Here is a 56356-nt window from a genome sequence, read left to right on the forward strand (position 1 = left end):
CCCGCCGGCACGAGGCGCGGCGGGGCTTCCGGGTGACGCAGACGTCAGGCGATGACGTTGACGTCCAGCGGGATGCCGGGACCGAAGGTGGTCGAGACGGCGCCCTTCTGGATGTAACGGCCCTTCGAGCTCGAGGGCTTCAGACGGACGATCTCCTCGAGAGCGACCTTGAGGTTCTCGTCGAGCTGCTCGGCCGAGAACGACGCCTTGCCGACGACGAAGTGCACGTTGGCGTGCTTGTCGACGCGGAACTCGATCTTTCCGCCCTTGATCTCCTCGACGGCCTTGGCCGGGTTGGGGGTCACGGTGCCGGTCTTGGGGTTCGGCATGAGGCCGCGGGGTCCGAGGACCTTACCGAGGCGACCGACCTGGCCCATGAGCTCGGGCGTGGCGACGGCGGCGTCGAACGACGTGTAGCCGGCGGCGACCTTCTCGATGAGGTCGGTGCCACCGACCTCATCGGCGCCGGCGGCCAGAGCCGCCTCGGCCGCGGGGCCGTTGGCGAAGACGATGACGCGCGCGGTCTTACCCGTGCCGTGGGGCAGGATGACCGTGCCGCGGACCATCTGGTCGGCCTTACGGGGGTCGACCGAGAGCTTCAGCGCGACCTCGACGGTCGAGTCGAACTTCTTCGAGCCGGTCTCCTTCGCGAGGGCGACGGCCTCGGTCGGGGTGTAGAACGTGTCGGCCGCGATCTTCTCAGCAGCGGCGCGGAATGCCTTGGACTTGGTAGCCATTGTTATCTCCCTCAGTCCTCGACCGTGATGCCCATGGAACGGGCGGTGCCGGCGATGATCTTCGAGGCGGCCTCGATGTCGTTCGCGTTCAGGTCGGGCTGCTTCGTGGTGGCGATCTCGCGGACCTGGTCCTTGGTGAGCTTGCCCACCTTGACCGTGTGGGGCGTGGACGAGCCCTTGGCAAGGCCAGCCGCCTTCTTGATGAGCTCCGCCGCGGGCGGGGTCTTCAGGATGAAGGTGAAGCTGCGGTCTTCGTAGACCGTGATCTCAACGGGGATGACGTTGCCGCGCTGGGCTTCGGTCGCCGCGTTGTAGGCCTTGCAGAACTCCATGATGTTGACGCCGTGCTGACCGAGCGCCGGACCGATCGGCGGCGCGGGGTTGGCCGCGCCCGCCTTAATCTGGAGCTTGATCAGGCCGGTCACCTTTTTCTTGGGTGCCATATCCTTTTCCTCTCTCGAGCGGGGGCCTCGCGGCTCCCTCTCTCCCGCACACCCGGCGGTTCCGGGCAGCGGTCGTTACGCGCTGACGCACGCAACCTCCCCATCATACGCGACGTCGCGCCGTCCGGCATCCACGGCCCCTCCCCGTCGCGGTGCTCCCCCGTCGCGTTGCGCCCGCGTCGCGTTGCGCTCCCGTTGCGTTGCGCCCTCGTCGCGTTGCGCCCATATGACGGCGCTCGGGCGCGCGCTGTGGTCGCGACAAACGCGATCGGCGGGAAGAAACAGGATGACAAGGCGTTTCTCCCGGCGAATCGCGTTTCTCGTCGGGTATGGACGCCGAGCCCACGTCCTCACGCGCTTATCCACAGGCGGCCGCGGGCGTCATCGCGAGCATGCCATCCTCGGCGCATGGACACGTCTGCGCGCCCGGCACCGCTTCCGCTGATGCGAGCAGTCGACGCGGCGCTGGTCGGGCAGTACCCGCACGCAGACAGATCACTGCGGCGTGTGCGGTCCGGCATCTATGTCGAGCGCACTGCCTGGGAGGCCCTCCCCGAATGGGATCGCTACCTCACGCGGGTGCACGCCTATGCGCTCGACCACCCGCGCGCCGTCTTCTCCCACGAGTCGGCCGCGGCGCTGCTGGGGCTCCCCCTCTTCGGCCACCCGCGCATGATCCACCTCTTCGACGCTCGGCGGTCGAAGTCGTTGGTGCACGGAGACGTCGTGGCACACACGAGTCTCGACTCGCGCGCGACGGTCGAGATCGATGGCATCCGCGTGACGACAGCCGCGGACACCGCGATCGACCTCGTCCGATGCCTGCCCCCAGCGCTGGGGCTGGCGGTTGCCGACGCCGCGATCCGTGTGCACGGAGTGACTCCCCACCGACTTCGCGAGATCGCCGACGGTCAGCGAAGCATCCGTGGCCGACGACGGCTGCAGTGGGTTCTCGCATCCGCCGACGGCGCCGCGGAGTCGCCGGCCGAGTCCATCAGCCGCGCCGTCGCGCAGTGGTGCGGGTTCCCGGCGCCGATCTTGCAAGCTGAGCATCGCATAGGGGCCAGGCGGTACCGGTCCGACCTGTGCTGGCCCGAATTCCGCGTGCTCGGCGAGGTGGATGGCTGGGGCAAGTACTCCTCGGGCGACTCGACCGCGGCTGTACTGCGCGATGAGAAGCGCCGCGAAGACGCCCTCCGTCGGATCGGGTGGCGGGTCGCTCGATGGGAGTACGCCGATGCACTCGGTGTCGATGGCATGCGCGACGCTCTTCTCGCGGCGGGGCTCCCTCTCACCGACGCTTCCGACTCCGCCAACCTGCGGGCTGTCGCGCGCAATCCTCGCTCGTGGTGACGCGTCCCCGCCGACCGTCCGCACCATCGCCCGCTGCGCGACGCCCGCGTCTGCGGGTTGCTACGAGCTACTGAGAGCTGCCGAGAGCTGCTGCGAGAGCCGACATGACACTGAGAAACGGCATCCGCTCGCAGAAACAACACGACAAGGCGTTTCCTCCGGCGGATAGCGTTTCTCGACGGGGAGGACCGCGACCAACTGCGCTTCCACGCCGGGGCACCGTCACGCGCACCGAGAAACGGCATCCGCACGCAGAAACAACACGACGAGGCGTTTCCTCCCGCCGAGAGCGTTTCTCAACGACCTACCGGCACGCGCTGCACACAGCGCGGCACGGCCTCACGACACCGAGAAACGGCATCCGCTCGCAGAAACAACACGACAAGGCGTTTCCTCCCGCGGAGAGCGTTTCTCGACGTGGACGACGTGGACGACGTGGACGACCGAGTGACGGGCCAGAACGACGAACGCCCCGCCGGAGGGAGCCGGGCGGGGCGTTCGGGAGACGCGCGGGGCGTCAGACCATCTTGGTGACCTGATCGAACGACAGCTCGACGGGGGTCTCGCGCTCGAAGAGCGACACGAGCACGGTGAGCTTGCCGCTCTCGGGCTTGATCTCGCTTATCGTGCCGGGAAGACCCGCGAACGAGCCCTCCTTGATCGTGATCGTCTCGCCGGTCTCGAAGTCGACCTCGGCGGGGATGACGCGCTGCGTCGTTGCCGAACCCTTGGCGGCACCGGCCTTGGAGGGAGCGGACTCCTTGACCTCGACCAGGCTCTTCAGCATGTTGAACGCCTCGTCGAAGCGCAGCGGCGTGGGGTTGTGGGCGTTGCCCACGAAGCCGGTCACGCCGGGGGTGTGACGAACGACCGACCAGGTGTCTTCGTTGAGGTCCATGCGCACCAGCACGTAGCCGGGGATGCGCACGCGGTTGACCATCTTGCGCTGGCCGTTCTTGATCTCGACGACGTCCTCCATGGGGACCTCGACCTGGTAGATGTCGTCCTCGACCTCGAGCGTCGACTTGCGCTGCTCGATGTTGGCCTTCACCTTGCGCTCGAACCCGGCGTAGGAGTGGATGACGTACCACTTGCCTGGGAGCGACCGCAGCTCGGTGCGGTACGCCTCGTAGGGGTCAGCGTCTTCGTCGTCCTCGGAGTCGAGGTCGGTGGGCGCATCGGCGGCGGACTCGCCGGCCTCAACCTCGTCGACCACACTCGCCGCGGCGGAGACCTCGTCGACGAAGTCCTCGTCGAGCACGGGCTCGTCGGGCTCGCCGTTGACGTCGGGGCCGTCGTAAGGGGTGACCTCGTCGGCGGCTTCGGCGGCCTCTTCGGCCTGCTCCTCGGCGAGGGAGTCGTTCAGGACCTCGGCGGCGGCCTCGGCCTCGCTGGTCTCGTCGATCTCGAGAGCGTCGTTCACGATCGCGTCCGCCTCCGGGTCGGTGATGTCGATGTCACTGAGGTCGGCGTCGTCGACCTCATCGTCGTCGTCCACGATGTGCACGGCGGAGTGCTCAGCCGAGTCGGAGGCGCGCTCCTGAGACTCGAGCACGTTGCCCTCTTGGGCTTCGTCGTCCTCGCTGGACTGCTCGGCTGCCGTCGCCCAATCGGCGTCGTCGACATATCTTTCAGACACTGTGATCTCTTCCGTTCAGAGGCGGCCGCTCTTGGCGCCGCACGTCCGCACGAACGCCGGTCAGGCGCCGGCGGTACCGGGGACGCCGAAGACGGCGGTGGTGATCCACACGAACAGCACGTCGAGGCCATAGACGATCGCCATCATGACGACGACGAAACCGAGAACCACGGCGGTGAACTTCAACAGCTCCTGCCGCGTCGGCGTGACGACCTTGCGGAGTTCTGCGAAGACCTGACGGATGAAGAGGGCGATCCGCGCGAAGAAGTTCAACTTCTTCTCGCGGGGGGCGCCGCGCTCGGCGACGATTTCGCCGCTCGCCTCGTCCTGCGTCATCGAACCACCTTGGTCTGTGTCTGTGCCAGCGTGCGCTGTGCGCAGGGCGGACAGGAATCGAACCTGCAACCTGCGGTTTTGGAGACCGCTGCTCTGCCAATTGAGCTACCGCCCTAAGATCCCGAGGGATCCAGGGTGCGAAACCGGCGCGCTTCCGCCTGGAATTCCTCGGGGAGGGATGCCGTGTACCCGGGGGCACAGCGAAAGAGTGCAGATTTCGACTGCACTGCCCAGTCTATGTCATGTGCTGCAGCCTGGCGAACCGGAGGACACCGACCGGCCACCGCCGCCCACTCCCAAGTGGCCGACGGCGACCGGTCGGGTCGAGCCTTACAACGTCTGGCGCATCACCACTGCATAGTCCGCGAAGGACTGGCCGGGAGTGCCCGTCGCCAGCCGGACCTCGACCTTGTCGCCCGGCGCGAAGGTGCCGCGCGGCGTGACGATCACGGCGGCTCCGTCGTTGCGGGACGCGAGGTAGTACCGATGACCGTTCCAGGTCTCGCCGACGTACTTCCCGTTGACGAAGATCATCACGCGCCGGGCGGATGCCACGACCGAGGCGGGCAGTGCGACCTCGACGTTCCCTGACTTCGTCCGCTGCACACGCGGGGGTGCGCCGTTCAGTGCTGCGCGGACGATCTTTGTCGTCTTCATCGTCGCACCCCACCCGGGAACACCGGCGTGAGTCCCCACCCGCACGACCGCGCCGGGATCGACCCGGGCGAACACGGAGACCGACTGATCGGCGTTGATCCGCATGCCGAGGTAGTAGGCGTTACCGTCGTACATCTCGCCCGCGTATTTCTCGTCGGCCCAGATCATGAGCCGGGTCCGGGAGATGAAGAGATCATGGCTCACGGTCAGGGTCACCAGGCCGTCCACGGCGGACAACTGCTGCACGCCCGCATCGGCATCCACCGGGGTGCTCAAGGGAGACGGCGACGGCTGCGCGGGAACCGACGGCGACGGCAACGGCTTCGCGGGGACCGTCGGGGACGGCGACGGCTTCGCGGGAACCGACGGCGACGGCGACGGTTTCGGGTCCAGCACGGACGTCACGGTCGCGCTCGAACTGCGAGCCGTCGCGTAGCCATTGCGCGTGGACGAGCCGCCTTCTTTCGACACCTGGAGGACGCCGACGACCTGCCCGTTCAGCAGCACGGGTGCTCCAAGGTCGGACACCGTTGCACGACTCGCGGTGGTACGCACCATCAGCAGGTCTCCGCCGCCGAGCTGGTCACGCTCGGTCGAATCCGCCGCACCGTCCACGACGATGGCGACGGGGTCGGCCGGGCTACCCGCCGAGTACAGCTGGAGCGCCTGTCCGACGGGGACGACACTGGTCGTGTCGATCTTCGGGTAGGAGCCGAGCGGAACCTTCTGGGAGAGGTGGACCATGCGCACTCCCCCGGAGGGCGAGTCGACGATCCGGTCGACGCTCGCGTCGATGCCGCGCCCGTCCTTCGTCGGATAGTGCACGGATCTCGCCCCGCACTGCGTGGCCGTCATCACCCAGGAGTCGGACACCGCCGTTCCCGTACACACGTGATCACCGTCGTTGACGGTCGTGAGCCACTCGACGGAAGCGGTCGGGGCGGCGCCGCGGGCGCGTTCGTTCGCGCGAGCGACGGGACTGCTGTCGAGACAGATCTTCTGCGTGGAGCGGTCATCGCAGACGAAGAGCTGGCTGCGCTTGTCCGCCGAATCCATCGCCGGGAAGGTCGCCGTCGCCTGGTCGGTCCATCTCTGGTTCGTGTCCTTCACGACGAACGTGACGGTTCCGGTGACCGTGCGCGTCAGCTGGGCGTAGGCGATCCAGGCCACCCCGTTGGCGGGAACCATCGCCGTCACACTCTGCGAAAGCGTCTTCGTGTCTGTCCACGCCTTGCCGACGTTCCACGACTGTTCAACCGTCCATTCGGTCTTGGCGAACCCCTCGATACCCGCTGAGAACTTGACCGAGTACTTGTACGTGTACCCGAAGCTCGTGGTGACGGACTTCGCCTCCGAGACCTGGATGGTCGTCGGCACGGGCGTCTGTGTGAAGTTGTGCGCCGGGTGCCCGATCATCTCCGGTGCGGTCAGAGCAGGTTCCGACGTCGCGCCCGGCGCGTACGAGCACGTCACCTGTGCGGCCTGTTCGCACTGCCCCGAGGCCCACCGGGTCGCCCGAGCCTGAACGGCTCCGGTGATCTCGGCGTTGCGCGACTTGTCCCATCCCTCGAAGTACGAGTGCTGTCGGAAGATCTCACTGCTGCGGCAGGAATGCATCTCCATCGGGCTCCGTGAAGGCCACGTCCGACGGATCATCTCCGTGCAGCGATCGTCGGGGCGTCCGTCGTTGCCGCCGACGCGGCGGAGAACGAAGGTGTTGTCGTCGGAGTTCTGGAAGTACCAGCGCTGTCCGACCGCTCCCGTACACGGGACGGTTCGGACGGCGTCATCGTCGTCCGCGGAGATGCATCGGCCACGGACATCGCGGATGTAGACCGATCCGTCACCGACGTCCTGGAAACTGAACCTCGCATCGTTCGTGCGATCGCCCCACCACACGGCATCCTGAGCCGGCCTCGACTCCCACACGGCGCCCCACGAGGCATTGATGACGACGTCGCACACGTCGTACGCGCATGTGGCCGCGTTGTCGGCGTGCGCCGCCGGTGCAGATGAAACGACACCCGCCGCGAGGACGACGACGAGTATCAACGAGGCCGCGAACGCCCTGCCCACACGGGCGATCAGTGGTCGAAAGAACATGGAACCCTCCGTAACGAGGCGCGCCGCTGCGGCGAGCCGAGCACACGATGGCATCCGCCTTTCGGTCGCTCCGGAGACGCGAGACCCGCACGCATGCGGAAACGTGCGGGTGCATCTTCGTTCGCCACTCGGCGTTCATCCCGCGTCCACCGCAACATCGCCCGCGAAATCGCCCCTTTCGCGAACCCCCGTCCGACACGAAGCGCACACAGAAGAGGGGGCGCCGGTCGGCGCCCCCTAACCCGTGTGCGATCAGGCCGTGCGGATGAGCTTCTTGTTCACGAACTCGTCGGCTGCGAGCAGGCCCATCTCCCGCGAGGTGCCGCTGCGCTTGACCCCGCCGAACGGCAGCTCGGGCGAGTCGGCGAGGACGACGTTCACGTAGACCATGCCGGCCTCGATCCGGTCGGCGATGCGTTGCGCCTGCTCGGCATCCGTGGTGAAGACGTAGGAGCCGAGCCCGTAGCCCGTACCGTTGGCGACCTCGATCGCCTCCTCCTCGTCGGCGACCCGGTAGACGCTCCCGACGGGGCCGAAGAACTCCTCGCCGTACGCGTCCATGTCGCGCGTGATGCCCGTCAGCACGGTGCCGGGGTAGAACGCGCCGTCGCGGGTTCCGCCGACCTCCACCGTCGCGCCCTGGGAGACGGCGCGCTGCACCTGCTCGTCGAGACGCTCGGCGGCGGCGAGCGACGACAGCGGACCGAGGACGGTGTCGTCGGCGAACGGGTCGCCGACCTTCGCCTCGCCGAGCGCGGCCGAGAACTTCTCCACGAACGCGTCGTACAGATCGTCGATCACGATGAATCGCTTGGCGGCGTTGCACGACTGGCCGTTGTTGTCGAGGCGCGCGTCGACGGCGGCCTGCACGGCGGCATCCAGGTCTTCCGTGGACAGCAGGATGAACGGGTCGGAACCGCCGAGCTCCAGCGCGACCTTCTTGAGGTTGCGGCCGGCAATCTCGGCGACGGCGGCACCGGCACGCTCCGAGCCGGTGACCGACACGCCCTGCACGCGCGGGTCGGCGATGATGGTCGCCGCCTGGTCGTTGGTCGCTCGGATGTTGACGTACGCGCCGTCCGGCAGCCCCGCGTCGCGGTAGATCGCCTGCAGGGCCTCGGCCGACTCCGGGCACTGGGGGGCGTGCTTGAGCAGGATCGTGTTGCCGACGGCGAGGTTCGGGGCGGCGAACCGGGCGACCTGGTAGTAGGGGAAGTTCCACGGCATGATGCCGAGCAGCACGCCCAGTGGTGAGCGGCGGATCACGGCCGAGCCCTCGCCCAGGATGTCGAGCGGGGTGTCACCGGTGATCTTGTCGATCACGTCGGCGTAGTACTCGGTGATGTCGGCGGCGAAATCGACCTCGCCCCGCGCCGCCTCGAGCGGCTTGCCCATCTCGCGCACGATGATCGCGGCGAGGTCGTCGCGGCGCTCGCGGTGCAGGTCGGCCACGCGGCGCAGCGCATCGGCCCGCTCGGCCGGGTCGGTCCGCGACCACGCGCGGTACGCCTCCTGGGCGGATGCCAGGGCGTCCTCGACTCCGGCGTCGGTCAGCGTGTCGTACTCGGCGAGGGTCTCCCCCGTGGCGGGGTTGACGACGGCGTAGTCGCTCATGGTGCTCCTTGTCGTTTCGGTGTCAGGACGTGCGGCGGCGGCGGGCACTGGCGGGTGCCTCCCGACCCAGGGTCTCACCGCGGAAGAAGGCGGGGCTCTTGATGCGCTGGGCGATCATCAGCACCACCCCGACGACGATGATCACGACGGTGATGACGAACACCAGGCCGACGCCGGCGATCTGCGAGCCGGAACCGTAGTCGGGACTCGCGCTGTCGATGAGGGTGGTGACGAACAGCACCGCCAGGATGCCGCCGCCGATCAGGGGGGCCAGCAGCGTCAGGAACACGTTGCGCACCGAGTCGAACCACTGCTTGCGGAAGTACCAGACGCACGCGAACGCGGTCAGGCCGTAGTAGAAGCAGATCATCGCACCCAGCGCCGTGATGGTGTCGGTCAGTACGTTCTCGCTCAGCACGCGCATGATCGCGTAGAACGCCGAGGCGACGACGGCCGACACGATCGTGGCGTAGCCGGGGGTGAAGAACCGCGGACTCACCTTCGCGAACTTCTTCGGCAGCGCGTCGTAGTGCGCCATGGCCAGGAGGGTCCGCGCGGGCCCCACGAAGGTCGCCTGGAGCGAGGATGCCGAGCTGGTGAGGACCGCGAGCGACACGAGGAACGCGAGCGGTCCGAGGATCGGGCCCGAGAGGTGGAAGAAGACATTCTCCTGGATGTCTTCGTTGCCGAGCCCCAGCTCACCGGTGCCGTTGCCGGCGAACATCAGCAGCGCCACGGCGATGAAGAGGTACAGGGCGACGATGAGGAACACCGTGACGGTGGCGGCGCGACCCGGGGTGCGATCGGGATCCTTCGTCTCCTCGTTCATGGTGAGGATGACGTCCCACCCCCAGAAGATGAAGATCGACAGCGAGAGCCCTGCGGCGAAGGAGCTGAACGACTCCACTTCGAACGGGTTAAACCACGAGGCCTGTACGGGGCTGGCGTCGAACGCGTTGCCGCTCATCATCTCGATCACGGCGGCACCGGCGAAGACCAGCAGCACGAGGATCTGGAACCCGACCAGGCCGTACTGCAGGCGCTGCGTCGTCTGCAGATCGCGGTACGACACCACCGTCGCCAGGAACATGAACAGCAGGCACACCGCGATGTTGATCGGCACCACGCGCGTGAGTTCGGCGATCTCGGCATTGCCGGTCACCTGCGCGATGAGGAGGAAGAGGAAGTCGACCGCGATGCCGGCGAGATTCGACAGCACGATCACGGTGGCCGCGACCAGGCCCCAGCCCGCCATCCAGCCGACCCAGGGGCCGAAGGCCCGCGCCGCCCAGGTGAACGAGGTCCCGGCATCCGGCATCCGGGAGTTCAGCTCGCGGTAGCCGAGCGCGACGAGCAGCATCGGGATGAAGCCGACGAGGATGATCGCCGGCACCTGAAAGCCGACGGCCGAGACCGTGGGACCGAGGGCGCCGGTCAGCGTGTACGCCGGGGCGATGGTGGAGATGCCGATCACGACGGCACCGATCATGCCGATCGAGCCGACGCGCAGGCCCTTGTTGGAGATGCCTGTGGTGACGGCGCTGTCGGGAGATGCACTCGAACCGTGGGGCGCTTCGGTCATGACGAGACCTCCTGGGTGCGAGGCACCACGATCATGGGGACGGGCAGGGCGCGCAGGATCCGCCCCGCGGTGGAGCCGAGGAACAGGCGACGGGGCTGGGCGAGACGGCTCGATCCGACCAGCGCGATCTCGCCGGGCTGCCAGTCGATGTGCGAGACCGCGTCTTCGATGTCGCTGCCGGTGCCCACGACGGCCTCGGCCGGCACTTCGACGGGAAGCGTCGCGCGCGCCGCATCGAGCACGCTCGCGGCGTGCGTCTGGCCGGTGAGGCGGGTGAGGCCGGCGTCGACGCGGTTCGGCAGGTCGACACCGGCGAGGGAGACCAGCCGGAGCGGCGCGTGGGTGCGGCGCGAGACGGTCGCTGCGGTGCGGAGGAGCACGTCGGCGCCCGGGCGGGTGCCGATCGCGGCGGTGACGCGCGGAAGGCCGACGCCCGGGTCGATCTCGCGCGCCCCTTCCTGCGCGAGGGCGACGGGGACCGGGGCCGAGTGCACGAGCTCCTCGGCCGTGGTGCCGAGGCGGTGACGACCGCGCGGGCCTCCCCCGCCGGTGCCGACGACGATGACCCCGGCGTCGAACTCCTCTGCGGCGGCGACGAGACCGTCCGAGACGGCGGAGGCGTGTCGGACGTGGCCCCGGATGCCGGGGAACGACGCGAGCGCGTCCCGCAGCCACCCGCGTGCGGTGTCTTCGACGAGACGCTCGTAGGACGCATCGGTCGGGATGGAGACGTTGCCCTCCGCCGACGGCAGGACGACGACGGCGTGAACGGGGGCGTCGAGCGCCGCGCCCAGACGCGCGCCGAGCGCGAGGGCGTCGGCGCCCGCGGTCGTGGCCGCGTAGCCGACGACTACCCGGTCGCCGCTCATCCGCGGATCCGCTCGAGGATCTCGTCGGCGGCGCGGTGACCCTGGCGGATCGCGCCGTCGACGTGCTGGTAGCCGGCCCCTGCCATGTCGCTGCATGCGAGGTGGATCGGGCCCACGGGCTGGCGCTGATCGGCGCCGTAGCGATGCAGGCCACCGAGGTCGAAGCTCGCCGCGTAGGCGCCCCGGGTCCATTCCTCGGTGCCCCAGTCGCTCTCGTAGTAGACGACCGGCGCCTTCGCGGCGGGTCCGTAGTAGCGCGAGAGGGACTCGAGGATGCGCTCCTTTCGCTCCTCCGCACTCAGGCGGAACAGGTCGTCGGCGTTCTGGTCCGACACGAAGCCGACCAGGGTGCCGCGCTCGTCGCCGTGGTTGGTGTTGTCGTACGCCTCGTGGCACAGCTCGTAGGGGCTGAACGCGGTGCCCGACAGGCCCTGTTCGCGCCAGAACGGCGTCTCGTACACCGCGTGCACCTTGATGACGAAGCCCATCGAGATGTGCTGGTGCATCTGGTGCTGCAGGCGCGGCAGCGGCGGCTCGAACGAGATGCGCGAGTACAGCACGGGGGCCAGGGCGAGGATGGCGAAGCGGGCTCGGACGGTGATGCCGTCGGCGATCACCGTGACGCCGTCGGAGGAGGATGCCGCGGCCTCGACACGAGCGGTCAACGCCTGGAGATCCGCAACCCGCTGGCCCGTGTCGGCGGGGCGATCCGGCGTCGCGGAGTCGGCGCCCCAGACGATGCGACGCACCGGCTGGTTCAGGAAGACGTCGTCGCCGAGGCGCTCGGCGAGCAGCTCGGGGACCTGCTGGAGGCCGCCCGCGACGCGCTTGTCGAGGATGAAGTCGGCGTCGACGAGATGCGAGTACGACCCCGCGGATGCCGCCATGAGAAGCGACTGCAGCAGAGAGAAAGTGTGCGTGGGTTTGGTGAGCATCGCCGAGCCCGTGGCGAAGGCGAGGTTGCGCACGGCCTCGTCGTCGTCGGTCTGTTGGCGCAGCCACGCGTCCCACGAGACTTTGTCCCACTCCGCGGCGCGGGGGTGCTCCCACGGTTTGTCGGGGTCGATCTCGGCCACCATGGCATCCAGCCGCGCGGTGATCTCGTCGATGATCTGCTCGGTCGATGCGGCCACCGGGAACATCTCTCCCGTGAAGCGCTTCGCCTCGCCGTCGGCGCCGACGTAGACGCTGTCGCCCTCGCGATAGCGGCTGTAGGTCGACAGGCCCAGGTCGGCGACGGTGTCGATGAGCGCCTGCTGGTCGGGCGACACCCACTGCCCACCGAGCTCCAGCATCGCGCCGTCGATCACGTCGGTCCACAGACGACCGCCCACGCGGTCGCGCGCCTCGAGGACGGCGACCGAGAGGCCGGCCTTGCGCAGGTCGTTGGCGGCGGTGAGACCGGCGGCGCCGGCGCCGATGACGACGACGTCTCGGGTGATCTCGTCCATGGAAGCGTCCTTACTTGTCGTTCGTTCGGGAATGTCGTGGGTGGCCCCGACGGCGGCGGATCCGCGCGTGCTCCTCCGCCACCGCCGGGACGAGTGTCAGTTGCGCGACAGGGCGGCCGCGACGACGTCGAGGCCTTCGTTCAACAGCTCGTCGCCGATCGACAGCGGCGGCAGGAACCGGATGACGTTGCCGTAGGTGCCGCACGTGAGCACGATCACGCCCTCGGCGATCGCGGCCTTCGCCACGGCCGAGGTCAGGGCGGCATCGGGGGCGCCCGTGGTGGGGTCGACGAACTCCGCCGCGATCATGGCGCCGTAGCCGCGCACGTCGCCGATGCGGGGGTCACCCGCTTGCAGGTCGCGAAGCCGGCCCGTGAGCAGATCGCCGATCTGCTGCGCCCGCTCGATGAGCCCCTCGTTCTCGAATGCGTCGATGGATGCCAGCGCCGCGGCGCACGCGACCGGGTTGCCGCCGTACGTGCCGCCCAGGCCGCCCGTGTGGGTGGCATCCATGATCTCGGCTCGCCCCGTCACGGCCGCCAGGGGCAGTCCCGCGGCGATGCCCTTGGCGGTGGTGACCAGGTCGGGGACGATGCCGAAGTGCTCGCTGGCGAACATCGCACCGGTGCGGGCGAAGCCGGACTGCACCTCGTCGGCGATGAAGACGACGCCGTTGTCGCGGCACCAGTCCACGATCGCGTTCAGGAACCCGTCGGCGGGCACGATGAAGCCGCCCTCGCCCTGGATGGGTTCGATGATGACGGCGGCGAGGTTGTCGGCGCCGACCTGCTTCTCGATCAGCGAGATGGCCTTCGCCGCGGCCTCGGGACCCGACAGGCCGTCGCGGAACGGGTACGACAGCGGGGCGCGGTACACCTCCGCCGCGAAGGGACCGAAGCCGCTCTTGTACGGCATGCTCTTCGCAGTCAGCGCCATCGTGAGGTTGGTGCGGCCGTGGTACGCGTGGTCGAAGGCGACGACCGCCTGACGTCCCGTGAATTTGCGGGCGATCTTCACGGCGTTCTCGACGGCCTCGGCGCCGGAGTTGAACAGCGCGCTCTTCTTGGCGTGGTCACCGGGGGTCAGGCGGTTCAGTGCCTCCGCGACGGCGACGTAGGAGTCGTACGGCGAGATCATGAAGCACGTGTGGGTGAAGGCGGCGACCTGCTCCTGCACGGCGGCGACGACGGCGGGGTGGGCGTTGCCGACACTCGTGACGGCGATGCCCGAACCGAGGTCGATGAGGGAGTTGCCGTCGGCGTCGACGACGACTCCGCCGCCCGCGGCGACCGCGTGGATGGGGACGGTGTGTCCGACACCGGATGCCACGGCCGCGGCCTTGCGATCGAGAAGCTCCTGCGAACGGGGGCCGGGAATGGCGGTGACGAGTCGTCGCTCCTGGGCGAGGGACGGACCGCCGACGGTGGGGAGGGTGTCGAGGCTCATGGCGGTGATGCTACGGACGCCGCGACACGCCCCGCACTCTCCTGGCTGTACAGTCACTCGGACCGACGTATACGTCTTGTACAGGAGGAAGAATGGCCGACACCGCCGTCGCGCCGGCGAGCCTGCGCGCGTTGCTCGCGCGGCGCGACCTGCACCTGCGCCTCGTCGTCGACGAGCACGACCTCGCCCCCGGCAGCATGGACAGACCGGTGCGCTGGGTGCATTCCAGCGATCTCGCCGACCCGACCCCCTTCCTCAGCGAGGGACTGGTGCTGCTGACCACCGGCACGCAATTCACCGGAGCGATCGCGGCGGACGACACCGCGTACGTGGGACGACTGGTCGCCCGCGGCGTGCGCGCCCTGGGGTTCGGGACGGAAGTGGTGCGAAACGGCATCCCCCCGGCTCTGACGCAGGCGTGCGTGGCGGCCGGGATGCCGCTGTTCGAGGTGCCGTACCGCACGCCGTTCATCGCGGTGGCGCGCGCGGGCGCCGAGGCGATCGCCGCCGATGCCTACGCCCGCCGCAGCTGGTCGCTCGCGGCGCAGCGGGCCGTGTCGCTCGCCGCGCTGCGCCCTGACGGCCTCTCGGCCACCCTCGCCGAGCTGTCGCGTCAGCTCGGGTGCTGGGTGGGGCTCTTCGATGCCGCGGGGGCCCTCCGCGACGCCCACCCCGCGGGCACCCTGGCGTCGGCGGCGGTGGATGCCGTCGCCGCCGAGGTGACCGCGATGCTGCGCCGGGGAACGCGGGCCGCCGGTGCGATCCGCGTCGGAGACACGTCGGTGACCGTGCAGACGCTCGGTCGCGGCGGCCACCTCCGCGGCGCCCTCGCGATCGAAGCCTCCGACCTCGATCACGAGGCCCGCAGCGTCGTGACCGCGGTGGTGGCGATGGCCGCGCTCGCGCTGGAGCAGCAGGACGGTCTGGGCCGGGCGATCAGCATGTTCCGCGCGGGCCTCGTGCAGTCGTTGATCGGCGACGGCCCCGCTCTCGCCCGCCGCGCCGCGCGCGATCTCCTCGGCCCGCTACCCGCCGCCCCTGTCGTCGTCGCCCTCACCCCCGCGGCATCCGCCCGCTCCACCGCGCTCACGGAATGGCTCGAGCGACGCGCACAGGAGCACCGCGGCGAGGTGTTCTTCGGCCGGGGCGACGACGGCCTGGTCGTCGTGGTGCCGTCGGGCGCACGCGAGCTGCTCGCCGAGATCGCCGACCGGTTCGAGACGGTGATCGGTTGCTCGACCCCGACGGGTTACGACGAGTTCTCGCGCGCCCTCAGCCAGGCGCGCACCGCACGGGATCGGGTGTCGACGCCCGGAATCGCCGACTTCGCCGACACCGCCCGCGCCGGGCTCATCGCCGCCCTCGGCTCGGAAGCGGCGCGGACGGTCGCCGCGGGAAGCCTCGCACCGCTCAGGCTCCACGACGCCGAACAGGGCTCCGCGCTGGTCGACACGCTCGACGCCTGGCTCACGAACGACTGCTCCCACGAGGCGACGGCGCACGCGCTCGGCATCCACCGCCACACCGTGCGCGCCCGCATCGCCCAGGCCGAGCGCGTGGCCGAGCGCGATCTGTCGTCGTTCGCCGCCCGCGCGGAGCTGTGGGCGGCGCTGCGACTGTCCGAGTAATGGGTCGAGACGTCGTCGCGCCGGTGGTGGTTGCGGGGGGCGACCCGTGACGTCACGCCCGCGCCGGATCGATCGGCGCGAAACGCCGGAGACTCTCGCGCGAAGTGAGACGCGAGGCCGCGAGCGCGCCCGCCACGGCGAGGAAGATCGGCACCAGCAGCGTGAAGCCCGTGTCGGTGAACTCGATGACGAGCGCGATCGCAGTGAAGGGCGCACGCATCGTGGATGCCAGGAAGGCGGCGGCCGCCACGATCGCCAACGCCGTGCCATCGGCTCCCGGCCATACGAACCCCCAGCCGGCGGCCGCCGCCGCGCCCAGCGCCGCGCCGATCGCGACCGACGGCTGCAGTGTGCCGCCGATCGCCCCCGCTCCGAGCGAGACGGAGGTCGCGACGTACTTCATCGCGGCGAGCGCGACGAGCAGGAGCGCGGGCTGGGAGAGGTCGAAGCCGACCGCAGCCAACGCGCGACCGTTGCCCAGGATGAGCGGGAAGACCGCACCGAGCGCTCCGACGGCCGCGAACGCGACGGGCAGGACGACCAGCAGCCGCCACCCCTCGGGACGGAACCGCGCGAGCGTCTTGGTCACGGCGGAGAAGCTCGACGCCCCCCAGCCCATCAGAGGTCCGATGAGGATCGCGGCGACGATCAGCGAGGCGTTCACCTCGACGGATGCCACGGAGTACAACGACCCGTCCCCCACGAGCGGCCGTGCGACGAGGGTCGCGATCGAGCTGGCGGCGAGCGCGACCACCGCAGCGCCGACGCTGAACTGCGCGAGCAGGATCTCGATGGCGAAGAGGGCACCGCCGAGGGGCACGTTGTAGACGGCGGCGAGACCGGCTCCGGCGGCGGCGGCGATGAGGATGCGGCACCACCGGGCGTCGAGGCGGAACCACCGCACGATCTTCGACCCCGCCATCGCCGACAACTCGCGCGGCGCGACCTCCTTGCCGATCGACGCTCCCATCGCGACCGACCCCACCTGGAGGACGGAGTCCACGAGGGTCTCCCACCACGGCATCGGCGCCCCGTCGACGCCCTGCTCGACCGTGGCGAGGCGCCGACCGAACCGGCGGAGCAGGTACCACCCGGTGGCGACGACGACGCCGGCCCCGCCGACCGTCGCGATCGGAAGCCACCAGGGGTCGGGAAAGGCGACGCCGTCGAGGAACGGCCCTTCCTCGTGACCCCACACGAGATGCTCCAGGCTGTGGACGGTCCAGACCAGCAACAGCACGGCGAGACCCGCGCCCACGCCCACGAGGGCGGTCGCAGCTCCCAGCCGCAGGAGCGAGCCGAGTCCCCGGCGTCGGGAGCGGAGGGGCGTGGTGGCGGTCACCCGCTCACGGTAACCGACCCGTGTGTCGTGCTGACGCCGCGCGCGGGCGATCTCGATGGGGGCGCCGGTGGTCGGCATCCTGATGCTCCTCCCGCCCTCCCTGCGGTGGGTGGGATCGGCGATCCACCCCTCGGCGCGCCGGGATCGGAACACTAGGCTCGGGTCCGTGACTTCCCGTGCTCCTCTCTCTCGCAAGCTGTCCGCCATCGCCGAGTCCGCGACCCTCAAGGTCGACGCCAAGGCCAAGGCCCTCCAGGCCGCCGGCCGTCCGGTGATCTCCTATGCGGCCGGAGAGCCCGATTTCGCGACCCCCTCGTTCATCGTGGATGCCGCAGCCGAGGCGCTGCAGAACCCGGCGAACTACCGCTACACCCCCGCCGCCGGTCTGCCGGTCCTTCGCGAGGCGATCGTGGCCAAGACGCTGCGCGACTCCGGCCTCGAGGTCGCCCCGTCGCAGGTCATCGTGACCAACGGCGGTAAGCAGGCGGTGTATCAGGCGTTCCAGACCGTGGTGAACCCCGGCGACGAGGTCCTGCTGCCGGCTCCGTACTGGACCACCTACCCCGAGGCCATCGCGTTGGCCGACGGAACGCCGGTCGAGGTGTTCGCCGGCGCCGACCAGGACTACAAGGTCACCGTCGCCCAGCTCGAGGCGGCCCGCACCGACAAGACGACGGTGCTCGTCTTCGTCTCTCCCTCGAACCCGACCGGCTCGGTCTACACCGCCGAGGAGACCGCCGAGATCGGCCGCTGGGCTCTCGAGCACGGCATCTGGGTCATCACCGATGAGATCTACCAGAACCTCACCTACGAGGGCGTCCGCGCCGTGTCGATCGTCGAGGCCGTTCCCGAGCTCGCGGAGCAGACGATCCTTCTCAACGGCGTCGCCAAGACGTACGCCATGACCGGTTGGCGCGTGGGCTGGATGGTAGGACCGGCGGATGCCATGAAGCTCGCCGCCAACCTGCAGTCGCACCTGTCGAGCAACGTCAACAACGTCGCTCAGCGCGCCGCCGCCGCAGCCCTGAACGGGCCGCAGGACGAGGTCGAGCAGTTCCGTGAGGCGTTCGACCGCCGCCGCCGTCTGATCGTGTCGGAACTGTCGAAGATCGACGGCGTCGAGGTGCCGAACCCCCTCGGCGCGTTCTACGTCTACCCCGACGTGCGGGGGCTGCTGAACCGCGAGTGGGGGGGCGTGACCCCCGCCACCTCGCTGGAGCTCGCCGACCTCATCCTCGAGCAGGCCGAGGTCGCCGTGGTCCCGGGCGAGGCGTTCGGCCCCAGCGGGTACCTGCGCCTGTCGTACGCGCTCGGCGACGAGCAGCTCCTCGAGGGCGTGCAGCGCCTCCAGCGTCTGTTCGCCTGAGTCCGCGCCGCCCGCCGCACGTCGCGTGAGGGGTCGATCTCTGTCGCTCAGCTGAAAGATCGGCGACAAGTCCTGACCCCTCACGCTTCTCCCTGTGGAGAGCTGGCACGGAGAGTGTCCGGTTGCGGGCACGATGACGGATGCCGATTCCCCGCTTCCCCGCCGCCCTCGCTCCGTCCTCCGCCTTCAGGGTCGCCGAGGCTCGAAACGCGCAGAGGACGCGCTACAGCTCGACGCCGACCAGCACCGGTTCGGGCTGCAGCACGAGGCCGAATTCCGACGCCACCCGGCTCTGCACGAAGCGGGCGAGTTCGGCGATCTCCGCGGCCGTGGCCTCGCCGCGGTTCGTCAGCGCGAGCGTGTGCTTGGTCGACAGGCCCGCGCGCGAGCGCGGGAAGCGGAAACCACGGGAGAGCCCGGCATTCTCGATCAGCCAGGCCGCACTCACCTTCACCTCGCGCTGTTCGACGGGGGGAGGCGGGAGGATGCCGTCGAACGCGGCCAACGGGATCACCCTGACGGGGTCGAGCTCGGGCGACATGGGCCACTTCGGGCACGCCGCGGGAAGCGTCCGGGCGAACGCCTCGGAGACGACGGCGTTCTGGAAGAAGGAGCCGGCGCTCCAGGTGTCGGGATCTTCGGCGTCGAGGACCATGCCCTTGCGCGAACGGGTGGCGAGGACGTGGTCGCGGATCCAGCGCAGCGACACGGTGTCGGCGGCGTCCAACCCCAGGGCGGAGCGCAGCTGTTCGCCCGCGATCGGGCGTTCGCCGTCACCGACCCGCGCGAGCTCGAGCGTCACCGAGAGGATGACGGCGGAGCGCTGGGGGGTGGAACCGTAGTGCTGCTTGAGGACGGAGGTGCGGAACCCGAGGCCGAGGTCGGACGCGGGAACGACCGACACCTCGCCGCTCGCCTCGTCGACGAGCTCCACCTCGACGAGGGTCTGCTCGATCTCCTGCCCGTAGGCGCCGATGTTCTGCACCGGCGCGGCGCCGACCGTACCGGGGATCCCCGACATGGCCTCGATGCCGGCGAACCCGCGCTCGACGGTTTCGGCGACGAGCGCATCCCAATCGTGGCCGGCCTGCACCCGCAGGCGCACGGCGGCGTCATGAGACCCGGGCAGTTCTTCGATGCCGGTCGACCGCACGCGGATGACGGTGCCGTCGAAGGGCTCGTCGTCCACGAAGATGTTGGACCCGCCGCCGAGCACGAACCACGGCTCGCCCTCGGCCCACACCTCGCGAAGGGTGGCGACCAGCTCGTCGGCGGAGTGCGCATCGACCAGACGGGCGGGCTCCCCTCCGGTGCGCAGGGTCGTCAGTCGCGACAGCGGGATCGGGGCGACCTCGGGCATCAGTTCACCCGCACCCGTACCTGCGCCTTGCCGAGCACGGAGGTGTCGGCGAACCGGACGGTGAGGTCGATGCGCGCGGCGTCGTCGTCGACAGCGCCGACCTTGGCGCTCACGTGGATGTCGGCGCCGGTCTCGGTGTCCACGACCACGGGCCGGGTGAAGCGCACGCCGCACTCCGCGATGCGAGCAGGGTCGCCCAGCGCGTCGGAGACGATTCCGACGGCGATGCCCATCGTGAGCATGCCGTGCGCGAGCACACCCGGCAGTCCCACGGCCGCGGCGACGTCGTCGTTGTAGTGGATGGGGTTGAAGTCGTTCGACGCCCCCGCGTAGCGCACGAGCGACTCGCGCGTCAGGTGCACGGAGCGTTCGGCGATGATCTGGCCCACGGTGAAGTCGCTCATGCGTCGGAATCCCCCACGAGAAGAATGCTGGTAGTGGTCACGACGTGGGCGCCGTCGGCATCCACGACCTCCGCCTCCATCGTGACCATGGCGTTGCCGCCCATCGCGCGGACACCCGCGACCGACAGCGTCGCGACGAGTTCGTCGCCGGCGACGATGGGGCGCGAGTAGCGGAAACGTTGCTCGGCGTGCACGACGCGCGACAGCTCGATGCCGGATTCCGGGTAGGCCAGCATCTGCTGCAGCGTGATGTCCTGCATGACGATGGCGAACGTCGGCGGCGCGACGACGTCGGCGTACCCGAGCGCGCGAGCCGCCTCGGGGTCGACGTGCTGGGGGGCGTCGGCGAAGACGGCGCGCGCGAACTCGCGCACTTTCTCTCGACCGACCAGATACGGAGCGGTCGGCGGGAAGGCGCGACCGACCAGTTCGGGATTCACGGGCATCGGGTCAGTCTATCGACGCGACCGGGCGCTCTCTCAGCGCTGGTGACGACCGCGGACGGCCTTGATCCCCATCTGCACGGCGATGAAGGCCAGGAACACCGAGAAGAGGATGTTGCCGACGAGCGGGTCGACGAGCGTGGCGATGAAGGCGCCCAGCGCGGTCGTCGTACAGGCCGCGAGACCGACGAACGCCGCCGCCCGCAGGTCGACGTTGGATCGACGGAGGTTGCCGACGGTCCCCGAGACGGCCGCCGGGATCATCATCAGCAGCGAGGTGCCCTTGGCGATGAGGTCGCTGGTGCCGAACAGCAGCATGAGCGCGGGCACGACGACGATGCCGCCGCCGACGCCGAGGAGGCCCGCCAAGATGCCGGTGATGACGCCGAGCACCCCGAGCAGCGGTCCGGTGACCCAGGTCAGGACGAGTTCGGCGTCACGCGAGGGCACGACGAAGTAGAGGCTGACGATGACGACGGCGAGGAACGCCACGAACGACCACCGCAGCGCGGTCTGCGACAGTTTCGGGAGCAGCCAGGTGCCGATCTGCGCACCGATCACGGCACCGGCGGCGAGGATGAGGGCGGGAAGCCACGCCACCGACCCGTGCACCGCGTAGGAGATGACGCCGACGGATGCGGTGGGCACGATGGCCGCGAGAGAGGTCCCCGCCGCGAGCCGCTGGTCGAAACCGAGCAGGAGCACGAGCAGAGGCACGATGACGGTGCCGCCGCCCACGCCGAAGAGCCCGGACAGGAGACCGGCCAGGAGACCCACGCCGATGCAGACGACGTAGAACCGGGTGGAGCGGACGGGGCGGGTGTCGGAGGTCACGGGCTCGAGGTTCCTTCGCAAGACGGTCCACGGCGGCGAAGCGCCACCGACCAACCAGTCTTCCACTCGCGGGATGCTCGACGAAACGCACCCGGCGAAGAGCGCGACGCCCGGAGAAGAAAGCGGCCCCCGGTGGTCCGAAGCCGCGTCCACCGGGGGCCGTCGCCCTCACAGGTCAAGCAGGACGGTGACCCGAACACCGGCCGGCGACCACTCGCGTGAGGGTGCGACAACATGACGATAAATCGTGCCGTCCCCGCCGATCGACCGGTTGACGACGGTAGCTCGGAGTGCTAAATACTTATGCCGCTAGTTTTTCGCCCGGAGCCGGGAATGCCTCCCCCGCGAGCGCCGTTGCAGCCCAGCATGACAACCGTAGGAATCATCGGAGCAGGACACATCGGCTCGGCGCTCGCAAAGGGCTTCGCGAAGAACGGCTATGACGTCGTGATCGCCAACTCCCGGGGGCCCGAGACCCTCACCGGCCTCGTCTCGTCGATCGGCGACAACGCGCGCGCGGCAACGGCCCACGATGCCGCCGAAGCCGGCGACATCGTCGTCGTCACCGTGCCGCTGAAGGCGATCGCCGAGGTGCCCGTCGCCCCTCTCGCCGGCAAGACCGTCCTGGACACCAACAACTACTACTTCGAGCGCGACGGGCAGATCTCCGAACTCGACGAGAAGAAGACGACCACCTCGCAGATGCTTCAGGACCACCTGCCGCAGTCGCACGTGGTGAAGGCGTTCAACCACATCATGGCCGCGGACATCCTCACCGACGGCTCCCCCGCCGGCAGCGAGAACCGTCGCGCCCTGGCCACCTCCAGCGACTCCGACGAGGCCGTCGCCCTCGTCACCCGCGTCTACGACGAGTTCGGCTTCGACACCGTCAACGTCGGTCCGCTCAGCGAGAGCTGGCGAGTCGAGCGCGATCAGCCGGCCTACGTCGTGCGACAGAACGCCGAAGAGTTGACGCAGAACCTGGCTCGCGCCGAGCGCTGACACCTCGGGCGCGGACGCCTCACGCTGACGCGCCACGCGCTCGTGCGCCACACACTCACGCGCTCACGCACGACTGAGAAACGGCATCCGCGCCCAGAAACGCCCGCTCGATGCGTTTCTCGGCGCGGATGCCGTTTCTGGATGCCCCGGGGCCCCGCTGCGAGCCCCGGGCGTCGGGCTCAGAGCGACGCGAGCGCCTGATCCACGTCGGCGACGAGGTCGTCGACCGACTCGATCCCGACCGACAGCCGCACGATGGTGTCGGGCACCGCGAGCTCGGTGCCGCGCACCGACGCGTGGGTCATGGCATCCGGGTAATTCACGAGCGACTCCACGCCCCCCAACGACTCCGCGAGCGTGAATAGGCGCGTCGACTCCGCGAACCGACGGGCGGTCGCCCCATCGGCCAGGGCGAGCGAGACGATGCCGCCGAAGCCGCTCATCTGCGTCGCCGCGAGCTCGTGGCCCGGGTGGGCGGGGAGGCCCGGGTAGTACACCGTCGCGACTCGATCGTGGCCGGCGAGGTACTCGGCCACGGCCTGCGCGTTCGAGCTGTGACGCTGCATGCGGATGCCGAGCGTCTTGATGCCGCGCGTGGTGAGGTAGGCGTCGAACGGCCCCGACACCGCTCCCGCGGCGAACTGCAGGAACTGCGTCTTCTCGGCGAGATCGGCGTCGGCGAAGGCCAGGGCGCCACCCACGACGTCACTGTGACCGCCCAGGTACTTGGTGGCCGAGTGCACGACGACGTCGGCGCCCAGCGCGATCGGACGCTGCAGCGCGGGCGAGGCGAAGGTGTTGTCCACAACGACGATCGCGCCGGCCGCGTGCCCCAGGCGGGCGAGACCGGCGATGTCGGTGATGCGCAGCATCGGGTTGCTGGGCGTCTCGACCCAGACCATGCGCGGTGCGCGCTGCTCGATGGCGGCGGCCACGGCATCCAGGTCGCTCATGTCGACCACGCGCAGGGTGATGCCCCACGGGCCCAGCACGCGGGCGAGCAGCCGGTAGGTGCCGCCGTACACGTCGTTGCCCATCAGCACCTCGTCGCCGGGGACGAGCGCCGCGCGCAGCAGCGCGTCTTCGCCGGCCAGGCCGGAGGCGAACGACAGGGCGCGGACGGCCCCCTCGAGCGCGGCGACCTGCGACTCCAACGCGGTGCGCGTGGGGTTTCCACTGCGGCCGTACTCGTACCCGCCGCGAAGGCCGCCGATGCCGTCTTGCGCGTACGTGGTGGAGACGTGGAGCGGCGGGATGACCGCGCCGGTGGTTTCGTCGGGGGTCTGACCCGCGTGGACGGCGAGGCTGTCGAATCCGCGTGCGGCGTCGTGGGTGCTCATGAGGCGTGCTCCTGGGTGCTCGGGGGGATGACGGATGCCACGGCTGTAACGCCGTAGCCCCTCGTGGTCATCCACTCGTCGTCGAAGATCTTGCTGAGGTAGCCGCGGCCGTGGTCGGGCAGCACCACGACCACCACCGCCTCGGCGGGCAGATCGCGGGCGACGCGGAGAGCGGCGACGACGGCCATGCCGCTGGAACCGCCGACGAGCAGCCCCTCCTCGCGCGCGAGGCGCCGCGTCATCGCGAACGACTCGGCGTCGGAGACGCGCTCGTACCCGTCGACGAGCGAGGGGTCGAACGCCGCCGGCCAGAAATCCTCGCCGACGCCCTCGACGTCGTAGCCGTGGATCTCGTCGCCCGAGTAGATCGAGCCGACCGGGTCGGCGCCCACGATGCGCACGCGGTCACCCGCCACCTCGCGCAGGTAGCGACCGGTGCCGGTGATGGTGCCGCCCGTACCGACGCCCGCGACGAAGTGGGTGAGCTCTCCCTCGGTGTCGCGCCAGATCTCGGGACCGGTGGTCTCGTAGTGGCTGCGCGGACCGTTCGGATTGGCGTACTGGTTGGGTTTGAAGGCGCCCGGGATCTCGCGGACGAGGCGGTCGGAGACGCTGTAGTACGAGTTCGGATCGTCGGGCTCGACGTTCGTCGGTGTCACCACGACCTCAGCACCGTAGGCCCGGAGGACGGCGCGCTTGTCTTCGGCGACCTTGTCGGGCACCACGAAGACGCACCGGTACCCGCGCTGCTGGGCGATGAGGGCCAGACCGACGCCGGTGTTGCCGCTGGTGGGCTCGACGATCACGCCACCGGGCATCAGCTGCCCGTCGCGCTCGGCGGCATCCACGATGTTGGCGGCGATGCGGTCTTTCGCCGACCCGCCGGGGTTGAAGTACTCGATCTTCGCGAGCACGGTGGCGGCGATGCCGTCGGTCACGCGGGTCAGACGGACGAGGGGGGTGTTGCCGACGAGGTCGGCCACGCTGTGGGCGTAACGCACGATGGATTCCTGGGGATGAATGCGCCGGAGGGCGCGGCTGACGGGGTCGTCGATAGAACGCGGAGAGCGTTCAGCGACAACAGCGACAGGTCAGCACGCCGTCAGCATACCGCGACTACTGCCGTCACGACACGGCGCCGAGGAACTCGTCGAAACTCTGCGCCGCGCGGCCGGTCACCCGTCGGACGTCGTCGGAGACGGCGGCGAGGTCTCCGCTCGCGATCGCGGTGTAGGTGCTGACCCACGCGTCGACCTGCCAGCGCGGGGCGCCGAAAGCCGCGCGCGACGCATAGGCCTCGTCGAGGCTCTCGTCGACGAAACGCACGGGGTGACCTCGCACCGCGGAGATCTTCTCGGCCACCTCTGCCAACGTCAGCGCCTCGGGGCCCGTGAGGTCGTACGCGGTGTCGGCATGGGCGGCGGGATCGAGAAGCACAGACACCGCGGTGGCCGCCACGTCGGAGCGGGAGACGAGCGAGCACCGCCCCTGGGCGGCTGGACCCCGGATGACGCCGTCGTCACCGGCGAAGAGCTCCATCATGTCCATGTAGAAGTTGTCGCGCAGGAACGTCCACGACATCCCCGAGCCACGGATGACCTCCTCCGTCGCGGCGTGATCACGGCCGAGCGTGAAGACCGCGTCGGGGGCCGCCGCGAAGAACGAGGTGTAGACGATCGAACGGACGCCGGCGGCAGCGGCCGCCTCCACGAAGGTCCGGTGGTGCTCCACGCGGTCGGCGGTCTCCGACGCCGAGACCATGAAGAGCGTCTCGACCCCCTGCAGGGCCGCGCGGGCGGCATCCGCGTCGGAGTACCGGGCCACGTGCACCTCCGCCCCTCCGAGGGAGGGGGCCCGCGATGCGTCGCGCACGAGAAGGCGCTGGGGGATGCCGCGGGCGGCGAGATCGCGCGCGACGCGACCTCCCACCGCGCCGGTGGATCCGGTGACGGCGATGAGGGGCGGCGTGGACATTCGACCTCCGGGAGGGAACGAGCTGTCCTCCCAGGGTATGCCGCCGCCGACCCCCGAGTCCGTGAAACGACTCAGGAGGCGGGGACCACCAGACGCGCCACGCGCACCCGCACGCGAGACGGCACGTCGTCGGCGCCCGCGCCTCGGGCCGCGGCGGCGACGGCGGTGGCGACGCTCGCCGCATCGTCGGTCTGCGACACCCCGATGCACACCGTGATCGCGCGGACCCCGGCCGCCTCCTCGACGGAGGCGAGCGAACCCTCGACCTCGGCGACGTGCTCGATCGCGCGGGCCACCACGGGACGGGCAGAGTACGTCTCGCGCACTCCCTCGACCGCGGTCACGGCGAGGTCGATGCGCGGGGCGAGCTCGGCGGCGGTGATCGCGGTCATTCGACTTCTCCCTCGTCCATGTGCACGTCACCCACGGTGACGTCGACACGGCCCACTTTCAGGTCGCCGTGGTGCTCGATCGCCGCGCGGATGCCGGTGCGCATCTCTTCCACCGCGACCGTCATCGCGCGACCGAAGCGCACGCTCACGGTGACGCGTACCTCGAGCGCGGACCCGGCCTCCGGCTGGTTCAGGCGCACACGGCCGACCAGCAGGCCCTCGACGCCGTCGCCGACGGTGCGGATGAGCTCGTAGAGCGCCCCCTCGGTGACGACGATCTCCGTGCCGTCGTCGGCACGGGAGAGCGGGATGTCACGGCCGGCGCGGAACTCGCGCATCACTTCCCGCATGATGCTGTCGTACCAGGACTCGGCGAGGGGCTCAGCCGCCTGCTCCTCCACGATTTCGCGGGACAGGCGACCCATCCGCTCCATGGATGCCAGGATCGCCTGGCACTCGGCGTTGCGCTCGATGGCGGGGATGCGGGGGGTGCGCCCGCGATCGAGATAAGCCGAGAGGTCTTCGAGGGAGTACCCCGAACCTCCGATTTCTTCGCTGTGCTCGCTCATTCCGGTCACCTCCACTCCTGCATGCGTTCCAACACGGTTCTACGGGCACGGGCGAGACGGCCTCGCACGGTCGCCGCGGTCTCTCCGACCTCGACGGCGATCTCGTCGTAGCTGTGGCCGCCGACCTCGCGCAGCACCCACACGACCCGCAGCTCCTCGGGCAGATCGGCGAGCACCTTCTTCAGGGCATCCATCTGGGACGATGCCACAACGGAGCGCTCCGGGTCGTCCTTGGCCGAGACCATCTGCTCATCGATCTGCTCCGAGATCTTGCGCGAGCGCATCCGGTCGGTGACCTTGCGCGACACGATCGTGGTGAGCCAGCTGCGCACTTTCTCGGGATCGGTGAGGTCCGGCAGTCGACGCCACGCGGTGATGAGGGCTTCCTGCACGCAGTCGTCGGCGTCGGCGCGTGAGCCCGTCAACTTCGTCGCGAAGGCGACGAGGAAGGGAGCGTGCCGGCGCACCAGCACTCCGAAGGCGAGCTGATCGCCGTCGGCCGCCCGCGACGCGAGGAACGCGTCGGTGGCGGAGGACAAAGAGGGCATCGCGGTTCCTGTCAGAAAGTTCTCAGCCTCGATCCGTGACGTTTCACGAATCGGTTCCGTCCACTCAGCGAACACCCCCACGGTCGATATGGCCCGGGATCTTGACGAAAGGATGCTCCTCATGGCACAGAACGCCTCCCTCCCCCGCGATGCCCGCAGCGACGGCGGCAAGACCGTCATCGTCGACCCGGTGGTCGCCAAGGTCGCCGGCATCGCCGCCGCCCAGGTCCCCGGCGTGCACGCCCTCGGCGGGGGCGCCGCCCGCGTCATCGGCAACATCCGACAGGCTGTCGGCGCGAAGGACTACGCCCAGGGCGTGAGCGTCGAGGTGGGCGAGACCGAGGTCGCCGCCGACATCGCCATCCAGGTCGATTACCCCGAGCGCATCCAGCGGGTCGCCGCGAACGTGCGCTCGACCGTCGAGAAGGCGATCTCCGACATCGTGGGCATGAAGGTCGTGGAGGTCAACGTGACCGTGGTCGACGTGTTCATCCCCGGCGACGACGAGGACGACACCGAGGAGGCGCGCGTCCACTGACCGACGCCCCGGCGAGTCTCCGGCCCGCGAGCACGAGCTCGCGGGCCGTTCGTCGTCAAGCCGCCGCCCGGTGTCGGTGCTCGACGCTATCTTCGACACCATCCCGACCTGAAGGATTCCCATGCGCATCGCCCTCACCGGTTCCTCCGGCAAGCTCGGCACCGTCGTCGCCCGCGAACTGCGTGCCGCCGGCCACGACGTCATCGGCCTCGATATCCATGGCGAACGCGGCCCGGGATTCGTGCAGGTCGAGCTCACCGACTACGGCCAGGTGATCGACGCCCTCGCCGGGGTGAACGACCAGCACACCGGCTTCGACGCCGTCGTCCACCTCGGGGCGATCCCCGCGCCCGGCATCCGCTCCGACATCGCCACGTTCCACAACAACATGACGGGCACGTTCAACGTGTTCTGGGCGGCCGTGCGGCTCGGCATCCGCAAGATCGTCTACGCCTCGAGCGAGACGGTGCTGGGGCTGCCCTTCGACGTGCCGCCGCCCTACATCCCGGTCGACGAACAGTACGCTCCTCGCCCCGAGTCGGTCTACTCGCTCGTGAAGACGCTCGAAGAGCGACTCGCGACAGAGCTGGTGAGGTGGCATCCCGACCTCTCGATCACGGCGCTCCGGTTCTCGAACGTCATGGTCCCCGCCGACTACGCGGAGTTCCCCTTCGACGCCGACGCGCGCACGCGCAAATGGAACCTGTGGGGCTACATCGACGCGCGCGACGGCGCGCAGTCGATCCAGCGCGCCCTCGAGAACGCGCCGACCGGCTTCGACACGTTCATCATCGCCGCCGCCGACACGGTCATGACCCGCTCCAACGCCGAGCTGGTCGCCGAGGTCTTCCCGGGGGTCGAGACGCGCGGCGAGCTGGGCGAGAACGACACGATGCTGTCGATCGACAAGGCGCGGCGCCTGCTCGGCTACGACCCGCAGCACTCGTGGCGCGATCACAAATGACCGCCGACGACGATCAGCCGGTCATCCCGCTGCCCACGGCTCACGAGAAGGAGATCAGCTTCCTGGCCCGCAGCGGCGCCGTCGTGACCCTGCGACTGATCGACACGGGTAGGTACGAGGTGAAGCTCGACACCCGCGGCGACTACACGGCCGTGCTCCTGCACGACGGCGGGACGTTCGAGCTGCATCCCGCCCCGGGCGTGCACGCCCTCGGCGGCACCGGGCTGACGGCGACCGACATCTACGAGGGGTTCTGACCCGCCGCGCAACCCCCGCGGCCGCCTCATCGGTGCGGACTTGACTGGGGTCATCGACCAGCCAGGAGGACCACTGTGAGCGACGCCGCCGACAGCTATGACATCGCCGTGATCGGCGCGGGCCCGGCCGGGACCGCAGCGGCCCTGCGCGCGGCAGAGCTCGGGGCGTCGGTCGTCGTGTTCGAAGCCGGCAGGGTCGGTGGCACGTGCGTAAACACCGGCTGCGTTCCCACCCGCGTACTGGCGAAGGCCGCGCGGCTCATGCGCGAGACGCGCTCGGCCGACGACTACGGCATCGTCGTCGACGAGCCCCGAGTGGACTGGTCGGCGGTCGTGTCCCGCGTGCACGAGCGCGTCGACGCCGTGCGCTCCATCAAGCGCGAAGCGGAGCGCTTCGCCGAGGCGGGCGTCGACCTGATCCACGAAGGACGCGCGCGCTTCGTCGATGACCACACCCTCGAGCTCGACAGCGGCCGTCGGGTGCGCGCGGAGTCGATCCTCGTGTGCGTCGGCGGGCACTCCCGACGCCTTCCCATCCCGGGCGCCGAGCTCGCGACCGTGCCGGAAGACGTACTGTCGCTACCCGAACTCCCCCGCCGCGTCGCGGTCATCGGCGCCGGCAACACCGGTGCCCAGCTGGTGACGGTGTTCCGTTCGTTCGGCGCCGAGGTGGCGCTGCTCGACGTGGCGCCGCGCGTGCTCATGGCATCCGATGCCCGGATCTCGACCGCCATCGCCGAATCGTTCGTCGCGGACGGCGTCGACGTGCATACGGGAATCGACACGGTCGAGCGCCTCGACCAGCACGGCGACGCGATCCGCCTGACCTGGCGCGAGAGCGACGAGGCGCACACCGTCGACGTCGACGTCGTCATCATGGCGACCGGGTGGCCTGCCGACGTCGACGACCTCGGGCTCGATCGGGCGGGCATCGAGGTGGAGCGATCGGCGATACCCGTCGACAGGTATTTCCGGACGATCGTGCCGCACATCCTCGCCGTGGGCGACGCCAACGGCCGCGACATGCTGGTGCAGGCGGCGCAGTTCGAGGGCGAGGCGGCCGCAGAGAACGCCGTGCTCGGCGCGAACCGGCGCACCCCGCACCACCTGCTCCCTGCCGGCGGATTCACCGACCCGGACTACGCCGGGGTCGGTCTCACCGAAGAGCAGGCGCGCGACCGCGACCCCTCGTGCGTCGTGGCGACGGTCCGCTTCGCCGACCTCGACCGCGCGGTGATCGACGACCGCGAGAACGGCTTCCTCACGCTCATCGCCGACCGCCGCCGCGAGCTCGTGCTCGGAGCGCACGCGGTGGGCGAGAACGCCGTCGAGGTCATCCAGTCGGTCACGACCGCGATGGCCGCCGGCATCGACGTCGCAACCCTCGCCGGTGTTCGCTTCGCCTACCCCACCTACAGCGCGGTCATCGGCAACGCGGCGCGCGCGCTGTTGCGCGCCGACTCCCCCGCCCTGCTGGAGTGACACACTGACATCGTGACCGCCGCGAACCCCGCCACGACGCCTGCCGACTCCCCCGCGCGACGCGGGCGTCCGGGCTACGACCGCGAGGGCATCCTCGCCGTGGCGGTACGGCTGTTCAACGAGCAGGGCTACGACGCCACGAGCGTGTCCGACCTCGCCCGACGCCTGGGGCTCGCGAAATCGGCGCTCTACCACCACTTCTCCTCGAAGGAGGAGCTTCTCTCGGTGGCTCTGGAGGCGGCCCTGGGGGGCCTCGAGGCGGTCTTCGACGACCCCCGCGCCTCCGCGGGGGCGGCATCCGATCGCCTGCGGTTCGTGCTCGTCGGCGCGACCGACGTGCTCGTCGCCCAGCTGCCCGCGGTGACGCTGCTGCTGCGGGTGCGCGGGAACAGCCCCGTCGAGCAGGCGGCGCTGGAGCGGCGACGCGTGTTCGATCACCGGGTCACCGCCCTCGTCGCCGAAGCGCAGGCCGAGGGCGATGTGCGCGACGACGTCGATGCGGCTGTCGCCGCGCGCCTGCTGTTCGGCATGATCAACTCCGTCGTCGAGTGGTACCGCCCCAGCGGCGGCGTCGACGGCGGACGCCTCGGCGCCGACATCGTGCGCATCGCTCTCGACGGTCTGCGCACGTCCTGAGCCCCGCCGGGGGGCGAGGCTGTTCCCGACCGAACGTTCAGCAATAGTGTCGGGGAAGGGTCGCCCCCCCGGTGGGCGGCGGAAGGAGCGGGCCATGACGCCCTGGACCATCGTCCCCGGAGCTCTCGACGAGCGCCTCGGCATCGCCGTGGTCGAGCAGTCGGCAGAACGAGTGTCAGCGGTCATGCCGGTCGACGGAAACACGCAGTCGCTCGGGCGCCTGCACGGGGGCGCGACGGCCGCCCTCGCCGAAGCCGTGGGGTCATGGGCGGCGATGATCCACGCGTCGACGCTCGACAAGGTCTGCGTGGGCGTCGATCTCAACATCACCCACCACCGCGGCGCGCGCGAGGGGCGGATCCACGCGGTGGCGACTCCCGCCCACCGCGGACGCCGCGTGGCCACCTACGACGTCGTCGTCCGCGACGACGCCGATCGGCTCATCGCGACGGCGCGCATCACGAACCTGATCGTCGATCCGGACTGACGCGGGCGCTCTGGCATCCTGGATCGATGGCGGAGATCCGAGGGGTTGCACTGCCCCCACGCAGTGCAACCCCTCACCCGCCGAGGTCAGTCCCGAACATCTGTCGGCGGGCGTGCGGGTGTCGTCTCGAAACCGGAGAAGACACCCACCCCCATCAGTGCGGTGTCTCCCGGGCACGGATCCTTACAGACCCCCGGAAAAAAGTCCGTTCGCTTCGGCGTGTAAGGATTCGCCTTGTTCAAACACTTCTTTTTCGAATGCACGGAGACATACACCGGTGATCGACGAGTCGGATTTCGTGGTGCTCTTCCGCGAGCACCACAACGCCGTTCTCCGATTCATCGAACGGCGCGTCTCGGATCGCGAGGCCGCCGCCGACCTCACCATGGACTGCTTCGAGATCGCCTGGCGGAAACGCGATCCGCGTGACCCGTTCGGACTGCCGTGGCTATACCGCACCGCACGCAATCTCATTGCGAATGAATACCGGCGACGTGATCGAGAGGGGGCCCTGTGGACGCAGATCGAGGAACACGTGCGCACCCTCGCGAGCGAGGCGGAGCCCGCGATGACCGCGCGCCTGCTGGATGCCATCCGCGCATTGCCGGAGCGCGAGCGCGAGATCCTCTGGCTGACGTACTGGGAGGAACTCTCGGCTGCCGAGGTCGCGGTGGTGATCGGGCTGAGCGAGGGCGCCGTGTGGACGCGGTTGAACCGCCTGCGCGCACGACTGCGCCCCCTGCTGCTGAGCGCCACCTCGACCGGCGAGGAGGTGCGCGATGACCGACGATGAGCTTGCACGGGCCCTGCGCCGCCTCGACCCCGCGCGTACACCGGTCGACGCACCGATCTCGCTCGACGCGGAACGACGCCTGCGCGAGATCGTCGGCCGTCCCGGCGCTCGTCGACGGCGTCCGAGACTCGCGATCGCCTCCGCCGCCGCGGCCGTGGTACTCGTTCTCGCCATCGTCTCGGGGGTGCTCTGGATGCCGGCACCCTCGGCCCAGGCCCTCACCCCCAAGCCCTTGGTGTACTCCGCCGTCGCCGACGATGCGTCACGGGTCATCGCCGAAGCGCAGCGCCGTCTGGCCGAGTCCACGACGCCGCTCGCGCCGGAGCGCCGATCGCTGTCGCTGGGGTGGTACTTCAGCGGCTCGCCCGACGACGCGGAGGCCACGGTCTTCCGCCGCGAGTGGGTCGACGTGCGGTGGAACGAGAATCTGTCCGGGTCGCTCGTCACCATCGCGGCCGAAGCGACCAACGCCGACGGCGACACGGTGCCCGCCGACGATCCCACGCCCGGCACCGTGGTGGGCGACCTGCAATTCGTGCAGAACCAGTTCTCCCCGCTCGTCCGGACACCGCCCGCACCGACCGCCGAAGCCATGCGAGCGCTGATAGCGGCCTCGACGGGGGCGAGCGAACCCCTCGCGGCGGGTGACGTGATGCTGGGCGTGCGGTCGCTGCAGAGCGAGTGGACCCTCACCGGGAGCCAGCAGTCGGCCCTGCTCGACGTGGTGGCCGCCGCCCCCGGGTTGCGCGTACTCGGCGTCACGAACGACCGCCTGGGTCGCCCTGTCATCGGGCTCGGCGGCATCCCGTCGGCCGCCGTCAACTCCGACATCTCGCTGCTGATCTCCACGGAGACGGGCCGCATCGTGGGGTACGAGTCGGCTCTCGTCGAGGACAATCCCAACCTCAAGCTCCCCGCCGGATCGATCACCGACTACATCCTCTGGGATGTACGCGACAGGAAGGACGCTCCACAATGACCGCACCCGATGACCTTCATCCCGACATCGCCGCCGCCCTCGATGCCCTCCCCGGCGGGGTCGTCATCGACGCGACCCATGCCCACTGGCCCGAGCTGGGCATGAGCATCGACGTGCCCACCGAGGAAGACAAGGCCGTCGGCAGTTGCGCCACCGGCAACGTGTGCGCCTTCAACGGAACGGGACTGTCGGGCACGCGGGTGTCGTGGTCCTCGTGCGGAACGTATTCGCCCGGCATGACGGTGCGCTCCATCGCGAACGCCCGCTCCGCCGGTTACGCGCAGGCGCGGACGTCGTCGGGTTCGGTGTTGGCCACGGCGATCGCGGGCTCGTGGGCGAACGTGTCGGGCAGCGTCGCCGACGTGCGGTGCGTTCCCTGATCGGCCGGTCCCCCTCGGGCAGGGCCGGGGACGAGCTCGAGCGCTGGCAGCGCCCGCAGCACACGGGCACGACTCAGCGCCAGGGCCGTTCCGACCGACGGCGCCAATAGTCGCTCGGCTCGACTGCGAGCTGCGCGAGCACCGCCCGGTCGAGGTCCACGGCTCGCGCCTCGACGCCGCGGCGGAGGTGCGCGACGGTCGTCGCCCCGCTCAACACGATGTCGGCGAACGGCTGCGCGAGCGCCGCACCGAGGGCGAAGAGGTCGGGGGCGGTCCCCGATGCCGCGGGCACGAGGTCGCCGCCCGGCACGGCGGACGCGAGCTCGCCGTTGGCCAGCGCTTCTTTGACCACCACGGTCCAACCTGCGTCGTGCGCCTCGAGCAGCGCGTCACCGGCCGAGGACTCGAAGAGGTTCCAGGTGGACTGCACGACGGTGAACGGGCTGTCGCTCAGGCGCATCGCCGCGCGCACGACGTCGGCCTGGCGGGGACCACTCGTCGACAGCCCCACTCGCACGCCCTCGGCCCGCAGCCGTCGCATCCGCTGGAGCACCTCGATGTCGGCGAGCGCGGAGCTGTCGTGGGTGACGGAATGGATCAGGTAGAAATCCGGCGGCGAGCCGAGAGCCGCGAGCGTCTCGGGCCACTGACGGTCGAGCATCGCCGCCGAGTGCTCTTTGCGCTCGTGCACGGTGGCATCCATCTTCCACTCGCCGACATAGGCGTAGCCCCACTTCGAGCCGATCACGAGCTCGGAACGCCTCTCGGGATGCGCCGAGAGCCAGCCCCCGAGGAACTCCTCGGCGAGCCCGTAGGACCGCGCTGCATCGAGGTAACGGATGCCGAGATCCCATGCTTCATCGAGCAGCGCGTGGGCGCGCGCCCGGAGCGCCGCGATCGAGCGGTCGGCCGGATCACCCAGGTCGTCGTCGCGATCGGTGGTGATGTACGCCGGCCGTCCGACGGCGGCGAGACCGAAGCCCAGGCGGGCGGAAGAAGCGGGCATGCTCCGACGTTATCCGCGCTGCGGGCACGATCGAAACGTGCCGCGGGAACGGAGGGACCATGAGTCATCCGAACGCCTTCGCTGACGAGGCACAGCCCATCTGCCCCGCCTGCGGCGTGACGATGCACCCGCTCCTCGACGAGGGCATCCGCGCCGACGAATGCCGTGAGTGCGGCTTCCAGGTGGAGTGGCCGGCAGCGGAAGCCGCCCGAGAGGGCGACGACGAGGAGCGGGACACCCGATGGGATTGAGCACCCAGTGCCCTGAGCCCCGTTCCGCACACGGGTCACGTCAGCGCGCGCCGCTGGATCACGCCGAGTCGCCCCCGCACCCCGGTCACGTCGGCTCGCGACCCGCTAGATGACGTCGAAGGGAATGTCTCCGTCGCTGTAGTCCCGGTGGATACCCGGGGCCTGCTGCAGATCTCGTCCGTCGGCCGTGTCGGCACTGAGGGGCACCGTCGCGACCGCGATGACGATCGACGTCGTCGTCGTCACGAAGAAGCTGAGGCGTTGACCGCCGTCGACGGTGACGTTCAGGAAGCCGCCGCCGGCTCGCGCCGCCCGCAGCACCTGGGCTCGTAGATCGTCGAGGCCCTCGAGCGGACCGAGCGCGAACGTCGAGCCATCCACGGTGAGGTGGATCCGCTCGATACTGTTCGACATGCGCGCACGCTAGCCGCCGCCCATGTGACACCCAAAGGGGTTGCCACGACGCAGTGCTTGTCGCACACTGCGCCTCCGCCGGTCAAGGCGAGCGCATCCGCGTGGATCGAGACGGCCGGGTGGCATACTCCCCCTATGCGACCGCTCGAAGACTCGCCACCCCGCCGCTCCCACGCACAGCTCGAAAGCTGGGTGAAGGAGTTCGAGCAGGAAGAGCACTGCATCGCCGGCTCCATCACCGTCGCCCCTCAAGAGGATGGCGACATCGACGACACCGGACTCGTCATTCTGCGCCTGCGGAACACCTCGACGTCCATCTTCATGAAGCCGCGCAGCTACGACGACCCGGTATGGGAGCTGACCCTCACCGAGCGGCCGGACGACCTGGTGATGTCGGTGCACGACATCGCCAGCCTCGCCGCCGAGTACGTCATCGCCAGCAACCTGTGCACCTTCCTGCAGTGGAAGTCGCTGGAATGGGACCGACAGAGCGGCCGACGCGCCGCCTGAGCAGGAACGACAGAAGCCCCGGCGCGAGCCGGGGCTTCTCTGTGTCTTCGGTAGCGGGAGCGGGGCTTGAACCCGCGACCTCACGATTATGAGTCGTGCGCTCTCACCAACTGAGCTACCCCGCCGCACGGCATCCACGATTCAGAAGTGGACGCTGGAGCCCCGAGTCAGGATTGAACTGACGACCCCTTCCTTACCATGGAAGTGCTCTACCACTGAGCTATCGGGGCGTACCCGGATCGCTCCGGGCAACTTGAAGAGGATATCAGACCGCGACACCCTCCCACCAATCGGGTCAGCCGCCGGTGTGCTGACGCAGCCACACGATCGGGTCGATCGGGGTGGTGCCGTTCTGCAGGATCTCGACGTGCGTGTGGGCGCCGAACGAACGGCCCGTGTTGCCGGTGCGGCCGAGGAACTGACCGACCTTCACGTGCTGGCCCTGGGTGACCTGGAGCGAGCCGTACTGCATGTGTCCGTAGCGGCTCGAGATGAGCTGACCGTCGATCTCGTGATCGATCAGGACCGTGACGCCGAAGGCGCCACCCTGCTCGGTCGCGATGCGGACCGTCCCGTCGGCGATCGACTGCACGGGTGAGCCCTCGCCGGGCACGAAGTCGGCACCCTCGTGCATGGTGCCGTCACGCATGCCGAAGCCGTACGTGATGGGCACACCGACCGCGAAGGGCCACTGGATGGGCGCTGTGGGGTCGTTGACGTAGAAGTTGGACGGGTTGGTGATGCCCGAGTCGGCGGCCATCTGCGCGTAGGTGGTCGCGCTGTAGCCGTCGGAGCGGTCGACGACGGCCGACTGCGCCGCGGCGGGAGCGACGTAGGCCTGGATGGCACCCTCGGATGCCGCGACGTCGCCGCCGACGGCGAGACGGGTGGTGACGGTCTCGCTCGCGGTGACGCTGTCGGTGCCGCTCGCCGAAGCGAGGGCGCTGACCGGCATGGTCATGCCCACCGTGAGCAGACCCACGACGCCCATGACGCCGACGGTGAACGACGTGGCCGCGATGCGGCGCACGTTGCGGCGCGAACCGCTCGTCGCCGCAGCCGGAAGAGCCTCGGCGACGGGCTGTGCGGGCGCGACGATGCGGTTCTGCTGAACGGCCGTCTCGCCGGTGAACGCGAAGAGGCGCGCAGCCGACGTGAACTCGTCGTCGACCGTGGCGCCGGCAGCATCCGGAGTCTCCTCGGGGCGCGGCGCGCCGGTTGCGGGTGCATCGGCGACATGAGCATCGGCGACGGACATCTGTGCACCGTCGAGGATGACCGCCTCCTGCGGGCGACGGCGCGAACGACGCGACGAGACCGGGAGGGTGATCGGGGAGGTCGGAAGCGTGACGGGCGTCGTCGCGCTGTCGCGCTCGGCGCTCTGGAGGATGACGGCGACCTCGTCGGAGGAGCTCTCGTCGACCACGGTGACCTCGAGGGCGTCGGATTCCGTGGCGACGGAGGACGCGGCATCCACCTCGGGAAGGGTGGCGTCGATCGTCGCGGCGATGACCGTCTCGAGGACGGCGGCGGTCACGTTCTCGATCAGCTCGGGCTGCGCGACGTTCTCGGCGTCGACCGGGGCGGGGTCGTTCGCACCGTGGCGACGCATCTCGGCTCGGGTCGGCCGGGCGGCGTCTTCGGGGGCAGGGTCGAGGGGGCGACGGGACCGCCGGGTGGGGGCGGGCTCAGTCGGGAAGGCTTCTGACGGCAACGCGCGAGGGCTCTCGTGTCGTGTCGCGCACGGCGACGGCTTCGGGCTGTGGGGCTTGGCCATATCCGCAGGTTCGGGTTGCGGAAGATAACGAACTGGTAAACACCATACCCCGGTCATCTGAGAATGCGATGAGCGGGAGGGGGTCACCTCTCGAAGTCGAGCAGCGGCTCGAGCCGCGAGAAGAAGTCGGGGCCCGACGCGATGACCATGCCGTTGCCCGGGCGGCCACCGGGCGCGCCGCCGACCCGCCCCCCGGCTTCTTCGACCAGCAACGCCCCGGCCGCGTGATCCCAGGGGTGCGTTCCGCGCTCGTAGTACGCGTCTACCCGCCCCGCCGCGACGGATGCCAGGTCGAGCGACGCCGCACCGATACGGCGTACGTCGCGGGCGATCGGCATGACGCGCGACAGTTGCGCGAGTGCCGGGCCGTGCGTCTCGGGGTTGTAGCCGAAGCCCGTCGCGACGAGTCCGCCGGCCTCGCCCACGTCGCTGACCGAGAGTCGCTGATCGCCGAGCCAGGCTCCGCCGCCACGCGCGGCACAGAAGAGCTCGCCCGTGACGGGGTTGAAGACGACACCGGCGAGCGCGGTCCACGACGCGGTCTCGGCCGTACCCTCGACGGCGGCGATGCTCACCGCCCAGGCCGGGATGCCGTAGGCGTAGTTGACGGTGCCGTCGATCGGATCGACCACCCAGGTGATGCCGCTCGTGCCGGCCTCGGCGCCCGACTCTTCGCCGAAGAACCCGTCGCCCGGGCGCTCTCGGGCCAGTTCCGCGCGGATGAACGCCTCGACCTCGCGGTCGGCGGCGGTGACGATGTCGGCCGCGGCCGACTTCGTGGCCGCGACCGTGACGCCCTCGCGGCGGCGCTGGAGCGCCAACTCGCCGGACTCTCGTGCGATGCGGGTGGCGATGTCGAGCAGATCCGCGGCGGAAGTCATGGCATCCACGCTACTGCGCCACCCCCTCCGCCGAATTCGCGTCGGTGGATACCGTGGATGACATGACCGCCTCGGATACTCGCCGGTACGACGTCGTCATCGTGGGAGGAGGGCACAACGCCCTCGTCGCCGCGGCCTACCTCGCCCGAGCCGGGCGCCGTGTGGTGGTGATCGAGCGAACGGATGCCGTGGGCGGCGCCGCCGTGTCGGAGCGCCCGTGGCGCGGGGTCGACGCGCGGCTGTCGCGATACTCCTACCTCGTCAGCCTGCTGCCGCAGAAGATCATCGACGACCTGGGCCTGCGCATCGAGCTGCGGCGACGCCGGTACTCCTCCTACACACCCGATCCGGTCGATCCGTCGCGCGGCATCCTCATCGACACCGAGGATGCCGAGGCCACGGCCGCGTCGTTCGCCCGCACCCTGGGAGACACCGGCGAGGCCGATCGGTACGCCGCGTTCGGGGAGCGCCTGGCACCCCTCGGCCGCGCGGTGTTCCCGACGATGACCGAGCCGCTGCCGACCGCCGACGAGGTGCGCGAGAAGATCGGCGACGACGCACTGTTCTCGTCGCTGACCGAGCGTCCACTCGGCGACCTGCTGCGCGCGTCGCTCGACAGCGACCTCGTGCGCGGCATCGCACTGACCGACGGCCTGATCGGCACGTTCGCGTCATCGGACGACCCCTCGCTCGCACAGAACCGATGCTTCCTGTACCACGTCATCGGCGGCGAGACGGGGCATTGGGACGTCCCCGTCGGCGGCATGGGCGCCGTCACGGCCGAACTCGAACGCGCCGCGCGCGAAGCCGGCGCGCAGATCGTGACGGGCGTCGAGGTCATCTCGATCTCGCCCGACGGCGACGTGCACACCATGACCGATCGATCGGAGGTGTTCCACGGCGCACTCGTGCTCAGCGGCGTCGGGCGCTCGGTGCTCGACCGGTTGCTCGCTGCCGGCGGTTCCGCGACCACGGGCGCCCCGGAGCCCGAGGGCGCGCAGGTCAAGGTCAACATGCTGCTGTCGCGGCTGCCCAGGCTGCGCGACACCTCCGTCACCCCCGAGGCCGCCTTCTCGGGCACCTTCCACGTCAACGAGACGATGACCCAGTTGGATGCCGCGCACGTTGCGGCATCCGCGGGAGTCCTCCCCGAGCCGCTCCCCGTGGAGATCTACTGCCACTCACTGACCGACCCGTCGATCCTCGGCGAGGATCTGCGGGCATCGGGTGCGCAGACGCTGACGATGTTCGGGCTGCAGGTGCCGCATCGCCTCATCGACGACACCGACCCCGTCGCCGCCGGGGCACGACTGCTGGCTGCGGCGCAGGCGTCGCTGGACACGGTGCTCGCCGAGCCGCTGCGCGACTGCATCCTGCGTGCGCCCGACGGGCGGCTGTGCATCGAGGCCCGCACGACGACCGACCTGGAGAAGTCCCTGAACATGGTCGGCGGCGACATCTTCCACGGGGCACTGTCGTGGCCGTGGCTGTCTTCGCCGGCGCACTCCCCTGCGGAGCGGTGGGGCGTGGCGACACCGCACTCGCGCGTGCTGCTGTGCGGGTCGAGCGCGCAGCGGGGCGGGGCGGTCAGCGGTATCGGGGGGCAGAACGCGGCGATGGCGGCGCTGGAGATGCTGGAGCGGTAGGGCGGGCTCGCGGGCGGCGTGAGCACGCGGGTGACGATGGGCGCGGCGGAGATGCCACCGTGTAACCGGGGGCGGGTGAAATCCTCGGGCCAGGGGTGAAGTTCGACCAGTTAATCGAACATAGTTTCTAAACTGGGGTCATGTCTGATTCCCGCCCACCCCTCGCCGAAGACCGTCGCGGCGACGAGGCCGAACGCCTGCGCGATCTCGTCGGGCTCATTCGTACGGGCACGCTCGAGCTGGCCCGCGTACAGTCCGACCTGGTCCGAAGGCGCGCCGCCGTGATGGAGATCGCACTCGAGCAGGTCGCGCGCTCCCCCTCGCGCGCTTCCCGCGAGCGGGAGCTTCCCGTGCGATCCGTCGCCCTCGAGATCGGTGCGGCGACGCGGACGCACGACCTCACTGTGCAGAAAGAACTCGGTGACGCCCACACACTCGCCGAGAAGTTCACCGCGACGGTCGACGCCCTCGAGTCCGGGCGCATCGGCATGCGCCACGTCCAAGCCATCCTCGACACGGGCATCGTCATCGACGACGACGACACACGACGCGGATGGGAGCAGGTCGTTCTCACGCGCGCCGAGAGAGATTCGCCGGGCAGGGTGCGAGCGTTCGCCCGAGAGCTGGCCGAGAGCGTGCAACCGGTGGGCATGACCGCGCGGCACGCCCGCGCCGCCGAAACGCGGGGGTCAGCGTTCGCGACCTGGCCGACGGGATGGCGGAACTGAGCCTGATCCTGCCCGCCACGGTCGCCTACGGCATCCGCGACCGACTGAGGCGGCAGGCGGCGGCGATTCGATCCGCGGCTGGCGACCCGGCGTCAGCATCGACATCGACACCGGCACCCGCACCCGCACCCGCACCCGCGTCGCCGCACGGTGCAGGATCACGCGCTGGAGAGGGCGAGGTGGCAGCGGATACGGCGACGGCCGCCTTGTCGGGCGCGGGTGTCGCCGACTCAGCGCGCACGCCGGGCCCCGCCGAGTCGGTCCCGTTCCACGACGAGCGCACTCTTGGCCAAATCGGCGCCGACATCTGCGCTGATCTCCTGCTCACCGCCGCGCCCACCATCGATCCGACGACCGACGCCACGTGCCCCGGAGGCCTGGGCGCGATCCGCGCGCAGGTGCAGATCACTGTTCCGGTCCTCACCCTGCTCGGTCAGACCGACGTCGGCGCGGCCGTTGCGGGGCGCAGCCCCATCGACCCGCAGTGGGCGCGACTGCTGGCCGCGAGTGCACCCGGATGGGACCGCGTGATGTGCGACCCCATCATCGGCACTGTGCTCGAGGTCGACCGCTACAGCCCGACCGCCGCTCAGCGACGGCATCTCGCCGCGCGCGACCAGCACTGCCGTGCGCCCGGATGCCGTGCACCCCTGACGCGATGCCAGATCGACCACAACCACGAGGCGCAGCACGGAGGGGCGACCACCCTGCGCAACCTCGCTCATCTGTGCACGCGACATCACACGCTGAAGACCGAAACGGCGTGGACGGTCTCACAGGACTCCGATGGCACTCTCCGCTTCGAGAGTCCGCTTGGGCAGCGCGTGGTTGAGACTCCCCCACCGCGCGTGTTGTTCCTGCCGGATGACGACGACGCGACGCGAAGAGCGAATCCACCGGCGGCTCCACCCTTCTGATCGGGTCTGCCTGGCGACGACACCCGTCTGATCGGGTCTCCTTGACGACGCCACCGTCCGATCGGGTCCCCTCAGCGACGCCACCGTCCGATCGGGTCCCCTCAGCGACGCCTCCCTCCGAAGGCGACTCTCGCCGCCTCGGCATCCGTGGGCGCCGTGCGCGCTACGCCCGATTCCCATCCGATGTCAGCCCCGCAGGACCACCCGCAACGGCGTGCGCTCGGAGAACAGCGAGCATCGCATCGATCGCCTCCACGAGCACGACGGTCGCTGGCTCGGCGTATCCGAAAACGATGCCCGCCGGCAGCGACGTCGCCCCGCCCTCGACGACGTAAGAGGCCAGCGGCGCCACACGGATGCCGCGCTCAGCGAGGTCCGCGACGACGGCGCGCTCGGCATCCTCGCCCCTCCCGGGGAGCAAGGCCACCGCGTGCAGGCCGCGGTCCGTGGCCGCCAGTTCGATGCCGGATGCACCCGAGAAGGCCTCGAGCAGAAGCCGGCGACGGTGGCGATACTCGCGCCGCCGCCGCGCCGTGTGCCGTGCGAGCGAACCCTCGGCGAGATACATCGCGAGCGCATGCTGCTGCACGAGCGAGACCGGCAGATCGAGGTCGCCGCGCGCCGCGCGCATCCGCTCACCCACCTCGCCGGTCGCGACGACCCACCCGAGACGCAGTGCCGGCGTGAGGGTCTTCGACAGACTGCCGATCAAGACGACCCGCGCGGGATCGATCATGTGCAGCGGGGGAAGGGGCGCCCGGCCGTGGGGGAACTCGCTGTCGTAGTCGTCCTCGATGACGACGACATCCTCGCGGTCGGCCCAGGCGAGCAGACGCGCACGCGCCTCGGCATCCAATCGACTTCCGAGAGGGTAGTGATGGTGGGGAGTGACGATGAACGCATCGAGATCGCGCTGACGCTCGACCGCATCGAGGTCGAGGCCCGCGCCGAGACGCACGGGAACAGGGACGGCCTCGACCCCGAGCCGACGGAGGATCCGACGGACCCGTGGATACCCCGGATTCTCGATGCCGACCCGCAACCTCGTCCGATCGCCGCGCGGCGAGAGGGAGAGCAGCGCCAGGAGCATGGCGTCGCTGGTCCCGGCGGTGACGATGACCTCGGATGCCGACACATCGAGCCCCCGCGCTCGACCAAGGTACCGGGCGATCTCCGTCCGCAAACCCTGCGCACCCGCAGTGTCGGAGACGTCGGCATCCGGATCGGCCGCCGCCGCGCGACGCCACGCCGAGCGCCACGCCGCATCGGCGAGGCCCGTCGTGCCGGGCCTCCCCGGACGCAGGTCCACCAGCGGCGGCTCCTCCGCAGCGCCGGTGTCGACCGGCACCCGCGGTGACGGTGAACGAGCCACGACCTCGGCGACGACGGTCGCACCTCCCGGTCGGGACAGCAGATAACCCTCGCCCGCGAGGATCTCGTACGCGGCGACGACGGTGCCGCGTGCGACTCCGAGGTCGGCGGCGAGCGCGCGGGTCGACGGCACCGCTTCTCCCCCGCCCACTCGTCCCGCGAGTATCGCCGCACGCAGTCCGTGTGCGAGTTGCTCGTGCAGCGGCACGGTCGAACTTCGGTCCAGGATGCCGAGGGAGATCACGCACGAAGTCTGCCACTGGTCCACAGCAGTGCGCGAGAAGTGGACTACGCGATGGTCCAGCGCAACGGGTGCAATCGGATCATGACCGATCAGCCCCGCGCAGAACCCACTCCCGCCCGCCCGTCGCACACCGAGCGCCCCCGCACTGACCCGCCTGTCACCGACTCGTCGTACACCGAACTGCCGCCCACCGGCCCGTCGCACAGCGACCTCCCTCCGAAGGACCTGCCGCTCACCGCTCTCACCCGCGTCCGCCGCGGCGCACACCACCAGGTCACGGATCGTGCCGCGCTGTACGACGTGATCGACGGCGCGCTCTCGGGAACGCTCGCCATCATCCGCGACGACCGTCCCGTGGCCCTGCCGGTCGGCATCGGGCGCGACGGCGACGACGTTCTCCTCCACGGATCGACCGGCAGCGACTTCTTCCGCCGCATCGCCGCGGGCGCCCCGGTCTGCCTGACGGTGACGCACCTCCTGGGCCTGAAGTACGCCCGGTCGCTCTTCGACAGCTCGATGCGGTACCGGTGCGCCGTCGTCCACGGGGTCGCCTCCGTCGTGCCTCCGGAGCAGAAGGAGGCTGCGCTGCTCGCACTGTCGGAGCACCTCATGCCCGGACGGAGCCGAGATGTGCGCCCGATGACCGCCCGCGAGATCGCGGCGACCATGGTCCTGCGCCTGTCGCTGGCCGAAGCGAGCGTCAAGGACAACGCGGGGTCCCTCGTCGAGGTCGACGACGACGGCGAAGACCGCGCCGTGTGGGCGGGCATGCTGCCGCTGCGCGTCGTGGCGGACGCTCCGGTGACCTCACCGCAGACCGACCCGAGTACTCACGTGCCGGATTCGGTGCGGCGAGCTGCACAGCGTGTCGCCGCGTCGGGAACGGCCTGACCACCGCGGCCCGGCAACGAGATCGGGCGGGGCCGCCCCGAAGGAACGGCCCCGCCCGCCATGGAGGTCACCGCGCGACGAGCGGGGGAACCTCGTAGCGACGCGGGGTGCCGAAGCGGTGCGCCGTGATCGACACGGCCTGCTCCCGCACGAACGGCAGTACCTCGACGCGACCGGCACGCGTGACCCCGCCGGCGTAGACGGCGAGCGAGGGCGAGCCTCCGGTGGCCTCGGCCACCGCGGCCGGGGAGCCACCGAGCAACCGGACGCGTCCGCCCGTGCGGGCGAGGCGTACTGCGCGGCGACCCCACTCGGCACCGTCCTCGACGGCGGCACGCACGCCGACGCCCTCGAGCCACGCGCGCACAGCGGGCGTCAGTTCGCGAGCGACGCTGACCGTCACCGACGACCCCGCCCTCACACCCGCCGCGACCACCCGCACCAGCGCCGCCTCCGACGCGTCCTCGAGGCGCACGGTCACGGGCACGGCGGCGTAGCGCAGCACGTTCTGCTCCGGCTCCAGCCCGGTCACGTCACGGGCGAGCGAGAACTCCGAGGCCCACGCGAGGGCATCGCTGGAGAGGGCGGATGCCACCCACTCGCGATCCTTCGCGGGCACGGCCGCCAGCGCCGGTGCGGTGAGCGCGTCCGTGGTCCGCGGTGCCGAGGTCTTGGCATCCGTCCACGTCCCGAACCCGAAGAGGTAGTGCGGGCCGCCGGCCTTGGTCCCCGCACCCACCGCGGACTTCTTCCACCCGCCGAACGGCTGACGCTGCACGATGGCACCCGTCGTGCCGCGGTTGACATAGACGTTGCCCGCCTCGATGCGCGCGAGCCACGTGTCGATCTCCGCCGCGTCGAGCGCGTGCAGGCCCGAGGTGAGACCGTATTCGATGGCGTTGACGACGTCGATCGCCTCTTCGAGCGTCTCGGCGGTCATGATGCCGAGCACCGGACCGAAGTACTCGGTGCGATGGAATTCGCTGCCCGGCTGCACGCCCTCGCGGATGCCGGGGCGCCAGAGCATCCCGTCGTCATCGAGGCGCCGAGGCTCGACGACCCAGCGCTGGCCGGGCTCGAGAGACGTGAGGGCCTTCAGGAGCTTGCCCCGGGCCGGCTCGATGAGCGGACCCACACGGGAGGCCTCATCCCACGGCATCCCGACCTCGAGCGAGGTGACCGCATCGACGAGCTGGTCGCGGAAGCGGCGCGAGCGCGCGACCGAGCCGACGAGCACGACGAGGGATGCCGCCGAGCACTTCTGACCCGCGTGGCCGAAGGCCGACATCGCGACGTCCTTCGCGGCGAGGTCGAGGTCGGCGCTGGGGGTGACGATCACGGCGTTCTTGCCGCTCGTCTCGGCCAGCAGCGGCAGATCGGGGCGGAAGGAGCGGAACAGCTCGGCCGTCTCGTACGCGCCGGTCAGCACGACCCGTTCGACGGCGGGGTGCGTGAGCAGCTGACGGCCGAGGTCGTCCTCGGACACCTGCACGAGCGTGAGCACCTCGCGGGGGACGCCCGCCTCCCACAGCGCCTCGACCATCACGGCGCCGGAGCGTTCGGCGAGGGCCGCGGGCTTGATGACCACGGCGGAACCGGCGGCGAGCGCGGCGAGAGTGGAGCCCGCGGGGATCGCCACGGGGAAGTTCCAGGGGGGCGTGACCACCGTCACCCCGACGGGCGTGAACGTCGCGCCGTCGACGTTCTCGAGCGCGCGGGCCTGCTCGGCGTAGTAGTGGGCGAAGTCGATCGCCTCCGACACCTCGGGGTCGCTCTGCTCGATGACCTTGCCGCACTCGGCACCCATGACCTCGAGCAGGTCGGCTCGCCGGGCCTCGAGCGCGTCGCCCGCGCGGTGCAGGATCTCGGCACGCTTCGCCGCGCCCAGCTCGCGCCAGCCTGCGGCCGCCGTTGCGGCATCCTGAATCAGCGCGTTCAGGGCGCCTTCGTCGGTCACGGTGTGCGCGGCGATGCTCGCCCGACCGAGTTCCGAGCGCTCCATCCGCGCCACGATCGCGCGCGCCCAGTCGCGGTTGGCCGCGATCGCCGGGTCGGAGTCGGGGGTGTTGCGGAAGCCGTGCGTCGGAGCGGGCTGCGCTGCGGCCGTGCGATCCTGCACGCGGTGTGATGCGGGAACACCTTCGGGCATGTCGGCGAGGGATGCCAGGAACCGGTCGCGCTCGCGGGCGAACAGCGCCGCGTGGGTATCGAGGTCGAACACCGCGGACATGAAGTTCTCGCTCGACGCGCCCTCTTCGAGGCGGCGGATGAGGTACGCGATCGCGACGTCGAACTCCTGCGGGTGCACGACCGGGGTGTACAGCAGGATCGCGCCGACGGTCCGGCGCACGACGGCCTGCTGCGCGGTCGCCATGCCGAGCAGCATCTCGACCTCGATGCCCGGCTGACCCGACGGACCGGAGGCCGTCACCCCGCGCCGCTCCGCGAGCAACCACGCGAGGGCGATGTCGAAGAGATTGTGGCCGGCCACGCCGATCCGCACGTGCGCGGTGTGCTCGGGCCGCAGCGCGTAGTCGAGCACCGCCTTGTACGACGCGTCGGTCGCCTGCTTCGACGGCCAGGTCGCGAGCGGCCAGTCGTGCACGTCGGCATCCACCCGTTCCATGGGCAGGTTCGCGCCCTTGACGACACGCACCTTGATGGGCGCACCCCCGGACGCCATGCGCCGGGCGGTCCACTCCTGCAGGCGGACCATCGCGGCGAGGGCGTCGGGAAGGTAGGCCTGCAGCACGATGCCGGCCTCGACGCCGTGGAACTCGGGCTCGCCGAGCAGCGTCTCGAAGACCGCGAGGGTGAGGTCGAGGTCCTTGAATTCCTCCATGTCGAGGTTGAGGAAGGTGCCGGTCTCCTTGGCCACGCGGTAGAGCGGGCGCAGGGCCGCGACAGCGTCGGCGACGGCGGCGTCGAACGCCCACGGGGTGTGCGGCGCGACGGTGGACGACACTTTGATCGAGACGTAGTCCACGTCATCGCGTGCGAGCAGCTTGCGCGTTCCGGCGAGCCTGCGCGCGGCCTCCTTCTTGCCGAGGATCGCCTCACCGAGAAGATTCACGTTGAGACGGATGCCGTCGCCCCGGCCGCGGATCGAGGTGATGGCGTCTCCGAGCTTGCGGTCGCTGGCGTCGACGATGAGGTGGCGCACCATCGAGCGCAGCGCGGCGCGGGCCGCGGGTACGACGACCTGCGGGAGGATCGGCGCGGCGAAGGCGCCGAGGCGGATCGCGGTCTTCAGGTGCAGCGGCAGGAAGCCGGGGATGAGAGGCGTCAGGGCGGCCAGGTTCCGCGCGGCGACACGCACGTCGTCGGGGCGCACGACGCCGTCGACGAAGCCCACCGTGAAGTCGAGGCCGTGCGGGTCGCGCAGAACCCCGGCGAGGCGCTGGGCGGAGACGTCGACCGGCTCCTCGCGGCTCTCGGCGAGCCAGCGGCGCACGAGGGCGATCGCTTCGTCGGCCAGCTCGGCGGGCGAGACCAGGTCAGCGGGCGAGACCAGGTCAGCGGGCGAGACCGCATCCGCGGGCGAGACCGACTCGGCGGGGGTGGTCCCGGATGAAGCGGGAGATGCGTCGGTGAGCGACATGGCGATCCTTCCTCGGATGCCCTCAGCATGCGGCCCGCATCCCGTCAGGAAAAGCGATGATTGGTAACGGGTTATGTTCGACAGGATCGAAGGGACGCCATGTTCGACCTCCGCCGCCTCCGCCTGCTGCACGAACTGTCGATGCGCGGCACCCTGGCTGCCGTCGCCGACGCTCTCTCGTACAGTCCGTCGACCATCTCGCAGCAGCTCTCGCTACTCGAACGCGAAGCCGGCGTGCCTCTTCTCGAGCCCGACGGCAGGCGCCTCCGGCTGACCGCTCAGGGCGCCGCTCTCGCTGCGCACGCCGCGCGCATGCTCGCCGCCGACGAGGCGGCGCGCGCCGAGCTCGAACGCCTCCGCCCCTCGCTCGCGCCGGTGCGCGTGGCGGTGATGCAGTCCGCCGCACACGGCCTCCTCCCCCGCGCCCTCGACGCGCTCGCCGAGAGCGAGCCGCAGCTGCGCATCGAGGTGGCCGAACTCGCCCCGGAGGAGGGGCTGTTCGAGGTCGCTGCGCGCGGCTTCGACCTCGCCGTCGCCGAGCAGTACCCCGGTCACACGCGCGAGCACCGCGATGGCATCGAGCGGAGCCTGCTGGGACGCGATGCCATCCGCCTCGCCGTCGCGCACGGCGATCCCGCCGAGGCCCTCGCCGACCTCCGCGGGCGCGCGTGGGTGATGGAGCCCGTGGGCACCGCCGCCCGGCAGTGGGCGACCCAGCAATGCCGGGCCGCGGGCTTCGAACCCGATGTGCGTTTCGAGATGGCCGACCTCACCGCGCACGTGCGGCTCGTGGCATCCGGTCACGCGGTCGGGATGATCCCCGACCTCGTCTTCGCCGGCGGTACCCCGCCGGTGCGACTGGTCGACCTGCCGGGCGAACCGCGCCGTGAGGTGTTCACGGCGGTGCGCCGCGGAACGGCCGACCGCCCCGGTGTACGCGCGGTGCGAAGAGCACTGCAGGTGGCGTACGACCGGGGTGGTCGGTGAGGTCCGTCGGCGCAGACCGTCGGTGAGCGGCGGCCGGTGAGGGACCGTCCTACTTCGTGAGGGCGATCTCGTTCGGCGTCTTCTCCAGCGTCGCGCTCCTCACGACCTCCCCGGTGGTGAGATCGACCGCGTGGACGGCGTTCTCCGCCGGCGCGGTGACGTAGGCGATGTCACCCGACACCGTGATCGCGGGGTGGGCGTCCTGCCACTCGGTCGGGCCCTCCCAGGCGTCGATCACGGGGTACGACGCGGTGAGCCCGCCGGTGGCCGGGTCGAGCACGTGGATCGAGCCGTCGGTGGCGAGGATGTAACCGAGGTCGCCGGGGCCGCGGGCGATGTCGCGGAAGGTGTACTCCACGCCCTCGGGCAGGTCGATCACGCGCTGGGTCTTCGCGGCGGTGTCGATGAGGGCGACACGCTGCAGCAGGTAGCCCTCGGCATCCCGGTCGTCCTTGTAGTCGCCGACCACGAGGGCACTGTCGTCGCTGACGTAGGCATTGCCCATGCGGCCGTAGGGCTGGTCGGGCGCGGTGAGCTTGGTGAACGCACCCGAGTCGTAGACGAGCGCGCCGTCCTCGCAGCCGAACACCACGACCTCGTCCTTCGCGGTGCCCTCGCCGTGGACGCCGGGGCAGTCGCTGCTCTCGGCGATGGTCGCACCCGAGGCGTCCTTCGCGACGACGCCGCTGCGGCCGTCCGCGTTGCCCACGGTGGTGAGGAAGGTGCCGTCCTCGAGCACGATCGACACTCCGTGGTGCGCCTCGACGCCGGGGATGGTCTCGACCGCGGGGAGTTCGTCGGTGGATGCCAGCAGGGCATCGGTGTCGAAGATCGTCGAGTCGCTCGTGCCGTCGGCGTACAGCACGGTCGTGCCGCCGTGCGTGACGACGTGGCCGGGCTTGGCGGCCGCGAACACGAGGTCGGTGAGCTCAGGCTCGGCGGTGGGGGTTCCGGCATCCAGGACCTGGAAGCCCGCGCTCGTGGTGACCATGATGTGGCGGCCGTCGCCGGCGGAGTTCAGGCGGGTGAACTCCTCCGACGAGAAGTCTCCGAGGGTCTCGAGGCTCTCACCGTCGAGCACGACGATCCCGCCGGGGTACGACAGGGCGACGCGGGTGGCGGCGTCGGCCGCCGAGGAGGCAGGAGCGCTCGAGGCGGGCGCGGCCGAGCCGGTTCCGGCGCCCCCGGCGCAGGCCGAGAGGCCGACGGTCGCACCGACCGCGATGGCGAGGAAGCCGGCGCGGCGGACGGGATCCGCGCGGAAGAAGGAACTGCGCATGTGTTTCTCTTTCTGGGTGAGGACCCGCGGCGGTGCGAGGGTCCGGGGCTGATGCGACGACGGAACGCACCGCATCGGGGTTCGGGGGTCTCGATCAGGGCGCGAGACCGGAACGGATGCGCTCGGTGTTGACGCGCATCATGGTGAGGTAATCGGGCGCTCCGCCGTCGGCGTCGGTCAGCGACTCGGTGAACAGTTCGGTCACCGCGACCTGGCGGTCGGCCTCCTCCGCGAGTGCTCGCACGAGGCGGTCGGGCGACGACGACTCCGCGAAGATGGTCGGCACACCGGCCTCGTCGATCGCCGACACGAGGTCGGCGAGGTCGCTCGTGCTGGGCGCGGCGAGCGTCGTGCCGCCGGGGACGACGGCCCCCACCAGGCGGAAGTCGAAGCGGGCGGCGAGGTAGCCGAAGACGTGGTGGTTGGTCACGAGCGCTCGGCTCTCGGCCGGGATCGTGGCGAAGGCGGCGGTCATCCCGGCATCCAGATCGGCGAGTCTCGCGCGGTACGCGGCGGCGTTGTCGGCGATGGCGTCGTCGACGCCGGCACCGCCCACGCTCTCGAGGACCGGCGTGAGGGCGTCGACGACGGCGATCATCTGCGCGGGATCCGTCCAGAAGTGCGGATCGGCGGCGCCTCCGGCGTCGGTCGACGTATAGGGCAGCACGGTGACGGCCTCCCCCGCGACGAAGGTGCGGACCCCCTCGGATGCCGCGGCGTCGAGGTGCTGCTGGAGTCCCTCTTCGAGGCCGATCCCATTGGCCACCAGCAGATCGGCGGAGCGCATGCGAGCGGCCTCGGCGGCGGAGATCTCGAAAGAGTGGGGGTCGGCACCGGGGCGCATGAGCGTCATCACCTCGACGTCGTCGCCGACGAGGTTCGACACGACATCGCCCAGGATGTTCGTCGTCACCACGACGAGCGGGCGATCGGATGCCGCGCCGCCCGCGCAACCGGTGAGGGCGAGCACGACGGCGGTGAGAGCGACGGTGAGGAGCTTCTTCATGCGTCAGCGTCCCGTCTCGGCGACGAAGAGCGGCGTGCGCTCCGGCGTGAACTCGCGGGCGATGCGCGCGCCGTCGGCGAAGTCGAGCTCCCACAGGCGGCCCTCGACGGGTCCGCTCAGGTAGGCGCGCTGCGGGTCGGCCATGAGACTGACCGGCTGGCCGTCGGCCAGGCTCGCGCCCACGAGCGGAGCGGATGCCACGCGCAGCGCACCGGTCTCGCCGTCGAGCACCAGCACCCGACCGTCCGCGGTGAGGGCGAGCAGGTTCGCGTCCTTGTCGTCGACCGCCGTGACCTGCACGACCGGCTCGGACGTCGGCAGAAGCGTCCACGACCGCTCTCGCGTGTCGAGCATCCACACTCCGACGCCCTCGGCGACCGCTGCGACCGTCGGTCGCCCCTCGCGGTTCGCGAAGGCGGTGGCGCGCGGCGCGGTCGTGCCCGCGGGATAGGGAATGCGCTCGACGGCGGGGCGCTCATCGGCGACGGTGATGAGGAGGGCGGCGTCCTGGCATCCGATCACCGCGCCGACGCGGGTGGTGATGGTGCCGGCGGGGTCCGCGCAGGCGGTCGCCTCGCCGACCGGGGAGCCGTCGGCCGCGTGCAGCGTCACCTCGCCGCCCGCGGCCACCGCCGCGAACGAGCCTGCGGGCACGACCAGCCCCGCGCCGGGGACGGTCTGCAGCCGGAACGTCTCGACGACCTCCCCCGCCGACAGCGCCTCGGTGTCCAGGAGCACAGCCTCCCCCGACCCCGGGAAGAAGAGCCCCGTTCCTCCGGTGGTCGACGAGTTCGACGTCGCCACGGCGGCGACCCCGTCTCCCCCGACGTCGCCGAGGATGCGGGAATCGGCGCGGTAGTAGTGGAAATGGTCGACGTGATCCCAGGTCCACACGCCGCTGTCGACGATCGAGACACCCGCCTCGTCGGCCGCGAACAGGTACCGCCCGTCCGAATGCACCGACAGCGGAACGCGCACCGTGCCGACATCGGCCGTGGTCTCCTCGAGCAGATCGAGGTGCGACACCCGCCCCTCACCGTCGATCGAGGTGAGGCCGACGGCGGGTTCGGCGAGTTCCGCGGCGCCGGCGATCTCTCCGTGGGTGTCGGCTGCGGGATCGGTGGCTCTGTCGTCGACGGGAGACGCGGGAGCAGCGCAACCGGCGAGAGCGACGAGCAGCAGCGCCCCCAGAGGGGCGAGCCGAAGGGCGGCGGGATGGGGCATGAGGACTTTCCTGGTCAGGCGGGGAGAAGGGCAGGGGATGCCACGCGGCGACGCACGGCGTCACGACCGGCGCGGAGGGCCCACGAGAGGCCCACTGCGCCGATGGCGCTGGCCGCGATCGTGGCGCCGGCAGCGGTCGCGGCGTGCCACGAGATGAGGAGTCCCGCCGCGACCGCGGACGCGCCGATGGCGGCGGCGAGCACCATGGTCGTCGGGATGCGGTGCGCCCACTGGCGCGCGGCGACCGCGGGGGCGACCAACAGCCCGACCACCAGCAGGGATCCGACGGCCTGATACGAGGCGACGACGGCGAGGGTGACGAGACCGACGAGCACCGTCTGCGCGACGCGCGGACGGAGACCCAGCACGCGCGCGACACGCTCATCGATCGCGAGGGCCACGAGCGACCGGTGCGCCACCACCGCCGCGGTGAGGCCGACGACCACGGCGACAGCGAGGACGATCAGGTCCCCCACCCCGATGGCGAGGATGTCGCCGAACAGGATGGCCGTGGCATCCGTCGCGAAGCTCCCAGCGTGCGAGATGACGATGACGCCGAGCGCGAGCATGCCGACGAACAGCAGGCCGATGCTCGTGTCGTACGACAGCTTCGCGCGCCGTTGGAGCGCCCCGATGCCGAGACTCATGACCACGGCGCTCGCCGCGGCTCCGAGCAGCACAGGCAGTCCCAGCACGGTCGCGAGGGCGACGCCGGGGAGCATGCCGTGCGCGAGCGCCTCGCCGAGGAACGCCATCCCCCGCACGATCACCCAGGTGCCGGCGATCGCGCACAGGATCGCGACGAGAACACCGCCGAGCAGCGCACGCTGCACGAACTCGAAGGAGAAGGGATCGGAGAGCCAGGACACGATGCCCGACCGTAGCGAGAATGAGAATGATTCTCAAACTCGTATAGTGGACGCCATGCCTCCCCTCGCCATCGTCGCGCGCGCCCTGACAGTCGACTTCGGCGGCACCGTCGCCCTCGACGGCGTCGACGTCGACATCCCAGCGGGATCACTGACGGTCATCGTCGGCCCCAACGGGGCGGGTAAGTCCACACTGCTCGAGGTGCTCGCCGGTGCGCGCGAGCCGTCGGCCGGCTCCGTCGACGTCGGTGCGCACTCGCGTGCCTTCGTCCCTCAGCGCGCCGACGTGTCAGAACATCTGCCGCTGACCGTGCGCGATGTCGTATCGGTGGGCGCGTGGGGACGCACCGGAGCCCTGCGTCGCATCGCCGCATCCGACCGCGCCGCGATCGACACGGCGATGCAGCGACTCGACATCGCCCCCCTGGCGCGGCACCCCTTCGCCTCGCTGTCGGGCGGCCAGCGTCAACGAGCGCTGCTCGCGCAGGGACTCGCCCGAAGGGCCGGCATCCTGCTGCTCGACGAACCCACGACGGGCCTCGACGCGGCGAGCGCGGAACGCAACCGCGCCGCAGCCGCCCACGAGCGCGCCCGCGGCGCCACCGTCGTATGCGTCAGCCACGACGACCGACTGGTCTCCGACGCCGATCACGTGGTGGAGCTCGATGCGGGACGCGTGCAGACCACGCACGCCTCGCTCGACGACATCAGAGCCGCGAACGCACCCGTTCGGTGACGCGCACCAGGATCTCGGCGGCCGCGCGGGCGACCTCGGCGGGTTCGGCGCGAACGGCCGAGTCCACCTCGCGCGGGAAGCGGCGAAGCGCGGCCCACGGCTCCGTGTCGAGATCGATCTCGAGGTGGATGTGATTCACGCGACGATCGTCGGCGTCGAGTTCGCGGCGCAGGAGCCCGCGACCGATGAGGCGGTCGACGAGGGTCGTGACGCCGGCGGCGGTGACCCCGAGGCGTCCCCGCAGATCGGAGGGACGGATGCCGGGCTCATCGGCGATGTGCGACATCGCCGCCGCCTCGAGTTCACTGACGGACAGGTCTCGGCGGGCCTTGGCGACAGCTTCGTCGCGGGCGGTCACGTAATCGTCGAGGGCAGTCATCAACGATGAAGAGTTCGACACGTCATCCACCTCCTCGACGTGGTCCGGCCGACCACTACCCCCACCATAGTGAAGAAACTGAATATTTCATGACAATAATTAAGCTTGTGAAATACATGCTAGTTTAGTTTTCAGCCGACCCCCACTTCACGACCGAAGGAGATCACCATGGCCACTCTGTTCTACGGTTCCGACGTAGCGCCCATCTCGCTTCCGGACCGCCTGATGGGATACATCAAAGTGATCGCGTCGACCAAGCTGCGTCGAGGCGAATCGTTCACCTTCACGTGGACGGGCACCGCGGGCGAGCCCGGACGCTCCACCATCTGGCTCCAGCCGGCGATCCCCCTCCGTTTCGTCTTCGACTCCCCCGAGCCGGAGCAGCTCGTCGGGGACTACCTGCGCGCCCTGGCCGACCAGGCCAACGCCGCATCGGGTCTCGTCATCGACGTGCGCACGTGGGAGACCGCCGAAGAGGCGGCACACGCACGGTCCCACGCGGCGCGCTCCGCCGGACGCCCGGTTCGCGCCGCCTGAGCGGGACCATGACTCGCGCGGTCTGCACCGCGTGAGCACGATTTTGGCCCCGGTCCAATCTCCTCCGTCATAATGTGAGGGGCGCGTGATATTCACGCGCATGGATCGGAGAGAGCCGTGCCGGTACGACGCCTTCTGAATAAGGACCTTCTCGAGGGCTGGTTGACGAAGTTTCGCGATCTCGGCTACCTGACCGGCAGCGAAATCCGACTTCTCGAGCAAGAGGACGAGACGGATCCCGACTCGGGTCTGATCGTCGTCGACCTCAGCGGCGCGAAGACCGTCACCTACCTCCAGCCGATCACCGGCGGAGACGGCGCCTGGAAGGCGACGATGGAGGCGCGCGACGCCACCATCGAGCTCGACACCGTCGAGCTGGTCAACCTCGGCAACGAGCTCATCGTGCTCGCCGCGTTGGTGTCGTTCCTCGAGGTGAAGTCGAAGGCGCTGCTCGCCGGCGACTGAGCAGTCACCGATCCAATAAGAAAGGGCACCCAATCGGGTGCCCTTTTCTGATGGTGGGGTATCCCCGGATCTCCTCGTTCCCCCTCAGCGCAAGGGATCGCGCGCGCGATCTTCACGCCGTGTCCCACACTTTCTCACCGCTATTCCCACGAGCGGGTTCATGGCTCCGCCTCTGTCACCGCCTGCTCGCTCAGCGGGTAGTCTGCGGGCGTTGTTGTCATCGTGGGCTTCCACCCACAGAGCTCCCCTGCCGGGCGCGCCGCTCGATGCCCCGTCGCGCCACCCGCTGAGCGTCGACCTCCGCCTTGATGACCGCCTTCTCGAGCCGGTCCGGCGAGAATGTCGGAACAGCGTGATGAAATGTCGCTATGCCTTCCGCCTCCGCCAGCCGAAGCCAGACCGGGCAGATCGGCGAACGCGCGGTTTCTCACGTTCGCCAAGCCGTTCTCAACGGGACGGGTTACCTCTTCCGCGAGCAGACGAATAGCGACTATGGCATCGATGCGCATGTCGAAACACTCCACGACGACGATCCCACCGGCCATCTGATCGCGCTGCAGATTAAGGGTGGCCGATCCGCATTCGCGCAGCCGTCTTCTGACGGATGGACGTTCCGAGTGAAGGCTCGGCATGCGAGTTACTGGCTGAATCACTCGCTGCCCGTGGTCCTGGTCTTGGTAGACGTCGAC

The 56356-nt window shown here is 70.2% G+C and carries 56 protein-coding genes and 3 tRNA genes (1 of these 59 cut by a window edge); 24 read left to right on the forward strand and 35 right to left on the reverse strand.

The genetic code is table 11. The features are described 5' to 3' along the window. Positions 1-44 precede the first annotated feature (44 nt). Together rplA and rplK are read right to left on the reverse strand one after the other, a co-directional pair. Positions 45-737: a 50S ribosomal protein L1 gene (rplA, locus tag FHS07_RS14280; protein ID WP_183420557.1), complete on the reverse strand. Its 693-nt coding sequence runs from the start codon at positions 735-737 to the stop codon at positions 45-47. A gap of 11 nt (positions 738-748) precedes the next feature. Beyond that, positions 749-1180, reverse strand: a complete 432-nt coding sequence (rplK, locus tag FHS07_RS14285; RefSeq protein ID WP_013585556.1) for a 50S ribosomal protein L11 — start codon at positions 1178-1180, stop codon at positions 749-751. 408 nt (positions 1181-1588) lie between these two features. On the opposite strand from rplK, the gene FHS07_RS14290 reads away from it, so the two are divergent. Further along, positions 1589-2533 (forward strand): hypothetical protein, encoded by a 945-nt coding sequence (locus FHS07_RS14290; RefSeq protein WP_183420558.1) that lies wholly within the window; start codon positions 1589-1591, stop codon positions 2531-2533. Positions 2534-3050: 517 nt separating this feature from the next. Here the strand turns inward: FHS07_RS14290 and nusG are convergent. The 9 genes from nusG to gabT all read right to left on the reverse strand — a co-directional run bounded on the left by nusG (position 3051) and on the right by gabT (position 14230). Further along, positions 3051-4172, reverse strand: coding sequence for a transcription termination/antitermination protein NusG (nusG, locus tag FHS07_RS14295; RefSeq protein WP_183420559.1), 1122 nt, complete (start codon positions 4170-4172; stop codon positions 3051-3053). Positions 4173-4232: 60 nt separating this feature from the next. Then, positions 4233-4508: a preprotein translocase subunit SecE gene (gene secE, locus FHS07_RS14300; RefSeq protein WP_183420560.1), complete on the reverse strand. Its 276-nt coding sequence runs from the start codon at positions 4506-4508 to the stop codon at positions 4233-4235. A 42-nt stretch (positions 4509-4550) separates the two neighbouring features. Next, positions 4551-4623: transfer RNA gene (locus FHS07_RS14305), tRNA-Trp, on the reverse strand. A 215-nt stretch (positions 4624-4838) separates the two neighbouring features. Continuing rightward, complete coding sequence (locus FHS07_RS14310) at positions 4839-7268, reverse strand: hypothetical protein (RefSeq protein WP_183420561.1); 2430 nt, start codon at positions 7266-7268, stop codon at positions 4839-4841. Positions 7269-7520: 252 nt separating this feature from the next. After that, complete coding sequence (locus tag FHS07_RS14315; RefSeq protein WP_183420562.1) at positions 7521-8882, reverse strand: NAD-dependent succinate-semialdehyde dehydrogenase; 1362 nt, start codon at positions 8880-8882, stop codon at positions 7521-7523. Positions 8883-8904: 22 nt separating this feature from the next. Then, positions 8905-10464 carry an APC family permease gene (locus tag FHS07_RS14320; RefSeq protein WP_183420563.1) on the reverse strand — a complete coding sequence of 520 codons (1560 nt, stop codon included), beginning with the start codon at positions 10462-10464 and terminating at the stop codon, positions 8905-8907. Continuing rightward, complete coding sequence (locus tag FHS07_RS14325; protein ID WP_183420564.1) at positions 10461-11333, reverse strand: universal stress protein; 873 nt, start codon at positions 11331-11333, stop codon at positions 10461-10463. The genes FHS07_RS14320 and FHS07_RS14325 overlap by 4 nt, the downstream gene beginning before the upstream one ends. Beyond that, entirely contained in the window at positions 11330-12784 is a 1455-nt protein-coding gene (locus tag FHS07_RS14330; RefSeq protein WP_183420565.1) for a flavin monoamine oxidase family protein, read from the reverse strand. The genes FHS07_RS14325 and FHS07_RS14330 overlap by 4 nt, the downstream gene beginning before the upstream one ends. A gap of 96 nt (positions 12785-12880) precedes the next feature. Next, positions 12881-14230: a 4-aminobutyrate--2-oxoglutarate transaminase gene (gabT, locus tag FHS07_RS14335; protein WP_183420566.1), complete on the reverse strand. Its 1350-nt coding sequence runs from the start codon at positions 14228-14230 to the stop codon at positions 12881-12883. A gap of 92 nt (positions 14231-14322) precedes the next feature. Here gabT and FHS07_RS14340 point away from each other — a divergent pair, with 92 nt between their 5' ends. After that, positions 14323-15858, forward strand: a complete 1536-nt coding sequence (locus tag FHS07_RS14340; RefSeq protein ID WP_183420567.1) for a PucR family transcriptional regulator — start codon at positions 14323-14325, stop codon at positions 15856-15858. A 52-nt stretch (positions 15859-15910) separates the two neighbouring features. On the opposite strand, the gene FHS07_RS14345 is transcribed toward FHS07_RS14340, so the two are convergent. Continuing rightward, on the reverse strand, positions 15911-17278 hold the full coding sequence (locus FHS07_RS14345; RefSeq protein ID WP_183420568.1) for a chloride channel protein: 1368 nt from the start codon (positions 17276-17278) through the stop codon (positions 15911-15913). 88 nt (positions 17279-17366) lie between these two features. Here FHS07_RS14345 and FHS07_RS14350 point away from each other — a divergent pair, with 88 nt between their 5' ends. Then, positions 17367-18566, forward strand: coding sequence for an aminotransferase class I/II-fold pyridoxal phosphate-dependent enzyme (locus FHS07_RS14350; protein WP_183420569.1), 1200 nt, complete (start codon positions 17367-17369; stop codon positions 18564-18566). A 223-nt stretch (positions 18567-18789) separates the two neighbouring features. Here FHS07_RS14350 and FHS07_RS14355 read toward each other — a convergent pair whose 3' ends face one another. Genes FHS07_RS14355 through FHS07_RS14370 form a run of 4 tightly spaced genes read right to left on the reverse strand, consistent with a single transcriptional unit; the run spans position 18790 to position 21628 of the window. Beyond that, positions 18790-19926 carry a UDP-N-acetylmuramate dehydrogenase gene (locus FHS07_RS14355; RefSeq protein WP_183420570.1) on the reverse strand — a complete coding sequence of 379 codons (1137 nt, stop codon included), beginning with the start codon at positions 19924-19926 and terminating at the stop codon, positions 18790-18792. Next, a complete protein-coding gene (locus tag FHS07_RS14360; protein WP_183420571.1) occupies positions 19926-20330 on the reverse strand; it encodes a MaoC/PaaZ C-terminal domain-containing protein in 405 nt (134 codons plus the stop codon). The genes FHS07_RS14355 and FHS07_RS14360 overlap by 1 nt, the downstream gene beginning before the upstream one ends. Beyond that, a complete protein-coding gene (locus FHS07_RS14365) occupies positions 20327-20776 on the reverse strand; it encodes an FAS1-like dehydratase domain-containing protein (RefSeq protein ID WP_183420572.1) in 450 nt (149 codons plus the stop codon). Before FHS07_RS14365 ends, FHS07_RS14360 begins: the two co-directional genes overlap by 4 nt. Positions 20777-20809: 33 nt before the next feature. Continuing rightward, positions 20810-21628, reverse strand: a complete 819-nt coding sequence (locus FHS07_RS14370; protein WP_221189569.1) for a sulfite exporter TauE/SafE family protein — start codon at positions 21626-21628, stop codon at positions 20810-20812. Between the two features lie 312 nt (positions 21629-21940). Here FHS07_RS14370 and FHS07_RS14375 point away from each other — a divergent pair, with 312 nt between their 5' ends. After that, complete coding sequence (locus tag FHS07_RS14375; RefSeq protein WP_425488161.1) at positions 21941-22609, forward strand: NADPH-dependent F420 reductase; 669 nt, start codon at positions 21941-21943, stop codon at positions 22607-22609. 179 nt (positions 22610-22788) lie between these two features. Here FHS07_RS14375 and FHS07_RS14380 read toward each other — a convergent pair whose 3' ends face one another. The 6 genes from FHS07_RS14380 to FHS07_RS14405 all read right to left on the reverse strand — a co-directional run bounded on the left by FHS07_RS14380 (position 22789) and on the right by FHS07_RS14405 (position 27432). Next, positions 22789-23949 (reverse strand): cystathionine gamma-synthase, encoded by a 1161-nt coding sequence (locus FHS07_RS14380; protein WP_183420575.1) that lies wholly within the window; start codon positions 23947-23949, stop codon positions 22789-22791. Continuing rightward, positions 23946-24950, reverse strand: a complete 1005-nt coding sequence (locus FHS07_RS14385; protein WP_183420576.1) for a pyridoxal-phosphate dependent enzyme — start codon at positions 24948-24950, stop codon at positions 23946-23948. The genes FHS07_RS14380 and FHS07_RS14385 overlap by 4 nt, the downstream gene beginning before the upstream one ends. A 124-nt stretch (positions 24951-25074) precedes the next feature. After that, complete coding sequence (locus tag FHS07_RS14390; protein WP_183420577.1) at positions 25075-25923, reverse strand: SDR family oxidoreductase; 849 nt, start codon at positions 25921-25923, stop codon at positions 25075-25077. A 71-nt stretch (positions 25924-25994) separates the two neighbouring features. Further along, complete coding sequence (locus FHS07_RS14395) at positions 25995-26315, reverse strand: hypothetical protein (protein ID WP_183420578.1); 321 nt, start codon at positions 26313-26315, stop codon at positions 25995-25997. Beyond that, positions 26312-26884 (reverse strand): Asp23/Gls24 family envelope stress response protein, encoded by a 573-nt coding sequence (locus FHS07_RS14400; protein ID WP_183420579.1) that lies wholly within the window; start codon positions 26882-26884, stop codon positions 26312-26314. Before FHS07_RS14400 ends, FHS07_RS14395 begins: the two co-directional genes overlap by 4 nt. A 5-nt stretch (positions 26885-26889) precedes the next feature. Further along, positions 26890-27432 (reverse strand): RNA polymerase sigma factor, encoded by a 543-nt coding sequence (locus FHS07_RS14405; RefSeq protein WP_183420580.1) that lies wholly within the window; start codon positions 27430-27432, stop codon positions 26890-26892. A 121-nt stretch (positions 27433-27553) separates the two neighbouring features. Here FHS07_RS14405 and FHS07_RS14410 point away from each other — a divergent pair, with 121 nt between their 5' ends. From FHS07_RS14410 to FHS07_RS14450, 9 genes are all read left to right on the forward strand, one after another. After that, positions 27554-27970, forward strand: coding sequence for an Asp23/Gls24 family envelope stress response protein (locus FHS07_RS14410; protein ID WP_246383601.1), 417 nt, complete (start codon positions 27554-27556; stop codon positions 27968-27970). Between the two features lie 121 nt (positions 27971-28091). Then, a complete protein-coding gene (locus tag FHS07_RS14415) occupies positions 28092-28934 on the forward strand; it encodes an NAD-dependent epimerase/dehydratase family protein (RefSeq protein ID WP_183420582.1) in 843 nt (280 codons plus the stop codon). Next, positions 28931-29191: a hypothetical protein gene (locus FHS07_RS14420; RefSeq protein WP_183420583.1), complete on the forward strand. Its 261-nt coding sequence runs from the start codon at positions 28931-28933 to the stop codon at positions 29189-29191. Before FHS07_RS14415 ends, FHS07_RS14420 begins: the two co-directional genes overlap by 4 nt. Positions 29192-29266: 75 nt before the next feature. Further along, positions 29267-30673 (forward strand): FAD-dependent oxidoreductase, encoded by a 1407-nt coding sequence (locus FHS07_RS16860; protein ID WP_183420584.1) that lies wholly within the window; start codon positions 29267-29269, stop codon positions 30671-30673. Between the two features lie 12 nt (positions 30674-30685). Next, positions 30686-31309: a TetR family transcriptional regulator gene (locus FHS07_RS14430; RefSeq protein ID WP_183420585.1), complete on the forward strand. Its 624-nt coding sequence runs from the start codon at positions 30686-30688 to the stop codon at positions 31307-31309. Positions 31310-31403: 94 nt separating this feature from the next. Then, positions 31404-31796: a PaaI family thioesterase gene (locus FHS07_RS14435; RefSeq protein WP_183420586.1), complete on the forward strand. Its 393-nt coding sequence runs from the start codon at positions 31404-31406 to the stop codon at positions 31794-31796. Between the two features lie 277 nt (positions 31797-32073). Then, on the forward strand, positions 32074-32589 hold the full coding sequence (locus FHS07_RS14440; protein WP_183420587.1) for a sigma-70 family RNA polymerase sigma factor: 516 nt from the start codon (positions 32074-32076) through the stop codon (positions 32587-32589). After that, positions 32576-33568: a hypothetical protein gene (locus tag FHS07_RS14445; protein WP_183420588.1), complete on the forward strand. Its 993-nt coding sequence runs from the start codon at positions 32576-32578 to the stop codon at positions 33566-33568. Before FHS07_RS14440 ends, FHS07_RS14445 begins: the two co-directional genes overlap by 14 nt. Next, positions 33565-33948 carry a hypothetical protein gene (locus FHS07_RS14450; RefSeq protein ID WP_183420589.1) on the forward strand — a complete coding sequence of 128 codons (384 nt, stop codon included), beginning with the start codon at positions 33565-33567 and terminating at the stop codon, positions 33946-33948. Before FHS07_RS14445 ends, FHS07_RS14450 begins: the two co-directional genes overlap by 4 nt. A 73-nt stretch (positions 33949-34021) precedes the next feature. Here the strand turns inward: FHS07_RS14450 and FHS07_RS14455 are convergent, their stop codons facing one another. Next, positions 34022-34954 (reverse strand): aldo/keto reductase, encoded by a 933-nt coding sequence (locus FHS07_RS14455; RefSeq protein WP_183420590.1) that lies wholly within the window; start codon positions 34952-34954, stop codon positions 34022-34024. A 59-nt stretch (positions 34955-35013) separates the two neighbouring features. On the opposite strand from FHS07_RS14455, the gene FHS07_RS14460 reads away from it, so the two are divergent. Beyond that, entirely contained in the window at positions 35014-35205 is a 192-nt protein-coding gene (locus FHS07_RS14460) for a TFIIB-type zinc ribbon-containing protein (RefSeq protein ID WP_183420591.1), read from the forward strand. Positions 35206-35310: 105 nt separating this feature from the next. On the opposite strand, the gene FHS07_RS14465 is transcribed toward FHS07_RS14460, so the two are convergent. Next, a complete protein-coding gene (locus FHS07_RS14465; protein WP_183420592.1) occupies positions 35311-35619 on the reverse strand; it encodes a hypothetical protein in 309 nt (102 codons plus the stop codon). Positions 35620-35754: 135 nt separating this feature from the next. Between FHS07_RS14465 and FHS07_RS14470 the strand changes: the two genes are divergently transcribed. Then, positions 35755-36129: a hypothetical protein gene (locus tag FHS07_RS14470; RefSeq protein WP_183420593.1), complete on the forward strand. Its 375-nt coding sequence runs from the start codon at positions 35755-35757 to the stop codon at positions 36127-36129. 51 nt (positions 36130-36180) lie between these two features. Here FHS07_RS14470 and FHS07_RS14475 read toward each other — a convergent pair. The 4 genes from FHS07_RS14475 to FHS07_RS14490 all read right to left on the reverse strand — a co-directional run bounded on the left by FHS07_RS14475 (position 36181) and on the right by FHS07_RS14490 (position 38787). Further along, positions 36181-36254, reverse strand: a tRNA-Met gene (locus tag FHS07_RS14475). Positions 36255-36284: 30 nt separating this feature from the next. After that, a tRNA-Thr gene (locus FHS07_RS14480) sits at positions 36285-36359 on the reverse strand. Positions 36360-36424: 65 nt separating this feature from the next. Then, positions 36425-37741, reverse strand: a complete 1317-nt coding sequence (locus FHS07_RS14485) for a M23 family metallopeptidase (protein ID WP_183420594.1) — start codon at positions 37739-37741, stop codon at positions 36425-36427. 248 nt (positions 37742-37989) lie between these two features. Continuing rightward, entirely contained in the window at positions 37990-38787 is a 798-nt protein-coding gene (locus FHS07_RS14490) for an inositol monophosphatase family protein (RefSeq protein WP_183420595.1), read from the reverse strand. Positions 38788-38849: 62 nt separating this feature from the next. On the opposite strand from FHS07_RS14490, the gene FHS07_RS14495 reads away from it, so the two are divergent. From FHS07_RS14495 to FHS07_RS14505, 3 genes are all read left to right on the forward strand, one after another. After that, positions 38850-40433: a phytoene desaturase family protein gene (locus FHS07_RS14495; protein WP_183420596.1), complete on the forward strand. Its 1584-nt coding sequence runs from the start codon at positions 38850-38852 to the stop codon at positions 40431-40433. 140 nt (positions 40434-40573) lie between these two features. Continuing rightward, complete coding sequence (locus FHS07_RS14500; RefSeq protein ID WP_183420597.1) at positions 40574-41161, forward strand: DUF222 domain-containing protein; 588 nt, start codon at positions 40574-40576, stop codon at positions 41159-41161. 179 nt (positions 41162-41340) lie between these two features. Then, complete coding sequence (locus FHS07_RS14505; RefSeq protein ID WP_183420598.1) at positions 41341-42078, forward strand: HNH endonuclease; 738 nt, start codon at positions 41341-41343, stop codon at positions 42076-42078. A 163-nt stretch (positions 42079-42241) separates the two neighbouring features. On the opposite strand, the gene pdxR is transcribed toward FHS07_RS14505, so the two are convergent. After that, complete coding sequence (gene pdxR, locus FHS07_RS14510) at positions 42242-43693, reverse strand: MocR-like pyridoxine biosynthesis transcription factor PdxR (RefSeq protein ID WP_183420599.1); 1452 nt, start codon at positions 43691-43693, stop codon at positions 42242-42244. Positions 43694-43774: 81 nt separating this feature from the next. Here pdxR and FHS07_RS14515 point away from each other — a divergent pair, with 81 nt between their 5' ends. After that, a complete protein-coding gene (locus FHS07_RS14515; protein ID WP_183420600.1) occupies positions 43775-44584 on the forward strand; it encodes a pyridoxamine 5'-phosphate oxidase family protein in 810 nt (269 codons plus the stop codon). Between the two features lie 67 nt (positions 44585-44651). On the opposite strand, the gene FHS07_RS14520 is transcribed toward FHS07_RS14515, so the two are convergent. Next, positions 44652-48185 (reverse strand): bifunctional proline dehydrogenase/L-glutamate gamma-semialdehyde dehydrogenase, encoded by a 3534-nt coding sequence (locus tag FHS07_RS14520; RefSeq protein WP_246383603.1) that lies wholly within the window; start codon positions 48183-48185, stop codon positions 44652-44654. Between the two features lie 99 nt (positions 48186-48284). Here FHS07_RS14520 and FHS07_RS14525 point away from each other — a divergent pair, with 99 nt between their 5' ends. After that, positions 48285-49172, forward strand: coding sequence for a LysR family transcriptional regulator (locus FHS07_RS14525; RefSeq protein WP_183420601.1), 888 nt, complete (start codon positions 48285-48287; stop codon positions 49170-49172). 49 nt (positions 49173-49221) lie between these two features. Here the strand turns inward: FHS07_RS14525 and aztD are convergent, their stop codons facing one another. The 4 genes from aztD to aztB form a co-directional block, all read right to left on the reverse strand. After that, positions 49222-50451, reverse strand: a complete 1230-nt coding sequence (gene aztD / locus FHS07_RS14530; RefSeq protein ID WP_183420602.1) for a zinc metallochaperone AztD — start codon at positions 50449-50451, stop codon at positions 49222-49224. 94 nt (positions 50452-50545) lie between these two features. Beyond that, a complete protein-coding gene (gene aztC / locus FHS07_RS14535; RefSeq protein ID WP_183420603.1) occupies positions 50546-51457 on the reverse strand; it encodes a zinc ABC transporter substrate-binding protein AztC in 912 nt (303 codons plus the stop codon). A gap of 3 nt (positions 51458-51460) precedes the next feature. Beyond that, positions 51461-52681 (reverse strand): ABC transporter, encoded by a 1221-nt coding sequence (locus FHS07_RS14540; protein WP_183420604.1) that lies wholly within the window; start codon positions 52679-52681, stop codon positions 51461-51463. Positions 52682-52695: 14 nt separating this feature from the next. Beyond that, positions 52696-53550: a zinc ABC transporter permease AztB gene (gene aztB / locus FHS07_RS14545; RefSeq protein WP_183420605.1), complete on the reverse strand. Its 855-nt coding sequence runs from the start codon at positions 53548-53550 to the stop codon at positions 52696-52698. 55 nt (positions 53551-53605) lie between these two features. On the opposite strand from aztB, the gene aztA reads away from it, so the two are divergent. Next, positions 53606-54286, forward strand: coding sequence for a zinc ABC transporter ATP-binding protein AztA (aztA, locus tag FHS07_RS14550; RefSeq protein WP_183420606.1), 681 nt, complete (start codon positions 53606-53608; stop codon positions 54284-54286). Here aztA and FHS07_RS14555 read toward each other — a convergent pair. Beyond that, on the reverse strand, positions 54258-54686 hold the full coding sequence (locus tag FHS07_RS14555; RefSeq protein WP_183420607.1) for a MarR family transcriptional regulator: 429 nt from the start codon (positions 54684-54686) through the stop codon (positions 54258-54260). The genes aztA and FHS07_RS14555 overlap by 29 nt on opposite strands. A gap of 147 nt (positions 54687-54833) precedes the next feature. Between FHS07_RS14555 and FHS07_RS14560 the strand changes: the two genes are divergently transcribed. From FHS07_RS14560 to FHS07_RS14570, 3 genes are all read left to right on the forward strand, one after another. After that, the gene (locus FHS07_RS14560; RefSeq protein ID WP_183420608.1) at positions 54834-55202 is read left to right on the forward strand and encodes a DUF7882 family protein; all 369 of its coding nucleotides are present in this window, start codon (positions 54834-54836) and stop codon (positions 55200-55202) included. A 117-nt stretch (positions 55203-55319) separates the two neighbouring features. Continuing rightward, complete coding sequence (locus FHS07_RS14565; RefSeq protein ID WP_183420609.1) at positions 55320-55667, forward strand: hypothetical protein; 348 nt, start codon at positions 55320-55322, stop codon at positions 55665-55667. Between the two features lie 368 nt (positions 55668-56035). Then, a protein-coding gene (locus FHS07_RS14570) for a DUF4365 domain-containing protein (RefSeq protein WP_183420610.1) crosses the window boundary here: on the forward strand, positions 56036-56356 show its start. Its footprint extends 3339 nt past the window's final position; 321 of the gene's 3660 nt are visible here — the first part of the coding sequence; its start codon is at positions 56036-56038; its stop codon lies off the right edge, out of view.

Source organism: Microbacterium proteolyticum (genome assembly GCF_014192415.1).
GTDB lineage: Bacteria > Actinomycetota > Actinomycetes > Actinomycetales > Microbacteriaceae > Microbacterium > Microbacterium proteolyticum.

Excerpts from the sequence above, each read along its gene's own strand:
- rplA (WP_183420557.1), bottom strand. The coding sequence starts at position 737 with ATGGCTACCAAGTCCAAGGCATTCCGCGCCGCTGCTGAGAAGATCGCG.
- rplK (WP_013585556.1), bottom strand. The coding sequence starts at position 1,180 with ATGGCACCCAAGAAAAAGGTGACCGGCCTGATCAAGCTCCAGATTAAG.
- FHS07_RS14290 (WP_183420558.1), top strand. The coding sequence starts at position 1,589 with ATGGACACGTCTGCGCGCCCGGCACCGCTTCCGCTGATGCGAGCAGTC.
- secE (WP_183420560.1), bottom strand. The coding sequence starts at position 4,508 with ATGACGCAGGACGAGGCGAGCGGCGAAATCGTCGCCGAGCGCGGCGCC.
- FHS07_RS14310 (WP_183420561.1), bottom strand. The coding sequence starts at position 7,268 with ATGTTCTTTCGACCACTGATCGCCCGTGTGGGCAGGGCGTTCGCGGCC.
- FHS07_RS14315 (WP_183420562.1), bottom strand. The coding sequence starts at position 8,882 with ATGAGCGACTACGCCGTCGTCAACCCCGCCACGGGGGAGACCCTCGCC.
- FHS07_RS14320 (WP_183420563.1), bottom strand. The coding sequence starts at position 10,464 with ATGACCGAAGCGCCCCACGGTTCGAGTGCATCTCCCGACAGCGCCGTC.
- FHS07_RS14325 (WP_183420564.1), bottom strand. The coding sequence starts at position 11,333 with ATGAGCGGCGACCGGGTAGTCGTCGGCTACGCGGCCACGACCGCGGGC.
- FHS07_RS14330 (WP_183420565.1), bottom strand. The coding sequence starts at position 12,784 with ATGGACGAGATCACCCGAGACGTCGTCGTCATCGGCGCCGGCGCCGCC.
- gabT (WP_183420566.1), bottom strand. The coding sequence starts at position 14,230 with ATGAGCCTCGACACCCTCCCCACCGTCGGCGGTCCGTCCCTCGCCCAG.
- FHS07_RS14340 (WP_183420567.1), top strand. The coding sequence starts at position 14,323 with ATGGCCGACACCGCCGTCGCGCCGGCGAGCCTGCGCGCGTTGCTCGCG.
- FHS07_RS14345 (WP_183420568.1), bottom strand. The coding sequence starts at position 17,278 with ATGCCGACCACCGGCGCCCCCATCGAGATCGCCCGCGCGCGGCGTCAG.
- FHS07_RS14355 (WP_183420570.1), bottom strand. The coding sequence starts at position 19,926 with ATGCCCGAGGTCGCCCCGATCCCGCTGTCGCGACTGACGACCCTGCGC.
- FHS07_RS14360 (WP_183420571.1), bottom strand. The coding sequence starts at position 20,330 with ATGAGCGACTTCACCGTGGGCCAGATCATCGCCGAACGCTCCGTGCAC.
- FHS07_RS14365 (WP_183420572.1), bottom strand. The coding sequence starts at position 20,776 with ATGCCCGTGAATCCCGAACTGGTCGGTCGCGCCTTCCCGCCGACCGCT.
- FHS07_RS14375 (WP_425488161.1), top strand. The coding sequence starts at position 21,941 with ATGCCTCCCCCGCGAGCGCCGTTGCAGCCCAGCATGACAACCGTAGGA.
- FHS07_RS14380 (WP_183420575.1), bottom strand. The coding sequence starts at position 23,949 with ATGAGCACCCACGACGCCGCACGCGGATTCGACAGCCTCGCCGTCCAC.
- FHS07_RS14390 (WP_183420577.1), bottom strand. The coding sequence starts at position 25,923 with ATGTCCACGCCGCCCCTCATCGCCGTCACCGGATCCACCGGCGCGGTG.
- FHS07_RS14395 (WP_183420578.1), bottom strand. The coding sequence starts at position 26,315 with ATGACCGCGATCACCGCCGCCGAGCTCGCCCCGCGCATCGACCTCGCC.
- FHS07_RS14400 (WP_183420579.1), bottom strand. The coding sequence starts at position 26,884 with ATGAGCGAGCACAGCGAAGAAATCGGAGGTTCGGGGTACTCCCTCGAA.
- FHS07_RS14405 (WP_183420580.1), bottom strand. The coding sequence starts at position 27,432 with ATGCCCTCTTTGTCCTCCGCCACCGACGCGTTCCTCGCGTCGCGGGCG.
- FHS07_RS14410 (WP_246383601.1), top strand. The coding sequence starts at position 27,554 with ATGGCACAGAACGCCTCCCTCCCCCGCGATGCCCGCAGCGACGGCGGC.
- FHS07_RS14415 (WP_183420582.1), top strand. The coding sequence starts at position 28,092 with ATGCGCATCGCCCTCACCGGTTCCTCCGGCAAGCTCGGCACCGTCGTC.
- FHS07_RS14420 (WP_183420583.1), top strand. The coding sequence starts at position 28,931 with ATGACCGCCGACGACGATCAGCCGGTCATCCCGCTGCCCACGGCTCAC.
- FHS07_RS14435 (WP_183420586.1), top strand. The coding sequence starts at position 31,404 with ATGACGCCCTGGACCATCGTCCCCGGAGCTCTCGACGAGCGCCTCGGC.
- FHS07_RS14445 (WP_183420588.1), top strand. The coding sequence starts at position 32,576 with ATGACCGACGATGAGCTTGCACGGGCCCTGCGCCGCCTCGACCCCGCG.
- FHS07_RS14450 (WP_183420589.1), top strand. The coding sequence starts at position 33,565 with ATGACCGCACCCGATGACCTTCATCCCGACATCGCCGCCGCCCTCGAT.
- FHS07_RS14455 (WP_183420590.1), bottom strand. The coding sequence starts at position 34,954 with ATGCCCGCTTCTTCCGCCCGCCTGGGCTTCGGTCTCGCCGCCGTCGGA.
- FHS07_RS14460 (WP_183420591.1), top strand. The coding sequence starts at position 35,014 with ATGAGTCATCCGAACGCCTTCGCTGACGAGGCACAGCCCATCTGCCCC.
- FHS07_RS14465 (WP_183420592.1), bottom strand. The coding sequence starts at position 35,619 with ATGTCGAACAGTATCGAGCGGATCCACCTCACCGTGGATGGCTCGACG.
- FHS07_RS14470 (WP_183420593.1), top strand. The coding sequence starts at position 35,755 with ATGCGACCGCTCGAAGACTCGCCACCCCGCCGCTCCCACGCACAGCTC.
- FHS07_RS14485 (WP_183420594.1), bottom strand. The coding sequence starts at position 37,741 with ATGCGTCGCCACGGTGCGAACGACCCCGCCCCGGTCGACGCCGAGAAC.
- FHS07_RS14490 (WP_183420595.1), bottom strand. The coding sequence starts at position 38,787 with ATGACTTCCGCCGCGGATCTGCTCGACATCGCCACCCGCATCGCACGA.
- FHS07_RS14495 (WP_183420596.1), top strand. The coding sequence starts at position 38,850 with ATGACCGCCTCGGATACTCGCCGGTACGACGTCGTCATCGTGGGAGGA.
- FHS07_RS14500 (WP_183420597.1), top strand. The coding sequence starts at position 40,574 with ATGTCTGATTCCCGCCCACCCCTCGCCGAAGACCGTCGCGGCGACGAG.
- FHS07_RS14515 (WP_183420600.1), top strand. The coding sequence starts at position 43,775 with ATGACCGATCAGCCCCGCGCAGAACCCACTCCCGCCCGCCCGTCGCAC.
- FHS07_RS14520 (WP_246383603.1), bottom strand. The coding sequence starts at position 48,185 with ATGTCGCTCACCGACGCATCTCCCGCTTCATCCGGGACCACCCCCGCC.
- FHS07_RS14525 (WP_183420601.1), top strand. The coding sequence starts at position 48,285 with ATGTTCGACCTCCGCCGCCTCCGCCTGCTGCACGAACTGTCGATGCGC.
- aztD (WP_183420602.1), bottom strand. The coding sequence starts at position 50,451 with ATGCGCAGTTCCTTCTTCCGCGCGGATCCCGTCCGCCGCGCCGGCTTC.
- aztC (WP_183420603.1), bottom strand. The coding sequence starts at position 51,457 with ATGAAGAAGCTCCTCACCGTCGCTCTCACCGCCGTCGTGCTCGCCCTC.
- FHS07_RS14540 (WP_183420604.1), bottom strand. The coding sequence starts at position 52,681 with ATGCCCCATCCCGCCGCCCTTCGGCTCGCCCCTCTGGGGGCGCTGCTG.
- aztA (WP_183420606.1), top strand. The coding sequence starts at position 53,606 with ATGCCTCCCCTCGCCATCGTCGCGCGCGCCCTGACAGTCGACTTCGGC.
- FHS07_RS14560 (WP_183420608.1), top strand. The coding sequence starts at position 54,834 with ATGGCCACTCTGTTCTACGGTTCCGACGTAGCGCCCATCTCGCTTCCG.